The organism is Enterobacter sp. UPMP701 (assembly GCF_053709515.1).
On sequence record NZ_JBSKJN010000011.1, the window covers coordinates 56,088 to 110,569 of the forward strand.

The 54,482-nt window shown below is 56.2% G+C and carries 60 protein-coding genes (2 of these 60 cut by a window edge); 20 read left to right on the forward strand and 40 right to left on the reverse strand.

Annotation, left to right across the window (positions count from 1 at the left end; translation table 11 throughout):
- The 7 genes from ACWKXT_RS19500 to ACWKXT_RS19530 form a co-directional block, all read left to right on the forward strand.
- On the forward strand, positions 1-357 hold the 3' portion of the coding sequence (locus ACWKXT_RS19500) for a DUF2589 domain-containing protein (RefSeq protein ID WP_023334176.1). It extends 201 nt beyond the left edge of the window; 357 of the gene's 558 nt are visible here — the last part of the coding sequence; its start codon lies beyond the left edge, outside the window; its stop codon occupies positions 355-357.
- Between the two features lie 74 nt (positions 358-431).
- Positions 432-1,025 (forward strand): DUF2589 domain-containing protein, encoded by a 594-nt coding sequence (locus ACWKXT_RS19505; protein WP_265195467.1) that lies wholly within the window; start codon positions 432-434, stop codon positions 1,023-1,025.
- Positions 1,025-1,474: a lysozyme gene (locus ACWKXT_RS19510; protein ID WP_454529220.1), complete on the forward strand. Its 450-nt coding sequence runs from the start codon at positions 1,025-1,027 to the stop codon at positions 1,472-1,474. Before ACWKXT_RS19505 ends, ACWKXT_RS19510 begins: the two co-directional genes overlap by 1 nt.
- 14 nt (positions 1,475-1,488) lie before the next feature.
- Positions 1,489-1,971, forward strand: coding sequence for a ribonuclease (locus ACWKXT_RS19515; RefSeq protein ID WP_454533152.1), 483 nt, complete (start codon positions 1,489-1,491; stop codon positions 1,969-1,971).
- A 24-nt stretch (positions 1,972-1,995) separates the two neighbouring features.
- Positions 1,996-2,532: a hypothetical protein gene (locus tag ACWKXT_RS19520; protein ID WP_454533153.1), complete on the forward strand. Its 537-nt coding sequence runs from the start codon at positions 1,996-1,998 to the stop codon at positions 2,530-2,532.
- 71 nt (positions 2,533-2,603) lie between these two features.
- Entirely contained in the window at positions 2,604-3,008 is a 405-nt protein-coding gene (locus ACWKXT_RS19525) for a hypothetical protein (protein ID WP_080329967.1), read from the forward strand.
- A gap of 1 nt (position 3,009) precedes the next feature.
- Positions 3,010-3,294: a hypothetical protein gene (locus ACWKXT_RS19530; RefSeq protein ID WP_454533154.1), complete on the forward strand. Its 285-nt coding sequence runs from the start codon at positions 3,010-3,012 to the stop codon at positions 3,292-3,294.
- Positions 3,295-3,386: 92 nt separating this feature from the next.
- On the opposite strand, the gene ACWKXT_RS19535 is transcribed toward ACWKXT_RS19530, so the two are convergent.
- Positions 3,387-3,980, reverse strand: coding sequence for a LuxR C-terminal-related transcriptional regulator (locus ACWKXT_RS19535; RefSeq protein ID WP_454533155.1), 594 nt, complete (start codon positions 3,978-3,980; stop codon positions 3,387-3,389).
- 296 nt (positions 3,981-4,276) lie between these two features.
- On the opposite strand from ACWKXT_RS19535, the gene ACWKXT_RS19540 reads away from it, so the two are divergent.
- Positions 4,277-4,831 (forward strand): hypothetical protein, encoded by a 555-nt coding sequence (locus ACWKXT_RS19540; protein ID WP_454533156.1) that lies wholly within the window; start codon positions 4,277-4,279, stop codon positions 4,829-4,831.
- Positions 4,832-4,870: 39 nt separating this feature from the next.
- On the opposite strand, the gene alr is transcribed toward ACWKXT_RS19540, so the two are convergent.
- Entirely contained in the window at positions 4,871-5,950 is a 1,080-nt protein-coding gene (gene alr / locus ACWKXT_RS19545) for an alanine racemase (protein WP_454533157.1), read from the reverse strand.
- A 16-nt stretch (positions 5,951-5,966) separates the two neighbouring features.
- Positions 5,967-7,379 carry a replicative DNA helicase gene (dnaB, locus tag ACWKXT_RS19550; RefSeq protein WP_008503375.1) on the reverse strand — a complete coding sequence of 471 codons (1,413 nt, stop codon included), beginning with the start codon at positions 7,377-7,379 and terminating at the stop codon, positions 5,967-5,969.
- 66 nt (positions 7,380-7,445) lie between these two features.
- On the opposite strand from dnaB, the gene ACWKXT_RS19555 reads away from it, so the two are divergent.
- The gene (locus ACWKXT_RS19555) at positions 7,446-8,429 is read left to right on the forward strand and encodes an NADPH:quinone reductase (protein ID WP_454533158.1); all 984 of its coding nucleotides are present in this window, start codon (positions 7,446-7,448) and stop codon (positions 8,427-8,429) included.
- Positions 8,430-8,613: 184 nt separating this feature from the next.
- On the opposite strand, the gene pspG is transcribed toward ACWKXT_RS19555, so the two are convergent.
- Together pspG and dusA are read right to left on the reverse strand one after the other, a co-directional pair.
- The gene (pspG, locus tag ACWKXT_RS19560) at positions 8,614-8,856 is read right to left on the reverse strand and encodes an envelope stress response protein PspG (RefSeq protein ID WP_454529228.1); all 243 of its coding nucleotides are present in this window, start codon (positions 8,854-8,856) and stop codon (positions 8,614-8,616) included.
- Positions 8,857-8,992: 136 nt separating this feature from the next.
- On the reverse strand, positions 8,993-9,988 hold the full coding sequence (gene dusA, locus ACWKXT_RS19565; protein ID WP_454529229.1) for a tRNA dihydrouridine(20/20a) synthase DusA: 996 nt from the start codon (positions 9,986-9,988) through the stop codon (positions 8,993-8,995).
- Positions 9,989-10,135: 147 nt separating this feature from the next.
- Between dusA and ACWKXT_RS19570 the strand changes: the two genes are divergently transcribed.
- Together ACWKXT_RS19570 and ACWKXT_RS19575 are read left to right on the forward strand one after the other, a co-directional pair.
- The gene (locus ACWKXT_RS19570) at positions 10,136-10,399 is read left to right on the forward strand and encodes a type II toxin-antitoxin system HicA family toxin (RefSeq protein ID WP_072163882.1); all 264 of its coding nucleotides are present in this window, start codon (positions 10,136-10,138) and stop codon (positions 10,397-10,399) included.
- Positions 10,396-10,731 carry a type II toxin-antitoxin system HicB family antitoxin gene (locus ACWKXT_RS19575; protein WP_201268153.1) on the forward strand — a complete coding sequence of 112 codons (336 nt, stop codon included), beginning with the start codon at positions 10,396-10,398 and terminating at the stop codon, positions 10,729-10,731. The genes ACWKXT_RS19570 and ACWKXT_RS19575 overlap by 4 nt, the downstream gene beginning before the upstream one ends.
- Before the next feature lie 34 nt (positions 10,732-10,765).
- Here the strand turns inward: ACWKXT_RS19575 and traF are convergent, their stop codons facing one another.
- On the reverse strand, positions 10,766-12,025 hold the full coding sequence (gene traF / locus ACWKXT_RS19580) for a conjugal transfer protein TraF (protein ID WP_454533183.1): 1,260 nt from the start codon (positions 12,023-12,025) through the stop codon (positions 10,766-10,768).
- A 225-nt stretch (positions 12,026-12,250) separates the two neighbouring features.
- The gene (locus tag ACWKXT_RS19585; RefSeq protein WP_454533159.1) at positions 12,251-12,739 is read right to left on the reverse strand and encodes a cupin domain-containing protein; all 489 of its coding nucleotides are present in this window, start codon (positions 12,737-12,739) and stop codon (positions 12,251-12,253) included.
- 115 nt (positions 12,740-12,854) lie between these two features.
- Between ACWKXT_RS19585 and zur the strand changes: the two genes are divergently transcribed.
- Positions 12,855-13,367: a zinc uptake transcriptional repressor Zur gene (gene zur, locus ACWKXT_RS19590; protein WP_025757832.1), complete on the forward strand. Its 513-nt coding sequence runs from the start codon at positions 12,855-12,857 to the stop codon at positions 13,365-13,367.
- Positions 13,368-13,415: 48 nt separating this feature from the next.
- Here zur and ACWKXT_RS19595 read toward each other — a convergent pair whose 3' ends face one another.
- From ACWKXT_RS19595 to ACWKXT_RS19610, 4 genes are all read right to left on the reverse strand, one after another.
- Positions 13,416-13,625 carry a CsbD family protein gene (locus tag ACWKXT_RS19595; RefSeq protein ID WP_014882139.1) on the reverse strand — a complete coding sequence of 70 codons (210 nt, stop codon included), beginning with the start codon at positions 13,623-13,625 and terminating at the stop codon, positions 13,416-13,418.
- A gap of 120 nt (positions 13,626-13,745) precedes the next feature.
- A complete protein-coding gene (gene dinF, locus ACWKXT_RS19600; RefSeq protein ID WP_454533160.1) occupies positions 13,746-15,083 on the reverse strand; it encodes an MATE family efflux transporter DinF in 1,338 nt (445 codons plus the stop codon).
- A gap of 63 nt (positions 15,084-15,146) precedes the next feature.
- Positions 15,147-15,755, reverse strand: a complete 609-nt coding sequence (gene lexA / locus ACWKXT_RS19605) for a transcriptional repressor LexA (protein ID WP_008503366.1) — start codon at positions 15,753-15,755, stop codon at positions 15,147-15,149.
- Between the two features lie 108 nt (positions 15,756-15,863).
- A complete protein-coding gene (locus ACWKXT_RS19610; protein WP_014830281.1) occupies positions 15,864-16,232 on the reverse strand; it encodes a diacylglycerol kinase in 369 nt (122 codons plus the stop codon).
- Between the two features lie 154 nt (positions 16,233-16,386).
- On the opposite strand from ACWKXT_RS19610, the gene plsB reads away from it, so the two are divergent.
- Positions 16,387-18,807 carry a glycerol-3-phosphate 1-O-acyltransferase PlsB gene (gene plsB, locus ACWKXT_RS19615; RefSeq protein WP_454529231.1) on the forward strand — a complete coding sequence of 807 codons (2,421 nt, stop codon included), beginning with the start codon at positions 16,387-16,389 and terminating at the stop codon, positions 18,805-18,807.
- Positions 18,808-18,924: 117 nt separating this feature from the next.
- Here the strand turns inward: plsB and gntU are convergent, their stop codons facing one another.
- The 5 genes from gntU to ACWKXT_RS19640 form a co-directional block, all read right to left on the reverse strand.
- Positions 18,925-20,265 carry a gluconate transporter gene (gntU, locus tag ACWKXT_RS19620; protein WP_014833577.1) on the reverse strand — a complete coding sequence of 447 codons (1,341 nt, stop codon included), beginning with the start codon at positions 20,263-20,265 and terminating at the stop codon, positions 18,925-18,927.
- A gap of 3 nt (positions 20,266-20,268) precedes the next feature.
- A complete protein-coding gene (gntK, locus tag ACWKXT_RS19625) occupies positions 20,269-20,796 on the reverse strand; it encodes a gluconokinase (protein ID WP_014882134.1) in 528 nt (175 codons plus the stop codon).
- Positions 20,797-20,922: 126 nt separating this feature from the next.
- On the reverse strand, positions 20,923-21,918 hold the full coding sequence (gene gntR / locus ACWKXT_RS19630) for a gluconate operon transcriptional repressor GntR (protein ID WP_014882133.1): 996 nt from the start codon (positions 21,916-21,918) through the stop codon (positions 20,923-20,925).
- Positions 21,919-22,009: 91 nt separating this feature from the next.
- Positions 22,010-22,705 (reverse strand): pirin family protein, encoded by a 696-nt coding sequence (locus ACWKXT_RS19635; RefSeq protein WP_000639796.1) that lies wholly within the window; start codon positions 22,703-22,705, stop codon positions 22,010-22,012.
- Between the two features lie 123 nt (positions 22,706-22,828).
- Entirely contained in the window at positions 22,829-23,866 is a 1,038-nt protein-coding gene (locus ACWKXT_RS19640; protein ID WP_454533161.1) for an oxidoreductase, read from the reverse strand.
- 257 nt (positions 23,867-24,123) lie between these two features.
- Between ACWKXT_RS19640 and yhhY the strand changes: the two genes are divergently transcribed.
- Positions 24,124-24,612 (forward strand): N-acetyltransferase, encoded by a 489-nt coding sequence (gene yhhY, locus ACWKXT_RS19645; protein ID WP_080329953.1) that lies wholly within the window; start codon positions 24,124-24,126, stop codon positions 24,610-24,612.
- Positions 24,613-24,718: 106 nt separating this feature from the next.
- On the opposite strand, the gene ggt is transcribed toward yhhY, so the two are convergent.
- On the reverse strand, positions 24,719-26,464 hold the full coding sequence (gene ggt, locus ACWKXT_RS19650; RefSeq protein WP_454533162.1) for a gamma-glutamyltransferase: 1,746 nt from the start codon (positions 26,462-26,464) through the stop codon (positions 24,719-24,721).
- Between the two features lie 123 nt (positions 26,465-26,587).
- On the opposite strand from ggt, the gene ACWKXT_RS19655 reads away from it, so the two are divergent.
- Positions 26,588-26,959: a DUF2756 family protein gene (locus tag ACWKXT_RS19655; RefSeq protein ID WP_454533163.1), complete on the forward strand. Its 372-nt coding sequence runs from the start codon at positions 26,588-26,590 to the stop codon at positions 26,957-26,959.
- On the opposite strand, the gene ugpQ is transcribed toward ACWKXT_RS19655, so the two are convergent.
- The 10 genes from ugpQ to livK all read right to left on the reverse strand — a co-directional run bounded on the left by ugpQ (position 26,949) and on the right by livK (position 37,009).
- The gene (ugpQ, locus tag ACWKXT_RS19660; RefSeq protein WP_454533164.1) at positions 26,949-27,689 is read right to left on the reverse strand and encodes a glycerophosphodiester phosphodiesterase; all 741 of its coding nucleotides are present in this window, start codon (positions 27,687-27,689) and stop codon (positions 26,949-26,951) included. The genes ACWKXT_RS19655 and ugpQ overlap by 11 nt on opposite strands.
- The gene (locus ACWKXT_RS19665) at positions 27,686-28,756 is read right to left on the reverse strand and encodes a sn-glycerol-3-phosphate import ATP-binding protein UgpC (RefSeq protein WP_454533165.1); all 1,071 of its coding nucleotides are present in this window, start codon (positions 28,754-28,756) and stop codon (positions 27,686-27,688) included. The genes ugpQ and ACWKXT_RS19665 overlap by 4 nt, the downstream gene beginning before the upstream one ends.
- A 1-nt stretch (position 28,757) precedes the next feature.
- Complete coding sequence (gene ugpE / locus ACWKXT_RS19670) at positions 28,758-29,603, reverse strand: sn-glycerol-3-phosphate ABC transporter permease UgpE (RefSeq protein ID WP_028015153.1); 846 nt, start codon at positions 29,601-29,603, stop codon at positions 28,758-28,760.
- Positions 29,600-30,487 (reverse strand): sn-glycerol-3-phosphate ABC transporter permease UgpA, encoded by an 888-nt coding sequence (ugpA, locus tag ACWKXT_RS19675; RefSeq protein ID WP_454533166.1) that lies wholly within the window; start codon positions 30,485-30,487, stop codon positions 29,600-29,602. The genes ugpE and ugpA overlap by 4 nt, the downstream gene beginning before the upstream one ends.
- 128 nt (positions 30,488-30,615) lie before the next feature.
- On the reverse strand, positions 30,616-31,932 hold the full coding sequence (ugpB, locus tag ACWKXT_RS19680) for a sn-glycerol-3-phosphate ABC transporter substrate-binding protein UgpB (RefSeq protein ID WP_454529239.1): 1,317 nt from the start codon (positions 31,930-31,932) through the stop codon (positions 30,616-30,618).
- 244 nt (positions 31,933-32,176) lie between these two features.
- Positions 32,177-32,890 (reverse strand): high-affinity branched-chain amino acid ABC transporter ATP-binding protein LivF, encoded by a 714-nt coding sequence (gene livF, locus ACWKXT_RS19685; RefSeq protein ID WP_006812273.1) that lies wholly within the window; start codon positions 32,888-32,890, stop codon positions 32,177-32,179.
- Position 32,891: 1 nt separating this feature from the next.
- A complete protein-coding gene (livG, locus tag ACWKXT_RS19690) occupies positions 32,892-33,656 on the reverse strand; it encodes a high-affinity branched-chain amino acid ABC transporter ATP-binding protein LivG (RefSeq protein WP_003861544.1) in 765 nt (254 codons plus the stop codon).
- Positions 33,653-34,930: a high-affinity branched-chain amino acid ABC transporter permease LivM gene (locus ACWKXT_RS19695; protein ID WP_454533167.1), complete on the reverse strand. Its 1,278-nt coding sequence runs from the start codon at positions 34,928-34,930 to the stop codon at positions 33,653-33,655. Before ACWKXT_RS19695 ends, livG begins: the two co-directional genes overlap by 4 nt.
- Entirely contained in the window at positions 34,927-35,853 is a 927-nt protein-coding gene (livH, locus tag ACWKXT_RS19700) for a high-affinity branched-chain amino acid ABC transporter permease LivH (protein WP_013099131.1), read from the reverse strand. Before livH ends, ACWKXT_RS19695 begins: the two co-directional genes overlap by 4 nt.
- 46 nt (positions 35,854-35,899) lie before the next feature.
- A complete protein-coding gene (gene livK, locus ACWKXT_RS19705) occupies positions 35,900-37,009 on the reverse strand; it encodes a high-affinity branched-chain amino acid ABC transporter substrate-binding protein LivK (protein WP_063145308.1) in 1,110 nt (369 codons plus the stop codon).
- 424 nt (positions 37,010-37,433) lie between these two features.
- Here livK and panM point away from each other — a divergent pair, with 424 nt between their 5' ends.
- Positions 37,434-37,823 (forward strand): aspartate 1-decarboxylase autocleavage activator PanM, encoded by a 390-nt coding sequence (gene panM, locus ACWKXT_RS19710; RefSeq protein WP_333017568.1) that lies wholly within the window; start codon positions 37,434-37,436, stop codon positions 37,821-37,823.
- A gap of 109 nt (positions 37,824-37,932) precedes the next feature.
- Here panM and livJ read toward each other — a convergent pair whose 3' ends face one another.
- The 6 genes from livJ to ftsY form a co-directional block, all read right to left on the reverse strand.
- Positions 37,933-39,033 (reverse strand): branched chain amino acid ABC transporter substrate-binding protein LivJ, encoded by a 1,101-nt coding sequence (gene livJ, locus ACWKXT_RS19715; RefSeq protein WP_454529241.1) that lies wholly within the window; start codon positions 39,031-39,033, stop codon positions 37,933-37,935.
- A gap of 197 nt (positions 39,034-39,230) precedes the next feature.
- A complete protein-coding gene (locus tag ACWKXT_RS19720) occupies positions 39,231-40,496 on the reverse strand; it encodes a 4-aminobutyrate--2-oxoglutarate transaminase (RefSeq protein WP_454529242.1) in 1,266 nt (421 codons plus the stop codon).
- A 136-nt stretch (positions 40,497-40,632) separates the two neighbouring features.
- Positions 40,633-41,490: an RNA polymerase sigma factor RpoH gene (gene rpoH / locus ACWKXT_RS19725; protein WP_028015143.1), complete on the reverse strand. Its 858-nt coding sequence runs from the start codon at positions 41,488-41,490 to the stop codon at positions 40,633-40,635.
- A 251-nt stretch (positions 41,491-41,741) separates the two neighbouring features.
- Entirely contained in the window at positions 41,742-42,797 is a 1,056-nt protein-coding gene (ftsX, locus tag ACWKXT_RS19730; protein ID WP_119916543.1) for a permease-like cell division protein FtsX, read from the reverse strand.
- The gene (gene ftsE / locus ACWKXT_RS19735) at positions 42,784-43,455 is read right to left on the reverse strand and encodes a cell division ATP-binding protein FtsE (RefSeq protein ID WP_003861525.1); all 672 of its coding nucleotides are present in this window, start codon (positions 43,453-43,455) and stop codon (positions 42,784-42,786) included. The genes ftsX and ftsE overlap by 14 nt, the downstream gene beginning before the upstream one ends.
- A gap of 2 nt (positions 43,456-43,457) precedes the next feature.
- Positions 43,458-44,918 (reverse strand): signal recognition particle-docking protein FtsY, encoded by a 1,461-nt coding sequence (gene ftsY / locus ACWKXT_RS19740; protein ID WP_454533168.1) that lies wholly within the window; start codon positions 44,916-44,918, stop codon positions 43,458-43,460.
- 127 nt (positions 44,919-45,045) lie between these two features.
- Here ftsY and rsmD point away from each other — a divergent pair, with 127 nt between their 5' ends.
- A complete protein-coding gene (gene rsmD, locus ACWKXT_RS19745) occupies positions 45,046-45,648 on the forward strand; it encodes a 16S rRNA (guanine(966)-N(2))-methyltransferase (protein WP_454533169.1) in 603 nt (200 codons plus the stop codon).
- Positions 45,632-45,913, forward strand: a complete 282-nt coding sequence (locus ACWKXT_RS19750; protein ID WP_014882110.1) for a DUF1145 family protein — start codon at positions 45,632-45,634, stop codon at positions 45,911-45,913. Before rsmD ends, ACWKXT_RS19750 begins: the two co-directional genes overlap by 17 nt.
- Positions 45,914-45,977: 64 nt before the next feature.
- On the opposite strand, the gene ACWKXT_RS19755 is transcribed toward ACWKXT_RS19750, so the two are convergent.
- Positions 45,978-46,337 carry a DUF2500 domain-containing protein gene (locus ACWKXT_RS19755; RefSeq protein WP_454533170.1) on the reverse strand — a complete coding sequence of 120 codons (360 nt, stop codon included), beginning with the start codon at positions 46,335-46,337 and terminating at the stop codon, positions 45,978-45,980.
- A gap of 129 nt (positions 46,338-46,466) precedes the next feature.
- Here ACWKXT_RS19755 and ACWKXT_RS19760 point away from each other — a divergent pair, with 129 nt between their 5' ends.
- Positions 46,467-47,093, forward strand: a complete 627-nt coding sequence (locus tag ACWKXT_RS19760; RefSeq protein ID WP_454533171.1) for a lysoplasmalogenase — start codon at positions 46,467-46,469, stop codon at positions 47,091-47,093.
- Between the two features lie 76 nt (positions 47,094-47,169).
- Positions 47,170-49,341 (forward strand): Zn(II)/Cd(II)/Pb(II) translocating P-type ATPase ZntA, encoded by a 2,172-nt coding sequence (zntA, locus tag ACWKXT_RS19765; RefSeq protein ID WP_454533172.1) that lies wholly within the window; start codon positions 47,170-47,172, stop codon positions 49,339-49,341.
- A gap of 58 nt (positions 49,342-49,399) precedes the next feature.
- On the opposite strand, the gene ACWKXT_RS19770 is transcribed toward zntA, so the two are convergent.
- The 6 genes from ACWKXT_RS19770 to malM form a co-directional block, all read right to left on the reverse strand.
- Positions 49,400-50,686 carry a TRAP transporter large permease gene (locus ACWKXT_RS19770; RefSeq protein WP_454529247.1) on the reverse strand — a complete coding sequence of 429 codons (1,287 nt, stop codon included), beginning with the start codon at positions 50,684-50,686 and terminating at the stop codon, positions 49,400-49,402.
- 10 nt (positions 50,687-50,696) lie between these two features.
- On the reverse strand, positions 50,697-51,206 hold the full coding sequence (locus ACWKXT_RS19775) for a TRAP transporter small permease (RefSeq protein WP_454529248.1): 510 nt from the start codon (positions 51,204-51,206) through the stop codon (positions 50,697-50,699).
- 12 nt (positions 51,207-51,218) lie between these two features.
- Complete coding sequence (locus ACWKXT_RS19780; RefSeq protein WP_080329934.1) at positions 51,219-52,190, reverse strand: TRAP transporter substrate-binding protein; 972 nt, start codon at positions 52,188-52,190, stop codon at positions 51,219-51,221.
- Between the two features lie 200 nt (positions 52,191-52,390).
- The gene (gene ubiA, locus ACWKXT_RS19785; RefSeq protein WP_080329933.1) at positions 52,391-53,260 is read right to left on the reverse strand and encodes a 4-hydroxybenzoate octaprenyltransferase; all 870 of its coding nucleotides are present in this window, start codon (positions 53,258-53,260) and stop codon (positions 52,391-52,393) included.
- Positions 53,261-53,272: 12 nt separating this feature from the next.
- Entirely contained in the window at positions 53,273-53,770 is a 498-nt protein-coding gene (gene ubiC / locus ACWKXT_RS19790) for a chorismate lyase (RefSeq protein WP_014882105.1), read from the reverse strand.
- 180 nt (positions 53,771-53,950) lie between these two features.
- On the reverse strand, positions 53,951-54,482 hold the 3' portion of the coding sequence (gene malM, locus ACWKXT_RS19795; RefSeq protein ID WP_454533173.1) for a maltose operon protein MalM. 422 nt of this gene lie beyond the right edge of the window; the window shows 532 of its 954 coding nt (coding positions 423-954); its start codon lies off the right edge, out of view; the stop codon is at positions 53,951-53,953.

Here is a 54,482-nt window from a genome sequence, read left to right on the forward strand (position 1 = left end):
GTCAATAAAGGCAGCGTGACCCGCAAGATGAGTATTCCGCTTCTTGCGGCGGTCACCCACCCTATCATCTGTATCGAAGACGGCACCATCGACTTTGAGCTGGAAGTGAGCCAAAGCGAGGCCAGCTCAAGCAGCACCGAAGCGGAAGCCTCCGTGGAGGCATCGGTCGGCTGGGGCGTCTTTAAAGCGAAAATGACCGGCAAAGTCTCGCATAAATCTGAGCAGACCCGTTCAACGGATACCCGCGCGAAATACTCCATCCATACGCAGATTAAACGCCAGGAGCCGCCTGAGGCCCTGCAGCGCGTCATTGATTATCTGACCAACGCCAAGACCAAACCTGTCGCCGCGCAATAACGTTCACGCCGCGACAGAAGTGCGATTCCGTAACGCAGGGGCTGCCTGGGGTGGCCCTTTTTCAGGAGCGAATTATGTCTTTTAAAACATGGCTGCGCGGCGGCAAGGATGAAGAGCCGGAAAACAAGGCGGAAGGAACGTCACCGCCGGTGCAGGACAATACCCCCCCGCCGCCGCCGGCGGATATCCCCGGCATGCCGATCTCGCTGGAAGATATCACGCGCGGGATGCAGTACGCGGCCACGGCGGCCAACGAACTGATTGCTCAGCAGTATATGAAAGCGCTGGATCCCTTTTTTGAACCCGCTGAAGACGGGTCATTGATTCCGCGCACCGTGCAGCTGGCGCTTGATGAGAAACACTATTTTGACCTGCCCTTAGTCGCGCTTTCAACACCGCGCGGGCTGATGCTGGAAAAGATGAAGGTCAACCTGACCATCCGCACGGAGGGTATGCAGACACCTTCGCGCCAGTCCGGTGAAAACGAATTTGGCCGCTTTCACGTCACCCTTTCGCCTTCAAGCGATAACAAAGGTGGGCGTGACAGCCGCCACGTGGATGTGGAGATGCAATTTACCGCACTTGCGCCACCGGAAAGCGTCATGCGCTTGATTGACGAGTACACCAACAAAGTGATTCCCCGCCCGAAAACAGAGGAGACGCCGTAATGCAAAAACAACCAGAACGAACAGGTGAAAAAGGCATTCAGCTTATTTGCCAGTTTGAAGGGCTGAAGCTGGAACGCTATCGCGATGCCGTGGGATTGTGGACCATCGGCTATGGCCATTTAATCCTTAAAGAGGAGATGGAAAAGCTCACCAAAATCACTACCGGTGAAGCGAAAGATCTGCTTCGCAAAGATCTGAAACGCACGGAAGGTGGCGTGAAAAAGCTGCTGAACCAGCCAGCAACGCAGGCGCAATTCGACGCGCTGGTCTCATTCGCCTTTAACCTCGGCGTTGGCAATTTAAAAAAATCAACGCTGCTCAAAAAGTTCAACGCGGGCGATATCCAGGGCGCCGCACTGCAGTTCAAAAGCTGGAATAAGGCGGGCGGTAAAGTGCTGGCTGGTCTGACGCGTCGTCGCGACGCCGAAATGAAATTATTTCTTAGTTAATTCTGGAGGTTAACATGACGTTATCTGTGACATTTAAAAAAGTCGTTTTCTTTGCATCATTGCTGGCCGTTATGCAGGCCAGTGCAGCGTTACCCACCTGCGAAAACGAGATTAAGGATGTTAACACCTTCCTGTCTCTACAGGGCGCAGCCCGAATAAATGATGTGGATGACCTGGCAAAAACATTGCGCAGCCTGACACAAACCGGGCGCCTGCCAGCGCGGTATATCACCAGTGATGAAGCGAAGCGCCTGGGCTGGTCGGGTAGTGAAACAGAAACACTGTGGGGTCTTAAACCTACCAATAATAAATGGATAGGCGGGGATAACTATATCAGCCCGAAACTCCCCTCAGCGCAATCCTGGCTAAGTGCCGATATAGATGTTTTTAAAGGATACCGGAGTCCCAAACGACTGATCTATACCCTTTCCGGGCCACAGCGCTATATCACTACCGATAAATATCAGCACTTAATGGAAGTGAATTCCTGCCAATAATCCATACGTTAACAGCGGAGAAGCATGATGGAGCTGAAAACAGAATGCCTTCCTGCAGGCGTGCTCGGCTTTAAGGCCTGCAAATTTAAAGCAAAAGAGTGGGATCCAACGAAATATCGTAAAGAAACAAAAAATGATGAGGAATGGTCTGGGTTTTATGTTGGCAGTACGGAAACCCTGACACTCGGCTATATGCCGGATTGCACCGACAAGCAGGGGAATGGGATGGCCTACCTGAATATCGTGAACATTAATACCCCCGCGCGTATTATTGTCTGTCACGATGAAAGGTTTAAATCCCCAACGCAAGACAAACCTGCGTTATTAAAAGAGCTTAAAGAAGCGTTACGCAGAATGGAAATTCCTGTTGCGGATAGCGATTTATTAATACCCACGTTGGCCCGCTATCGTTTCTACTTCAAATGTTATAACAATGAAGACAGTAACGATATGGAAATTATTATCCCGAATGATCTGGCTGATAACATTACGCTACAAAGCTATAAGCAGCAAAATTTCATAAATGGGGTCGGCCAGGCACTTGTCAATTATGGCAAATAGGCTTCGCGGCCAGGCTTGTACTGAACACAAGACCCTCCTTTGAGGGTCTTGTTATCAATGAGGAAATAAATATGCATGCTTCCATTCCTCCGGCATTAATTAGCGCGTCACTCCTGGCCCTTGCAGGATTATTCGGTGGTGTAAGTATCTCTTTTTTCTGGCAACCGCAGCGCTTACATCAGCACAGCAAGTTCATTGCGGGCATCATCTTTGGTGGAATCAGTATGGGGGCCGCCGTAGCGTTAGGTGGCCTTGCCGCAAGATGGTTAAAGATTGATTTAAACCAGCCGGATATCACCCTGGGGTTAGGTTATATTTTGGGGGCGATGAGCAATGGTCTTATTGTCTGGCTGGCTAATTTTTTCCGCCGCCATGAACAGCAGGATATTTTTGATGTTGCCTCCGTCATCAAGAAAAGAGTGCGTAATGAGACACTCCCCGACTCATCCCTGATCAATACGGATAAAGAGGATTAACATGAACAGCGTAACGGACTGGTGGATGTTATTCATCACAATCATGCTGGATCTTTTCATTTCTTTTGTGATCCTCTTTTGCGCTTACAGTAAAAGAATCAACAAACAACCTGCTCTCTATAAGACAGGATTTGCTGCGATTGCCTTCGGACTCTTTGCGCAGAGTGGGTTAAATATTGAAAGCTTACTGACAGGGCATGATAATTTAAGCGCCAGCGTCCCTTTCTGGTTTCTTCAGGATGCTGGTACCTTAATGATCATTATTCGTTTCTTTTTAGAAAAATAAACGATGCACAAAAAATGCGTGACAAACACCATCGTTGTCACGCATTTATTTAAATTGAAGATTTCAGACCAGAATGAAACAACAAGAATAATTTATTTATCAATATACTTAAAATACAGCCTCGCCGCCTGTGTGCGATTATTCACCTGCAGCCGATGGAATATTGATTCCAGGTGGACCTTAACGGTACCTGCGCTAATATTCAACTCTCTACCAATTTTCTTATTTGTTCCGCCATTTGCCAGTAAACTTAATACTTCTTTCTGGCGCTGACTGAGCATGAGAACCGGCGAATTCACTGTTGATGAGCCCCTCTGCATAATGACCTGCTCCGGAATACAGATAACACCCGATAATACCACATTGATAACCTGCATTATTTTTTCAGCAGAGAGTGACTTTGTTACAACGCCTCGTATATTATGATGCTGGTAAAGGTTAAAATTGCGCTCGCACGTTTTACGGAACATTATCACTATCGGAACCGTCGGCCATTCCAGTTCGAGTTCATCACTGAACCCAGAATAGTCCATATCGCCATCAAGCAGTACAATCGAAACAGGCGTTGACTTGAGGACTTCTTTTGCATCTTCGTAGCTGTTGGTAGCAGAAAAAGTACATTCTGGCATGACTCGCTTCAGTTCATTTTTCATACCATGAATGTAGATCGGTGATTCATCGATCATCAATATATTCATCTCAATTTAACCTCATCTGAGTACTATTCTTTTAGGTTATGAATATCAACATATTCCGAAAATGAGTATGAGCGCTAATTGAGATCTTATAAAACATCATTTGCCATAGGGTAAACATCATATACAGCATGACTAAAATTAAGATGAAGCATGAGTACAATTCACAAATAATGTTCTGCATCATTTTCTACGAAAAATAGCATTTCCCACAAGGCATATATTCATCGATAACGCTGCCGATTATTATTTCTGTGCTGTAAACACAATTAACAAAGGAGAAAGATATGCCGTGGTTAAATCAATATGGTTTTAATTACAAAAATATGGTTTACCAGAATTCGTGCTTCCCGAATTGCCTGCAGATGGTTCTGGCTAATTTCGGTAGCTATTCCCGCAACGATATTCTCGAAAACCAGTGGGATACTCTTCAGGTTGCCCACCATCTTCCTGGTCTTGCCGCGCAGGCGCCGAATGAAGATGACGTTAATCGCAACCTGGCGCGTACCGATCTGAAAGGCGCAGGCTGCCGAATCATCACGCCTTCAATGCTGGGAGATTATGTTAATCGTCAGGCACTGGAGCAGGAGGCACAGCACTACCTGGCTGACTATAGCGCTATGATTATCGGCGTCGGGCATGCGACAGTGATTTACCGGACAAGCACGGGGTTTGTGCACGTGATCCCTTCTCCGGACATCAACCAGGTGCACGTTGAGCACTATGCAAACCTGGATATTGATGTTGTCGAGCATCAGGGGCAACACGCTGTGCGCGTGATTAACAGAGCGAACGGGCAACCCATTATTGCCGGAACCTTTGTGATGCTGCTGCGCCCATAAAAATGAGGGTGGTTCCCGAGGAACCACCCTTTTGCAGGGTCAATCCACGTACTTCATCGCCACTCGCGAGGTCAGACGCGTGATAAGTTCGTAAGCACTTACTTTCGTAATTTCGGCAATGCGCTCAACGGGCAGACCTTCGCCCCACATCAATACATCGTCGCCCGCTTTATCCTGCGCGTCGGGCCCCAGATCAACGCAAATCATGTCCATCGCCACGCGGCCGACAATCTTCACTTCACGACCATTGACCAGCACTGGCGTACCCGTTGGTGCCGCGCGCGGGTAGCCGTCGCCGTAGCCCATCGCCACCACGCCAAGACGCGTGTCGCGCTCGCTGGTCCATGTGCCGCCATAGCCCACCGGCTCTCCCGCTTTGTGCTCACGCACGGCAATCAGCTTTGACACCAGCGACATAACCGGCTTAAAGCCAAAGTCCGGCCCCCAGGGTTTGTTCTCCAGCGGGGAAACACCATAAAGGATGATGCCCGGACGCGCCCAGTCAAAGTGCGACTGAGGCCACAGCAGGATCCCGCCGGAGGCCGCAATCGAGCGCATCCCCGGCTTGCCTTCGCAGAAGGTATTAAAGATATCCAGCTGCCGCTCGGTCGCACCGCATTCGGGTTCATCAGCACGGGCAAAATGGCTGACAATATTCACCGGCTGGCGCACGTTTTTGCACTGGCACAGGCGCTGATAAAACGCTTCCGCGCTTTCCGGGCGCACGCCCAGACGGTGCATGCCCGTATCAAGCTTCATCCAGACGGTTACCGGCTCGCTCAGCTCGGCGGTTTCCAGCGCGGCCAGCTGTTCTTCATTATGTATTGCCGTGTGCAGATGCTGATCGGCGATGGTCGGCAGATCGCTGGCTTCGAAAAAGCCTTCGAGGAGCAGAATCGGTTGAGTAATACCGCCTGCGCGCAGGCGGAGGGCTTCTTCAAGACGGGCGACGCCAAAGGCGTCGGCATCGGGGAGCGTTCGCGCGGTCTCAAGAAGACCGTGTCCGTAAGCGTTCGCTTTCACGACTGCAACGAGCTTGCTGGCAGGCGCCAGTTCACGCAGACGTTGCAGGTTGTGTCGCAGAGCGCGGCGGTTAATCACAACAGTTGCCGCTTGCATTTGAATTCCTTAGAAATTACTCATCATCATATTGAGGTCCGGCATAGTTGTCGAAACGCGACCACTGGCCGTTAAAGGTCAGACGCACCGTACCGATTGGGCCGTTACGCTGCTTACCAATAATAATTTCTGCGATCCCTTTCAGGTCGCTGTTCTCGTGATAAACCTCATCACGGTAGATGAACATGATTAAGTCGGCATCCTGCTCGATGGAGCCGGATTCACGCAGGTCGGAGTTGACCGGGCGCTTGTCGGCGCGTTGTTCCAGGGAGCGGTTAAGCTGCGACAGCGCCACTACCGGCACGTGCAGCTCTTTGGCTAACGCCTTGAGCGAGCGGGAAATCTCTGCAATTTCCAGCGTACGGTTGTCGGAGAGCGACGGCACGCGCATCAGCTGAAGGTAGTCGATCATGATAAGGCCGATGCCGCCATGCTCACGGGCAATACGGCGCGCGCGGGAGCGCACTTCCGTCGGCGTCAGGCCAGAGGAGTCATCGATGTAGATGTTCCGTTTTTCCAGCAGAATGCCCATGGTACCGGAAATGCGCGCCCAGTCCTCATCGTCCAGCTGACCGGTACGGATACGGGTCTGATCCACGCGCGACAGCGACGCCAGAGAACGCATCATAATCTGCTCGGAGGGCATTTCCAGACTGAAGATAAGTACGGGCTTATCCTGCAACATTGCCGCGTTTTCAACGAGGTTCATCGCAAATGTCGTTTTACCCATCGACGGACGCGCGGCGACGATAATCAAATCCGACGGCTGCAGACCGGCGGTTTTCTTGTTCAGATCGTCATAACCGGTGTTCACCCCGGTCACGCCGTCGTGCGGCTGCTGGAACAGCTGCTCGATACGCGCCACGGTGGCGTCGAGCACGTCGGCGATATTTTTCGGGCCTTCGTCTTTATTGGCGCGGCTTTCGGCAATTTTGAAAACGCGGGACTCGGCAAGGTCGAGCAGGTCTTCACTGGTGCGGCCCTGCGGATCAAAACCGGCTTCGGCAATCTCGTTGGCCACCGAGATCATCTCACGAACGACGGCACGTTCACGCACGATATCCGCGTAAGCGCTGATGTTCGCCGCACTTGGCGTATTTTTTGATAATTCTGCCAGGTAGGCAAAGCCGCCGACGCTGTCCAGCTGGCCCTGACGCTCCAGTGACTCCGCGAGCGTAATCAGGTCAATCGGGCTGCCCGATTCCTGCAGACGTGCCATTTCGGTAAAGATATGGCGGTGCGGTCGGGTATAGAAATCTTCAGACACCACGCGCTCGGCCACGTCATCCCAGCGTTCGTTATCCAGCATTAAACCGCCCAACACCGACTGTTCCGCTTCAATCGAGTGCGGCGGGACTTTTAACCCTGCGACCTGGAAATCACGCTCGCGAGGTTCAGTCTGTTTGTTGAAGGGTTTGTTTCCTGCCATAGTGAATGGAGTTACCGAGATAAAGAGTGGGTCGAAAGATTACCATATTTTTCTGACGGAGGGAGCATGGCAACGCGCATTGAGTTCCAGAAACACGGCGGTCCGGACGTGCTGAAAGCGGTGGAGTTTATCCCCGCAGCGCCTGGCGAGAATGAAATCCAGGTTGAAAACAAAGCGATTGGCATTAACTACATCGATACCTACATCCGCGGCGGTCTCTACCCGCCGCCGTCAATGCCGAGCGGCCTGGGCATCGAGGCGGCGGGTATCGTCAGCAAAGTGGGCAGCGCGGTTAAGCATATTAAAGAAGGCGATCGCGTGGTGTACGCGCAGTCTGCACTGGGCGCTTACAGCTCCATTCATAATGTACCGGCCGAGAAAGCGGCGCTTCTGCCGAATGCGATCACCTTCGAGCAGGCGGCCGCCTCGTTCCTGAAAGGTCTGACGGTCTATTACCTGCTGCGCAAAACCTACGAGATTAAGCCCGATGAGCAGTTCCTGTTCCATGCCGCTGCGGGCGGCGTGGGGCTGATTGCCTGCCAGTGGGCGAAAGCGCTGGGCGCGAAGCTTATCGGTACTGTGGGCAGCGCGCAAAAAGCGCAGCGCGCGCTGGATGCGGGCGCATGGCAGGTGATCAACTACCGGGAAGAGAGCATCGTTGAACGGCTGAAGGAGATCACCAGCGGCAAAAAAGTGCGCGTGGTGTATGACTCGGTAGGGAAAGACACCTGGGAAGCGTCGCTGGACTGCCTGCAGCGTCGTGGCCTGATGGTAAGCTTCGGTAACGCCTCAGGCGCGGTAACCGGCGTAAACCTGGGCATTCTGAACCAGAAAGGGTCGCTGTACGTTACTCGCCCTTCCCTGCAGGGTTACATCACTAACCGGGAAGAACTGGAGGAAGCCAGCAACGAGCTGTTCTCGCTGATCGCCAGCGGCGTGATCAAAGTGGACGTGGCAGATGCGCAGAAATTCGCGCTGACCGATGCACAGCGCGCGCATGAGGTGCTGGAGAGCCGGGCGACGCAGGGGTCAAGCCTGTTGATTCCCTGATCCTAAAAAAGAAATTGGGCTTCCCGTGGGAAGCCCTTTCTTTTTTTAGTTCGGCTGTATGTAGGGTACAGCTCGATGAATTCTGTAGCGGCAGTCATAGTGACAGATTCGATAAGTAAATCCTATTCCGTTCTAAGCCATGCTGCCGGAAAAGTTACAAGTATGTGACGAACCCCTCAATACCTTAGTAACGGAAGCGGTTATTGCGCTGATAAGTCGGCAGTTTTGGCGCTTTGATCGCCCGTATTACCCACACCACCGCGATAGCCAGCAGCAGCCAGGGCAAGAGCTTGATCGTCAGGGCAAACAGCCCACCTATAAACATGACTACCGTTGCCACAACGATCGCGGCGAAAATGCCGAGCATCGACACGCCCGTCACCATCAGCATGACAAAAAAACCAATAACAAAAAGTAGTTCCAGCATGGTGCTCTCCCACGAGTTCCCGAATGATGCTGCAACCATTACAAGAATCATGCCAAAGCTAACGCATTGTTCTTAAAGCAAAACGCCCCGCGAGAAATCGCAGGGCGTGGTGAATTTGACGAGTTTTTAGCGAAAATTATCGCTTGTCGGCCACCAGACGCAGCGCGTGCTCCAGCACCTCAATGTCCGCACCGGCTTTATGCGCGTTCTCACTGAGGTAACGACGCCACTGGCGCGCGCCCGGAATCCCCTGGAACAGGCCAAGCATATGGCGGGTAATGTGCCCAAGATACGTGCCGCTGCTCAGCTCGCGCTCAATGTAAGGGTACATGGCACGCACGACCGCAACCGGATCGGTATCTGCGCCTTGAACGCCAAAGATCTCACGGTCCACCGTCGCCAGAATGCCCGGATTTTGATACGCCTCGCGCCCGACCATCACCCCATCCATATGTTCAAGGTGCGCTTTCGCCTCTTCCAGCGACTTAATACCGCCGTTGATCGACATCGTCAGGTGCGGGAAGTCACGCTTCAGTTGATACACGCGCGGGTAGTCCAGCGGCGGGATCTCACGGTTCTCTTTCGGGCTCAGGCCCGAGAGCCAGGCTTTACGGGCATGGATGGTAAACATCTCACACTCGCCTTTCCCTGAAACCGTGTTGATGAAATCGCACAGGAATTCGTAGCTGTCCTGGTCGTCAATGCCGATACGGGTTTTGACCGTCACCGGAATGGAGACCACATCGCGCATCGCTTTGATGCAGTCCGCCACCAGTTGGGCGTTACCCATCAGACAGGCGCCGAACATGCCGTTTTGCACGCGGTCGGAAGGGCAGCCGACGTTGAGGTTGATCTCATCGTAGCCGCGTTCTTCCGCCAGCTTCGCACACTGAGCCAGTGCGGACGGATCGCTGCCCCCCAGCTGCAGCGCAACCGGATGCTCTTCTTCACTGTATGCCAGGTAGTCGCCCTTCCCGTGAATAATTGCGCCCGTGGTCACCATTTCGGTATACAGCAGCGTATGGCGGGAGAGCTGACGCAGGAAGTAGCGGCAGTGTCTGTCCGTCCAGTCGAGCATTGGCGCAATGGAAAAACGGTGTGCAGGAAAAGCGGTCTGGTGTTCTGACGACATGGCGAAGTTTTAAGCATCTGGTGGAAAAGGGGCGCTACTATAGCACAGGCTCAAAAAGGATACGATCCGGCTTGATATGATATCAAAAAATGATATCATTCATTTCAACTTTGGCGGGGAAGAAAAATAAAATGGAATCTATCAATTATGAAAACATTGAACGCCCGCCACCAAAAAACATTGCAGTTGATTTTCTCTGTACCAACGCCCAGCTCTCTGGAATGGCGCAGGATTGAAGCACTTTTTATCGCATTGGGTGCGAAAGCCTCAGAAGGCAACGGCTCAAGGGTAAGATTCGAAATCAATGGAGTTGTGGCTTCGTTTCATCGTCCTCATCCGGATAAAGAAGCGAAGGTTTATCAGGTTCGCGACGCAATGGCTTTTCTCATCGCAACAGGGGTATCTCCATGATTAACACTATGACTTATAAAGGCTATGCCGCAAAAATAGATTACAGCGACGAAGATCTGTGCTTCGTTGGGCATGTTGCTGGTATAAGAGATGTTATTGGTTTTCATGCTGATAACGTCGCCGCCCTGCGTAAAGCGTTTGAAGAAGCGGTTGATGATTATCTGGCTTATTGTGCTGAGCAGGGCCGAGAGCCTCTGCGTCCCGCAAGCGGAAAAATCAGTTTGCGTATCTCGCCAGAAGTCCATTCAGCGATCAACATTGCTGCTGAAGTTTCAGGTAAAAGCGTGAACCAATGGATCAACGATACACTGGCTAAAGCAGCACACGGATAAGTGTAAAGGGCACCAGCCAGGGTGCCCTTTGTGTTTAGAACGTCATGCTCAGCTGAGCCCCTGCGCCCCAGGTTTCGTCTTCACCGTACAGGCCCATCAGGTCAACATGCACGGTATTGAACGGCGCGAAACCGACACCGCCGGTAAAGACGTTGCTGTCGTTCCCTTTCATATCCGCACGATAACCGGCACGCACCGCCAGCCAGCTCAGCGGAGTCACTTCAGCACCGACCCCAACATACTGCGACGTATCTTCGCTCTTGAAGCCTTTGGTTTCGGTCAGATCGCCATCGGCGGTCAGCGTCACCAGATCGTTATGCCAGGCAGCGCCCGCGGTCACCAGCGGACGGATCTGGTAGGTATCTTTATAGCTCACCACTTCTCCCGTACGCCCGTTGCGAATGCGGATATCTTTAGTGTCGATATCGCGCGACATCAGGTTTTGCCCGCTCACGCCGACCGTCCAGTGTTCGCCAAAGTCAGCGGCAATACCGGCATCAACGTTAAAACCGGTGTCGTCGGTACGGTAGCGGCTGTCGTTCCACTTATTACTGTCGTAATCGTAGATTGAGGTGGTGTAGTTGTAGACCCAGGTTTTCTGCAGTTTTGGCGTCACGCCCACGGAAACCGGAACGCCGCCAAGGTCAAACTGACGTGCAACGGCAACACCGTAGTCGGAGACAATCGCCGCCCGACCGGACGCCGTTGAGTTGAGGTTTTTTGTAATCTGGTCCGTGCCGTTCAGCGCCGCATCGAGGGCAACACCGGCAGCCACCACATTGCTTCTTTGAATACCGCGCAGATAATCAATATCTTGCTGATCGATAGACGAGCTCACCCGGCCATGGGCGTACCCTTTCGCCATAAAGGCCACGGAAAGCACATCGTTAGGGATACTCACGGCAAGGCCTGCTCCTGCCGTCGCGCGTGCGGTTTTGCCCTTGAGATAGTCCAGCTCATCGGCCAGATCTTTGGCCGCGCCCTGGAACTGGTTGATGGAGCCTAACGGATTGGTAATGACCTGACCAGGTGTAAGGTTATCAACCACATCCTTATAGTGATTGATTTTGTCGTTGATGGTATCAATCTCATCCTGAAGATTGTCCTCATCCGTCACCTGTACGCCAACGGACGGCAAAATGACCGTCACATCATCGTCCGGTTTTGCCTTTGTCAGCAGCGCGGGGTTAATTAACGCCCCGCTACCATAACTGCCCGAAGCAACGCCGGTTCCCCCCATCGCGTCGCTGCGTGATTCTGTCCAGGTATTGGCTGCTCCCGCCTGATTTGCCATAAACAAGGAGACAGCGATGCTCACCACCGAAAATTTAAAATGTTTTTTCACAGTATGCCCGTCTTATAGTCTGTTATGAAATAACCCCTGTCTGTTATCCCCCAAACAGGCGCGAACTATTGCTGTGAATAAAGATAAAAAGACCCGCTAATTCATTCCCTAAGTAAAACTTCCTTACGGCCTGTTGTAATTTGTGACGGCCCTCAATATTTATAGAAGAGGAAATTATTTTTTCCCAGGTTTTCCATTATGCGGCCCGAAAAACTGAGGAGGATGGTCCACCCAGCGGTCCTCTCGCGTGGCGGCATAGACCGGGTTGAGCGGATAGTAGATGCGGTTGTGCTTCTTGTTGGCTTCCCCCACAACCAGCAACCGCACCTCTTCTTCCGTGTTGTTGATAAAGGTATGACTCACGCCAGTTCCGGCGGGAAAGCCCACGCTGTCTCCTGGTTCTAATTTCCATAAATAGCCATTAATCCAGGCTTCAGGATAGCCTTCAAGAACATAGATAAACTCTTCTTCGTCGCTTTCCGCATGGGGGTAGGACGTGCGACGCCCTGGCGGTAAACGCTCATGGTGAATGCCGATGCGCCTGAGGCCGAGGCTGCGAGCCAGCGGCGATCCGATGGAAAAAAGCTCGTTACTGTCGGGGTAGGTGGCGTCATCGGGCCCTTCTACGTCGCGCCAGTGCTTAATACAGTCTGGTTTTTTCATGGTGATATTCCCGGTTTGCGATGCGTCAGGTATAGCACAGCCTGGCGGATATCGGTGTTTTTGCCAGAACATGGTAAAGTGAGGGTTTTACGTCCCAGAACATCCGAGGTGCTATATGGATAAGTCCACAAAAGAGCTGTTAGCGCAGGCCGAAAAGCTGTGCGCGCAACGCAATGTGCGCCTGACTCCGCAGCGCCTTGAAGTCCTGCGTCTGATGAGCCTGCAGCAGGGTGCCATCAGCGCATATGACCTGCTCGACCTGCTCCGCGAAAGCGAGCCGCAGGCTAAACCGCCGACGGTATATCGCGCGCTGGATTTCCTGCTGGAACAAGGGTTTGTGCATAAAGTCGAATCCACAAACAGCTATGTGCTGTGCCACCTTTTCGATCAGCCAACGCATACATCGGCCATGTTTATCTGCGATCGTTGCGGCGTGGTTAAAGAAGAGGGAGCGGAAGGCGTAGAGGATATTATGCATACGCTGGCGGCAAAAATGGGTTTTGCCCTGCGTCATAACGTGATTGAAGCACACGGGTTGTGTTCAGCATGCGTTGAGGTGGAAGCCTGTCGGCATCAGGATGCGTGTCAGCACGACCACTCAATTCTGGTGAAGAAAAAGCCGCGTTAAGGGCAAAAGAAAAGGCGGCTTTAAGCCGCCTGTGTGGGTGATTCAGCGTTACCAGCGGTAGTCGTTGCGGGTTTCCCAGTCTTTGACTTCGTTTTCCGCCTGATCTTTCGCGTAGCCGTAACGTTCCTGAATTTTACCGACAAGCTGATCGCGTTTACCTTCAATGACGGTCATATCGTCATCAGTCAGCTTACCCCACTGTTCTTTCGCTTTACCTTTGAACTGCTTCCAGTTGCCGCCGATTTCGTCTTTATTCATCATCGTGTCCTCTTAGTTAAGCGTCGGGTCGTAACGTCCGTTACGTTCTTTTCTGCTGGACGTAATAATTATTGTAGTTAAGGATTCGGCAGTTGATTTCATATTCGGAATCTTTAACCGTCACGATATATCGTAACGGGATGGAAGCCAGGTATTATTTTGCCAGTGACGATGCCAGATAAAGGCAAGCGACAGGCCGCGCAGGGAGAGGAATACCGCAAGCGCCAGCCACAAACCGTGATTACCCAGCCAGGGAAGCGTCAGCAGCGTCAGACCAAACCCCGCCGCCGCGATCGCCATACTGTTGCGCATTTCCGCGCCGCGCGTTGCACCGATAAACATGCCGTCCAGCAGATAACACCAGACGCCTACCACCGGCAAAATCACCTGCCAGACGATGTAGTGGCCCGCAAGTTCGCGTAAAGACGGGAGCGAAGTGAGTAATGCAATAATGTCGCGACCAAAGCAGGCGTAAATCAGTGCGAACGCCAGCGCGACCAGGCCCGACTGACGGCACGCCGCGCGCCATACCTCACGAAGCTGGCCGCTTTCACGCGCACCGTACGCCTGCCCTGAATGGGCCTCAACGGCATAGGCGAAGCCGTCCAGCGCGTAGGCGGTAAACGTCAGCAATGTCATCAGGACCGCATTCACCGCGACAATCTCTGGCCCAAGACGGGCGCCAAAAACCGTCAACGCGCCAAAACAGAGCTGTAGCAGAAGCGAGCGCAGCATGATGTCACGGTTGAGCGCCAGCAGTTTACGGATATTGCCGCGCCATGCGGTTTTCATCATGACAAGGGATATCCCGCGCAGAGCCAGCACGCGCCAGACCATCCACAGCCCAATGAATAAGGTTCCGTATTCGGCAATCGCCGTCGCCAGTGCCGCCCCGCGCACGTCCATACACAGGCCTATCACCAGCCAGAGATCGAGCGCAATGTTGAGAAGGTTTCCCACGACCAGCAAAATCACGGGCGCACGGGCGTACTGCACCCCCAGTAGCCACCCAAGCAGAACGAGATTAGCCAGCGAGGCAGGCGCACTGAGCCAACGGATTTCGAGGAAGCGTCGCGCCTGCTCCAGCACAGCCTCGCTGCCGCCAACAATATGGAGCGCAAGGTCTATCAGAGGCGTGCGCAGTAAAACAATCAGCGCCCCCGCGCCAAGCGCCAGAATCAACGGCTGCACCAGCGCGCGAGCCAGGCGTAACGGGTCTTTTGCACCATACGCCTGTGCCGTGAGCCCGGTGGTACTCATCCGCAAAAAGAGCAGCAGCATAAACAGGAAGCTGGTTGCGGTTGCACCAATCGCCACGCCGCCAAGATAAACAGGGGAATCGAGATGACCAATAACGGCCGTGTCGACCAGCCCCAGCAAGGGCACGGTGATATTGGAAAAAATCATCGGCAGGGCAAGACGCCACAATGCCTTATCAGATGCCGTCAGCAGTGACATGAGAAATACCGGGAAGGGTAAATGAAGCAGGCTACAGCTGAACTGTAGCCTGTCAGAAAGAGATTACAGCCATTCACCGTTACGAATCACGCCAACAGCCAGACCTTCAATAGAGAAGCTCTGTTCGCGGAGATCGACCACAATCGGAGTGAATTCGCTGTTTTCGGGCAGCAACTGAACAGTGTTACCCTGTTTTTTCAAACGCTTAACGGTGACTTCATCATCAATACGCGCGACCACCACCTGGCCGTTACGTACATCCTGCGTTTTGTGAACGGCCAGCAGATCGCCGTCCAGGATACCGATGTCTTTCATGGACATCCCGCTGACACGCAGCAGGAAATCAGCACTCGGTTTGAACATGCCAGGATCGACCTGGTAGTGACCTTCTATATGCTGTTGTGCCAGCAGCGGTTCACCTGCAGCAACACGGCCTATCAGCGGAATGCCCGTCTCTTCTTCCACCAGCAGGCGGATACCACGCGACGCGCCTGACACAATCTCAATCACACCCTTACGCGCCAGCGCTTTCAGGTGTTCCTCGGCAGCATTCGGAGAACGGAAGCCCAGACGCTGAGCGATTTCCGCACGCGTGGGTGGCATACCCGTCTGGCCGATATGATCCCGAATGAGATCAAACACCTCTTGCTGCCTGGTCGTTAATGCTTTCATTCCGCCCCCTGGGTGTATATACAGTTATGCTGTGAGTATATACAGTCAAAGGCGATTTTGGAACCAAAAACTGCACAAAAAACCAGGGACTTAATTATTCCTCGAGGCTCATCGGAAATGTGACCAAAGCAGCGTGACCCAGGTAATGGCTGCGGTGATAATCGCCAGCAGGACAGCGGCGGAGCCCATATCTTTCGCGCGGCCAGAGAGCTCGTGAAAATCAGAGCCGATCCGGTCGACCACGGCCTCAATAGCGCTATTGAGAATTTCCACTATCATCACCAGAAGTACGGAACCGATGAGAAGCACGCGGGTAATGGCATCTACATCAAGGAAACAGGCGATGATAACCGCGACGATAGCGGCGACCCCTTCCTGGCGAAAAGCAGCTTCATTAACCCAGGCGGCACGGAAACCTTTCCATGAATAGCCGGCAGCTTTGATGATACGCGTTAACCCAGTGGTATTATTGGCCATTAAAAGAACCTTTTTTGAAAAAGAGCGTCAGTAACAGAAGGCGTAGCGCGTTTCGCTGCCGCCTGAAGTATGACGGGTAACAACAGAAATTTTGCGCGCTTTCTGTTATCCTTGCGCCGCAATTGCATTATTAACCAGAGGCTTTACATCGTTTATGTCCGGCTGGCCACGAATTTACTACAAATTACTTAATTTACCATTAAGCATACTGGTAAAAAGCAAGTCTATCCCAGCAGAACCCGCGCTGGAACTGGGGCTCGATACGTCGCGCCCTATTATGTATGTTTTGCCTTATAACTCGAAGGCAGACCTGCTGACGCTTCGCGCCCAGTGTCTGGCGCATGATTTACCCGACCCGCTTGAACCGCTGGAAGTTGACGGTACTTTGCTGCCGCGCTACGTGTTCATTCACGGCGGGCCGCGCGTGTTTACCTATTACACGCCGAAAGAAGAGTCCATCAAGCTGTTCCACGACTATCTCGACCTGCACCGCAGCAATCCTGACCTGGATGTGCAGATGGTGCCGGTATCGGTAATGTTTGGCCGCCGTCCGGGCCGCGAAAAAGGCGAAGAGAACCCGCCGCTGCGCATGCTTAACGGCATCCAGAAGTTCTTCGCTGTCTCCTGGCTGGGACGCGACAGCTTTGTGCGTTTCTCCCCTTCCGTTTCGCTGCGCCGAATGGCGGACGAGCACGGCACCGATAAGATCATCGCGCAAAAACTGGCGCGCGTGGCGCGTATGCACTTCGCCCGTCAGCGTCTGGCGGCCGTAGGGCCGCGCCTCCCGGCGCGTCAGGACCTCTTCAACAAGCTGCTGGCCTCTAAAGCGATTGCCCGCGCCGTTGAAGACGAAGCGCGCAGCAAGAAAATTTCGCATGAGAAAGCCCAGCAGAACGCCATTGCGCTGATGGAAGAGATCGCAGCGAACTTCTCTTACGAGATGATTCGTCTTTCCGATCGTATTCTCGGCTTTACCTGGAACCGCCTGTATCAGGGTATCAACGTGCATAACGCTGAGCGTGTACGTCAGCTGGCGCACGATGGCCATGAGATTGTCTATGTGCCCTGCCACCGCAGCCACATGGACTACCTGCTTCTCTCCTACGTGCTTTATCACCAGGGGCTGGTACCGCCGCATATCGCTGCCGGTATTAACCTGAACTTCTGGCCAGCAGGTCCGATTTTCCGCCGTCTGGGTGCGTTCTTTATTCGCCGTACCTTTAAGGGCAACAAACTCTACTCCACGGTGTTCCGCGAGTATCTGGGTGAACTGTTCAGCCGCGGCTATTCCGTAGAGTACTTCGTGGAGGGCGGTCGTTCCCGTACCGGTCGTCTGCTCGATCCGAAGACCGGCACGCTGTCGATGACCATCCAGGCGATGCTGCGCGGCGGTACGCGCCCGATCACGCTTGTGCCGATCTATATAGGCTATGAGCACGTGATGGAAGTGGGCACCTACGCGAAAGAGTTGCGCGGCGCGACCAAAGAGAAAGAGAGCCTGCCGCAGATGCTGCGCGGCCTGAGCAAGCTACGTAACCTGGGCCAGGGCTACGTCAACTTTGGCGAGCCAATGCCGCTGATGACGTATCTGAACCATCACGTTCCGGAGTGGCGCGAATCCATCGACCCTATCGAAGCGGTTCGTCCGGCCTGGCTGACGCCAACGGTGAACGGCATCGCGTCCGAACTGATGGTGCGTATTAACAACGCCGGTGCGGCTAACGCCATGAACCTGTGCTGTACGGCGCTGCTGGCTTCCCGTCAGCGCTCCCTGACCCGTGAACAGCTCACGGAGCAGCTGGACTGCTACCTGGACATGATGCGCAATGTGCCGTACTCGGTTGATTCTACAGCGCCTTCTGCTACTGCCAGCGAGCTTATCGAACACGCGTTGCAGATGAACAAGTTTGAAGTCGAGAAGGACACGATCGGCGACATCATCATCCTGCCGCGCGAGCAGGCCGTGCTGATGACGTACTATCGCAACAACATCGCCCACATGCTGATGCTGCCGTCGCTTATGGCGGCCATTATCACCCAGCATCGCCGCATCTCACGTCTGGAGCTGTTGCGCCACGTTGAGACGCTCTACCCGATGCTGAAAGCGGAGCTGTTCCTGCGCTGGAGTAAGGATGAGCTGGCAGTCGAGCTGGATAAACTGACGGAAGAGCTGCGCCGTCAGGGGCTGATCACCGTTGCGAACGACGAGCTGCACATCAATCCGTCACGCTCCCGCACCCTGCAACTGCTGGCGGCCGGTGCGCGCGAAACGCTGCAGCGCTACGCCATTACGTTCTGGCTGCTGAGCGCGAACCCGTCGATCAACCGCGGCACGCTGGAGAAAGAGAGCCGGACGCTGGCACAGCGCCTGTCCGTTCTGCACGGCATTAACGCCCCTGAATTCTTCGACAAGGCGGTATTCAGCTCGCTGGTGCTGACGCTGCGTGACGAAGGCTTCATCAGCGATACGGGCGATGCCGAGCCGGAAGAGACGCTGAAGGTTTACCAGATGCTGGCTGAGCTGATCACGTCGGATGTGCGTTTGACGATTGAAAGCGCGACGCAGGGCGACTGATGTGAAAAAGCCGGGTGGTGATTTCACCTTGCCCGGCTGATGTTCTGCATAACAAAAAGGCCCGGTAAGCGCTAACGCTACCGGGCCTTATTTTTTTGTCTTGTTAAATCACCGCAATCAGCTTAGCAGCGTAAAGGCAATCATCCCGACAATCGCACCCGTCGTGCCCAGGATGGTTTCCATCAGCGTCCAGGTTTTCAGGGTTTGCGCTTCGGTCGCACCGGTAAACTTCCCGAACAGCCAGAAGCCAGCGTCGTTAACGTGCGAGACCACAATTGAGCCGCCCGCGATACAGATAGACAGCGCGGCCATCTGTGCACCAGAGTAGTTCAGCTGTTCAATTACCGGCATCACCAGACCCACGGCGGTTAAGCACGCCACGGTTGCGGAACCCTGGATGATACGCACCGCCGCAGCCAGCACGAAGCAGGTGACCGCAATCGGCAGACCCATCCCGGTCAGCGCTTCGCCCAGAGCCGGGCCCACGCCGGAATCCACCAGCACCTGCTTGAACACGCCGCCTGCGCCGATCACCAGCAGGATAATACCCGCTGGCTGCAGCGCCGCGCCGCAGATCTCCATCACGCGGTCTTTTGGCATGCCCTGACGCATCGCCAGGCCATAAATCGCCACCAGACACGCCACGAGGATCGCGGTGAACGGATGGCCGATAAATTCAAACCATTCGTACGCGGTAGAACCGACCGGCACAAAGCGCGCGGCGATGGTTTTCAGGCCAACCAGCACCAGCGGCAGCAGGATCAAAGAAAGGCTGAACCCGAAGGACGGCATTTTGCCTTCGCCAAGGTGCGGCTCAGTGATGTCGTCAGGAATGTGCAGTTCAACGTAACGGCTGATGAAGTTGCCCCACAGCGGACCGGCGATAATCATTCCCGGTATCGCGGCGCACAGGCCAATCAGGATCATCCAGCCAAAGTCGGCATGCATCTGGGAAGCCAGCAGCATCGGCGCGGGCCCGGGCAGCAGAAACGCTGCCGCCGCCGCCACGCCCGCAAACAGCGGAATCACCAGCTTCACGAGGTTAGTGCCAGTATGGCGCGCCATAGAGAACGCGACGCTGATCAGCAACACAACCGCCACTTCGAAGAACAGCGGCAGCGCGCAAATCAGACCAGCCAGACCGATCGCGTAGTGCGCGCGGCTGTGCCCGAAGGATTTGAGCATTTTGACGGCAATCTGGTCGACCGCGCCCGTCTCATGCAAAATCTTGCCAAACATCGCGCCAAGCGCGACCACAATCGCCAGGAAGCCCAGCGTGCCTCCCATCCCTTTTTCCATTGTCGCGGCGATCTTGTCGAGCGGCATGCCGGAAAAGAGACCTGCACCAATAGAAACCACCATCAAAGCAACGAAGGCGTGCATACGCGCCTTCATCACTAAAAACAGCAGCAGCAATACCGAACCCACTGCTGTCAACACTAGCGTTAATGTACTCAAAACTTACTGCCTTTTATTAATGACCTCGATGGTGCTGGCAACAACACCCTCCAGTGACTGATCGATATCAACCACTAAGACGTCTTTCTCATCTTCACCCGGCTCCTGCAGCGCGTCGAACTGCGTGACCAGCATCTGGGTTTTGAAGAAGTGACCTTTACGCGCCTTCAGACGGCTTTCAATCACTTCGAAATCGCCCTTCAGGTAGATGAAGGAGAGATTTGGGTTGCCGTCGCGCAGCAGGTCGCGGTAGGTTTTTTTCAGCGCGGAGCAAACAATCAGGGAAACTTTGTTGGTACGCTGCATCGCAAAGGCGGCATCGTTCAGCGCCTGCAACCACGGTTTGCGGTCGTCGTCGTTCAGCGGTTCGCCGGAGGCCATTTTCATGATGTTGCTGCGGGGATGGAGGAAGTCACCATCAAGAAACGCAGCCTGAAGTTGATGCGCCACTTCGCTCGCCACGGCAGATTTACCGCTACCGGACACGCCCATCAGGACGTAAACGTGGTGATCGTGATTAGTCGTGCTCAAAGGGTGTCCCTCAGTCAATTGTTACGGGTAACAGTTATCGGTAACATTGTCCTGCCGGGGCAAAAGAGAAGCAATATCCAAACGTGCGCGAAGTGAATAAGTGTGACCTACTTCAAACTTGTCAGCTCAAATAGATCCACCCGGTGACAAGGTGAAACCTAAATCTAACATTTTAGGGGTAACCGTTTCGCCACGAATACGCGCCAGCAGGCGTTCTGCGCCAATGCGGCCCATGCGTTCACGCGGTGTCAGAACGCTCGCCAGACGCGGCTCCATCACCTGGCCAATATCGTGGCCGTGGAAGCCGGCAATCGCCATATCCTCAGGGATCTTCAACCCCAGACGCTGGCATTCGAACGCTGCACCGACCGCAAGGTCATCGTTGGTACAGAAAATACCGTCCAGTTGCGGATACTCGCGTCGTGCCTGACGCATCAGCTCAATACCCGAGGTGTAAGATGAGGACTGCTCCACCATCACGCTGTACGGGGTTAAGTTCGCGTCGAGCATCGCCTGCTCGTATCCCTTCTGTTTGATGATAGTACGTTCATCAAGACGCGCACCCAGATAGGCAATATGACGATGACCGCGTGCAATGATGGCTGCCGTCATCTGCCGCGCCGCTTCGAAGTTATCAAACCCCACGGCGATGTCGAGGCACGGCGACTGGCTGTCCATCAGTTCCACCACCGGGATACCGGCCACCTCAATCATTTTGAGCGTACGGGCGGTGTGGGTACGTTCGGTTAAAATCAGGCCGTCGATGTTCCAGGAAAGCATCGATTCAAGACGTTCCTCTTCCAGTTCCGGCTTGTACCCATAGTGGGCGAGCATGGTCTGATAACCAAAAGCATCGGTGACGCTTTCAATACCGCGCAGAACTTCGGCAAAAACCTGGTTGGTCAGGGAAGGAAGCAGGACACCCACCGCACGGCTGGTCGCATTAGAGAGAATATCGGGCGCGCGGTTAGGGATATAACCCAGTTCATCAAGAGCTGCGGCAATCTTGCCACGCAACGCCACGGAAACCTGTTCCGGGTTACGTAAAAAGCGGCTGACCGTCATTTTGGTCACACCGACGCGATCGGCGACATCCTGAAGTACGGGGCGTTTCTTTTTCATCGTCCTGAGAAATCTTGAAGTGAGAGATTTGCTCAGTTTATCACGGACAAAGCTCAACCTTCCCCGTTTAAAGGGAAGGTTGAGAAATTATTTAGACCGGAGGCAGGTCAAACAGCAGAATTTCGCTTTCGCTGTCCGCATGCACGGAGAGCGCCTGCTCATCCCAGATTGCCAGGCCATCGGCGGTTGTCGCTTTGGTGCCGTTGATGGACACTTCACCTTTCACCACCTGGATCCAGACGCGGCGGTTGGCGGCAATCTGGTGTACAGACTGTTCATCTTTCGCCAGCGCCCAGCGGTACAACTCCATATCCTGATGCACTTTCAGGGAACCTTCACGCGCATCCGGTGACAGCACCAGCTGTTTGCCCTGTTTCGCGTCGAAGCGGCGCTGTTCGTAGCGTGGCGTGATGCCGGTCTCTTCTGGAATGATCCAGATTTGATACAGGTGCAGTTTTTCCGTTTTGCTCGGGTTGTACTCGGAGTGACGCACCCCGGTACCCGCGCTCATAATCTGGAACTCGCCCGCCGGAACCTGCTCTTTGTTGCCCATGCTGTCCTGGTGCTCAACCGCCCCTTCCAGAACATAGGTCAGGATTTCCATGTCTTTGTGCGGGTGGGTACCGAAGCCCTGGCCTGCATCAATCACGTCGTCGTTAATCACGCGCAGTGCAGAAAAGCCCATGAAGTTCGGGTCGTAGTAGTCGGCAAACGAGAATGAATGCCATGAGTCCAGCCAGCCATGATTCGCGTGACCACGTTCGTTTGCTTTGCGTAAGTAGATCATTGTTTTCACCCTCAGTTCGTTTCGATGGAGTAAGTGTGGACGCAAACCGCCTGGGATCATAGAGGGTGAAAATTGACTCCTCTGTTCAAAAATTATGAACAAGCGCAGAGGAGCCGTTTTTGCTTATTTCGCGAGGGTTACCGTGGCAGGAGACGCCTGCTCGAAGGCCCGTTCAAGGATTTCCAGGTTGGTCAGAACGTCAGATTCCTTGACGTAATTCGGCGCGCCGTTGGTGAGGGTTTCATACAGCGCATCGTAGACGCGTCCATAGTCGCCAATTTCCGGTTTCAGCTCTTCTTTGACCGTCACGCCCTCATCGTTCATGTACTCCAGCACGCCCACGGAATCATCCGCCGCAAAGCCCTGTTCGCCCGGCATGATGTTGGCCTTCAGACTGGTCTCCTGCTGGTCAATGCCGTACTTAATGAACGAGCCTCGGGTGCCGTGAACGATAAATTTCGGATAGTCGATTTTCACCAGATGGCTGGTTTTGACGATGGCTTTCAGGTCACCGTAGAACAGCTGCGTTTCAAAGGTGTCGTCCGGGTTGGCTTTATTGCGCAGGCTGCGGATGTCATACGCCACGTGGTCCGGTCGGCCAAACAGGGAGATGATTTGGTCCATGGTGTGTACGCCCAGACCATAGAACGAGCCGTCCTGCGGCAGGCCGGGTTGGGTCTCCGCCACCGGGCGGTAGTAATCGAAGTGGCTTTCAATTTCCACGATCTCGCCCAGCTTGCCGCTCTCAATCGCCTTTTTCGCCGTCAGGAAGCAGCTGTCAAAGCGACGGTTCTGATACGGCGTGACGGTCAGCCCCTTGCTCTTTGCCAGCGCGAACAGTTCTTTCGCTTCGGCGATGGTAGGGGTGAACGGCTTTTCAACCAGCACGTTTTTGCCCGCTTCGAGCGCGCGTTTCGCATAGTCAAAATGGCTGTCAGCGTGGGTACAGACGACGACAAGTTTGACCTGCGGATCCCCCAGCACCTCGTCGAGATCGCTGGTGAAATGAATATGGGAATACTGCGGAGATTGCTCTTCCGGCTTCGCGCGGCGGCGGTAGATGTGAGCGACGTGCCAGGTCTCTTTACGGTAGAGAACATACGGAAGGTGGTAACGCGTGGTGCTTTTGCCAAATCCAATAAATGCGCAATGTAGTGTCATGGCTCAGTCCTTTTGGAAGGTTACTGAGTCTAACCATAACAAAAAAAAAGCCAGCGAGAAGCTGGCTAAAGTAATACTGGAAGCAATGTGAGCAATGTCGTGCTTTCAGGTTCCCGTAGGAGGTCTTCCTGAATGCAAAGCAATAATAATCATTCTCATTCGCACTTGTCCAACACTTTTTGCAAAAAATAGCGGTTGACTCAAATTTTAAAGTCATTGATGTTGGAAGGGACTTTTAACCGACTGAGGAACAAGGAATGAGTGAGATAGTGATACGCCACGCTGAACCGAGAGATTACGACGCCATTCGTCAGATCCACGCCCAGCCGGAGGTGTACCACAACACGCTACAGGTTCCTCATCCCTCAGAGCAAATGTGGCAGGAACGGCTAACCGACCAGCCCGGCATCAAGCAGCTGGTCGCCTGCATCGACGATACCGTCGCCGGGCACCTGTGCATTGCTGTCGCACAACGCCCGCGCCGCAGCCATGTGGCTGATTTTGGGATTTGTGTCGGCGCGCAGTGGCAAAACCGGGGCGTCGCCAGCGCGCTAATGCGCACCATGATTGATATGTGCGATAACTGGCTGCGCGTTGACCGCATTGAGCTGACGGTGTTTGTCGATAACGAACCGGCGATTGCGGTGTACAAAAAACACGGGTTCGAAATCGAAGGCACCGGTAAACGCTATGCACTGCGCAACGGCGAGTATGTGGATGCGTATTACATGGCGCGAATGAAGTGACACACACCCCTCACCCCGGCCCTCTCCCCATAGGGGCGAGGGAGAAAAGACCACACCGTGCAATCCCCTCTCCCCTATGGGGAGAGGGTTAGGGTGAGGGGAATCGTTAATACCCCGCCGACAAATCATCCACCGAACGCGGATCCGACGCGCCAAACAGCGCGCCGTCCGGCCCGACCATAATGCTCTGGGTGCTGCCCATCGCCTCCTTCACCGCCACTTTCTGTCCGCGCTGCTCAAGCAGTTTGATAGTGTCCGGGCTAAAGCCCTTCTCCACGCGCAGCTCGTCCGGCAGCCACTGGTGATGGAAACGCGGCGCATTGGTCGCTTCGGCGACATTCATGCCAAAATCGATGCTGTTCACCACCATCTGCAGCACGGTCGTGATAATACGGCTCCCGCCAGGGCTGCCGGTCACCAGCCAGGTTTTCCCGTCTTTCACCACGATGGTGGGCGACATGGACGACAGCGGACGTTTCTTCGGCCCGACTGCATTTGCATCGCCGCCGACCAGCCCGTAGACGTTCGGCACGCCCGGTTTGGCAGAGAAATCATCCATCTCGTTATTCAGCAGAATGCCGCTGTTGCCCGCCACAATCCCGGTGCCGAAGGTGGTGTTGAGCGTATAGGTCACCGCCACCGCGTTACCGTCTTTATCCACCACCGAGAAGTGCGTCGTCTGGTTGCTTTCGTACGGCGCCAGCTTGCCGGGGCGGATCTCGCTGGACGGCTTAGCCTTGTTGATATCGATCTCATCGGCAATGGATTTGGCATACGCCTTGTTGGTCAGCGCCTGCCACGGCACCTTCACGAAGTCCGGGTCACCGAGATATTCCGAGCGGTCGGCGTAGGCGCGCTTCTCCGCCTCCGCCATCACCTGCATGGCATCCGCGCTGCCGAAGCCGAACTTGTGCATATCGAAGTTTTCGAGAATGTTGAGGATCTGCACGATGTGAATGCCCCCGGAAGATGGCGGCGGCATGGAGAACACCTCGTAGCCGCGATAGGTACCGCTAATCGGCTCGCGCTCCACCGCCTTGTATTCCGCCAGATCGGCTTTGGTGATGAGCCCGCCGTTCTTTTGCATCTCTTCCGCAATCTGGTCGGCAATCGCCCCTTTGTAGAACGCGTCCGGACCGTGCTCCGCAATTAGCTCCAGGCTTTTGGCGAGGTTCTTCTGCACCAGCTTATCGCCCTTCTTCAGCGGCTCGCCGTCTTTCCAGAAGATAGCCTTGCTGTTTTCGTGATTAGGAATCACTTCACTGCCGTAGGTTTTGAGGTCGTCAGCCAGCGCGTCATTCACCACAAACCCCTCCCGCGCCAGCTTGATGGCAGGCTGCACCACCTTGTTCAGCGGCATCGTGCCGTATTTTTCCAGCGCCAGCGAGAAGCCCGCAACGGTGCCCGGCGTGCCGGAGGCGAGATGCGAGGTCAGGGATTTTTTGCTGTCCGGGTTCCCCTGGTCGTCGAGGAACATATCGCGGGACGCCTGAGAAGGTGCCATTTCGCGGAAGTCGATGGCGGTGGTTTTGCCGTCTTTGGTGCGCAGCATCATAAAGCCGCCGCCGCCGAGGTTACCCGCCTGCGGGTGCGTCACCGCCAGCGCGTACCCTACCGCAACCGCCGCATCCACCGCGTTACCGCCCTGCCTGAGAATATCGACGCCCACTTTGGTTGCCAGCGCATCCACCGACGCTACCATGCCATGGGTTGCCCGCACGGGATGAAAAACATCTTCCTCCACGCCGTAAGAGACCGGAGGAGCCGCTGGCGGGTTGGCCGCCACGGTAAATGTACCGCCTGCCATCAGCGCGGCGATGGCGACCCAGCGCAAGAAGGTTGGTTTCATCATTATTGTTCTCCAGGTGAAGGGATCCATATTCCCCGCTTAAGCCTGGTTCACAACTCCTAAAAAATCATTGTCATGGTGAAATCAGGGTAAACTTAAGAGAGGCCTCAAAAGGAGGAAAGGACAATGAAACGCTTGATGATTCTTACGGCGCTGATCCCGTTTGCCGCGCTCGCACAGCCACTCAACACCATGAACAACCCGAACCAGCAGGGTTACGTTATCCCGAGCCAGCAGCGCATGCAGACCGAGATGATGAGCCAGCAACAGCAGCAGAAAGGGATGCTGAATCAGCAGCTGAAAACGCAGACCCAGATGCAGCAGCAGAGCCTGCAAAACCAGATGAACGCCAACACCCAGCGCGTGCAGCAGGGACAGGTGCGCGAGCAGCCGTTGCCAAATGCAAACGGCGGGATGTTAGGGGGCGGGATGTCGCAAAGCAGCGGTCAGCAGCATATGCTGCCGACCCAGCAGAACGGCAGTATGCTCAATAAATAAAGTTCGGGCCGATCTGGTCAATCGCATCGGTACAGATGCTGTCCACGCCCCAGCGCAGCAGTTCGGCTGCACGCTGGGGTTTGTTGACGGTATAGACCAGAATATGCAGACCCGCGTCTTTCAGCATCTTCACCCGCGCCTCATCCAGCAACTTGTGGTTCAGATGAATAGAGACACACGCTAAGCGGGTCGTCAGCGCGCGCCAGTCCTCGCGCCACTCGTCAAGCAGCAGCCCGCGCGGCAGCTCAGGCACGGCGGCCTGTGCGGCTTCCAGCGCGTCGATGTCAAACGACGATAACAGCGGCGCGGTCATCCCTTCCCACAGCTCGCGCGCGGCAAGGGCAATCATTTTCCCCGTCAGCGGCCCGGTGCCGGTGGTCGGTTTGATTTCGATGTTGGCCATCATGCCGTGCTGGCGACAGCGGTCCGCCACTTCCGCCAGCAGCGGCAGCGGTTCGCCTTTGAATTCGCCGCTGAACCAGCTTCCGGCGTCCACCTTCAGCAGATCGCGCCACGGCAGTTCACCCGCCACGCCCCAGCCGTTGCTGGTGCGCTCGAGGTTATCGTCATGCAGCAGGAAAATTTCACCGTCTTTCGACAGCTTAGCGTCGAACTCGATCATCGTGTGACCGTAGCGCGCGCCAACATCAATCGCCGCCAGGGTGTTTTCCGGCGCCAGCTTACCGCCGCCACGGTGGGCGACGATGTGGGGATAAGGCCAGTTGCTCATACTCGTTGTCCTGTTTCACCGTCAAATAAGTGCAGGTGATTTTCCGGCAGGTGCAGCCACAGCGTGCTGCCTGCTTTCGGGCGCTCCTGGTGCGGCAGACGCACCACCAGTTTTTGCTCGCCCCAGCGCCCGTGCGCCAGGTTATCTGCACCCAGCATCTCCAGCGTGTCCACCACCAGCGGCACACCGCCGTCCGCCTGAGAGGTTAAACCAATATGCTCCGGGCGGATACCGAGCGTCATCTTACGCCCGGCGTAGCCACGATAGTACCAGTTGATCGGCAACGCCATCCCGCTTTCCAGCTCAAAATGCGTGCCCGCGCTGCTAATGCGCCCTTCCAGCAGGTTCATTGCCGGGCTGCCGATAAAGCTCGCCACAAAGCGGGTGGCCGGTTTCTCGTAGACTTCCACCGGGGTGCCAATCTGCTCGGCGATGCCTTTGTTCATCACCATTACGCGCTGGGCGAGGGTCATGGCTTCGACCTGATCGTGGGTCACGTACAGGGACGTGGTTTTCAGACGCCGATGCAAATGCTGCAGTTCAAGACGCATCTGCACGCGCAGCTTGGCGTCGAGGTTAGAGAGCGGCTCGTCGAACAGGAATACCGCCGGATCGCGCACGATGGCACGCCCCATCGCCACGCGCTGGCGCTGGCCGCCGGAAAGCTCGCGCGGACGGCGCTTTAGCAGGCCGTCCAGCTCGAGAATTCGAGCCGCCTCTTTCACCCGCTCGTCGATATGGCCTTTGCCCATGCCGCGAATTTTCAGCCCCCAGGCCATGTTCTCTTCCACGCTCATGTGCGGATAGAGGGCGTAGTTCTGGAACACCATCGCGATGCCTCTGTCTTTCGGCTCCATTTCGGTAACGCGCTGGCGGTCAATCCAGATATCGCCAGAGGTGACGCGCTCAAGCCCGGCCACCATGCGCAGCAGCGTGGATTTGCCGCAGCCGGACGGGCCGACCATGACGATAAATTCCCCGTCCGCCACGTCGAGCGTCAGCGGCTGAATCACCTGGGTTTTACCATCCCAGCTTTTGGTTACTGCCTGAAGTTTTAAACCTGCCATCTTATTTCTCGCTATCGACCAGGCCACGGACAAACGCACGCTGCATGGCTAAAACAATGACTACGGGTGGGATAAGGGTGAGCAGCATCGCCGCCATCACCTGGTTCCAGAGGGTGGTGCCTTCGCCGGTGGCGATCATGCCTTTGATGCCCGCCACGGCGGTTCCGAGGTTGACGTCCTGAATAATCAGCAGCGGCCACAGGTACTGGTTCCAGCCGTAGATAAAGGTGATCACAAACAGCGCCGCGAGGTTGGTTTTCGACAGTGGCAGCACGATATCGCGGAAAAAGCGCATCGGCGACGCGCCGTCGATGCGCGCGGCTTCAATCAGCTCGTCCGGCAGGGTCATAAAAAACTGGCGGAACAGGAAGGTGGCGGTCGCCGAGGCCATTAGCGGCAGGGTCAAGCCCGCGTAGCTGTCAAGCATCTTCAGGTTGGCAATCACCTCCACCGTCGGGAAGATACGCACCTCCACCGGCAGCATCAGGGTGATAAAAATCATCCAGAAGAACAGGTTGCGCAGCGGAAAGCGGAACCAGACGATGGCAAACGCCGAAAGCATCGACACCGTAATTTTGCCGACGGTGATGCCAAACGCCATGATGAAGCTGTTGAGCATCATCAGCCAGAACGGCGCGCTGTTGGCTCCCACGCCCTGGGTCCAGATGGTTTTCATGTTCTCGAACAGATGCCCGCCTGGGATCAGCGTCATCGGCGTGTCGAACACCGCTTTGGTGTCCAGCGTGGCGGCGACAAACGCCACGTACAGCGGGAAGAGGATGACGATAATCCCTAAAATCAACATGGTATGGCTGAAAATCGTCAGCCCGCGACGGTTCTCAATCATTGGTAGCGCACCTTACTTTCGACATAGCGGAACTGCACCACCGTGAGGATGATGACGAGGAACATCAGCACCACCGACTGCGCGGCAGAAGTGGAGAGATCCAACCCCGCAAAACCTTCGCGGTAGATCTTGTAGATCAGCGTCGTTGTCGCCTGCACCGGTCCGCCTGCGGTCGCCGCGTCGATCACCGGGAAGGTGTCGAAGAAGGCGTACACCAGGTTGACCACCAGCAGGAAGAAGCTCACCGGGGCGATCAGCGGCAGCGAAAGCTTAAAGAAACGGCGAACCGGGCCTGCGCCGTCAATTGCCGCCGCTTCCACCAGCGAGCGCGGAATGGACTGCAGCGCGGCAAAGAAAAACAGGAAGTTGTAGCTGATCTGCTTCCACACCGAGGCGAACACCACCAGGAACATCGCCTGCCCGCTGTTCTGCGCGTGGTTCCAGTCGTAGCCGAATTCTGCCAGGAAGTGGGTAATCAACCCGCGACCGGGGTTAAACAGGAAGATCCACAGCACGGCGGCGACGGCGGGGGCCACGGCGTAGGGCAGCAGCATCAGCGTCTGGTACAGACGACTGCCGCGCACCACGTAGTCCACCAGCGCAGCGAAGAACAGCGAGGCGATAAGGCCGCTGACGGTCACCAGCGCGCTGAACTTCATCGTCGTCCAGAAGGAGTCCAGGTAGTAGCTGTCGTGGAACAGCGCGGCGAAGTTGTCCAGGCCAACAAACTGGCTGGAGAGCCCGAACGGATCGACGCTTTGTACCGAGTACCACAGCGCTTCGCCCGCAGGCCAGATAAAGAAGATAACGGTGATGACCAGCTGCGGTGCGACCAACAGGTACGGCAGCCAGCGGGAACGGAACACCGGACGGGATGATGACATAGGTTTGCTCTGTAGGTATACCCCCCTCACCCCGGCCCTCTCCCCAAAGGGGAGAGGGAGAAAAGACGGCTCCGCGCAGTCCCCTCTCCCCTAAGGGGAGAGGGTTAGGGTGAGGGGTAAGGTTTTAATTAAGACTTCGTCGACTGCTCAAAACGGCGCAGCAGCTGATTCCCGCGCTCTACCGCTGAATCCAGTGCCTGCTGTGGCGTTTTCTTCCCGGTCCACACGCTTTCCAGCTCTTCATCCACGATGGTTCGGATCTGCGGCATGTTGCCCAGACGAAGGCCTTTAGTGAACGGCAACGGCGGCTTGTTCAGCATCTGACGCGTCGCGATGTCCGCGCCCGGGTTCTTGCTGTAGAAGCCCTGCTCGCGGGTCAGGTCGTACGCGGCTTTGGTGATCGGCAGGTAGCCAGTCTTCTGGTGCCACTCGGCCGCGTTTTCAGGCTTCGCCAGGAAGTCGAGGAACTCGGCTACACCTTTGTAGGTGCCGTTGTCTTTACCCTGCATCACCCACAGGCTCGCCCCGCCGATAATGGCGTTTTGCGGCGCGCCCTTCACGTCAGCGTCGTACGGCATCATGCCCACGCCGTAGTTGAATTTGGCATAGTGACGGATATCCGCCAGCGAGCCGGACGAGGCGGTAGTAATGGCGCAGTCGCCGTTATAGAACTTCTCGGTGGACTCGTCTTTACGCCCGAAGTAGCTGAAGTCGCCCTTCTTGTTGAGTGCTTCCAGAAGCGCAATGTGCTTCACCTGCTCCGGCTTGTTGAACTCCAGCACCGCGTCGGTGCCGTCGAAGCCGTTGTTTTTGGTGGCAACCGGCAGGCCGTGCCAGGCGCTGAAGTTTTCAATCTGGATCCAGCCCTGCCAGCCGCTGGCGTAGCCGCACTTCATCCCCGCCGCTTTCAGCTTCGCGGTGTACTCGGCCAGGTCCTGCCAGGTTTTTGGCGGCTGCTCCGGGTCTAAACCGGCTTTCCTGAAGGCATCTTTGTTGTAGTACAGCACCGGCGTAGAGCTGTTGAACGGCTGAGACAGCAGGTGGCCGGTTCTGGAATCGGTGTAGTAACCCGCTACGGTCGGCACGAACTGCGATTCGTCGAAGTTGATGCCCGCTTCTTTGAACACTTCATAGACCGGTTTGATGGCTTTGGAGGCCATCATGGTGGCAGTACCCACTTCATAAACCTGTAACAGGGCTGGCGCGTTGCCGGTACGGAAGGCGGCGATGCCCGCGCTCAGGCTCTGCTCGTAGTTACCTTTGTACACCGGCACAATTTTGTAATCCGGGTGGGTGTCGTTGAAACGCTGCGCCAGGGAGTCAACCTCTTTACCCAACTCCCCTTCCATGGAATGCCAGAACGGAATGGTGGTCACAGCCATTGCGTTCGTCGCAAAAGCCAGACCCAGTGCCAGACCCAAAGCTGTGTGTCGTAACGATGTCATTGTCATCTCTCTTATTGTGCCGGATGCGCGATATCACGCGTTTTATGCTCGCGAGGTAACATGACATGCTCGAATTACAGAAAAATAACTGTTTGTTTACAGATAAGTGACAGCCAGGCGTCAGGGGGATGATGGTTGTGTGAAGGGGTTTATGTGAAAAAGCCGGGTGGCGGCTTCGCCTTACCCGGCCTACTCGATACCGTAGGCCCGGTAAGCGTAAGCGCCACCGGGCAATACAGACGGCTTAGCCTCCGAGGTACGCGCTGCGCACCGCTTCGTTCGCCAGCAGCGCGTCGCCGGTATCCTCCAGCACCACGCGACCGTTCTCCAGCACGTAGCCACGGTCGGCGAGCTTCAGCGCCTGGTTGGCGTTCTGCTCGACGAGGAAGATGGTCATCCCCTCTTTACGCAACTGCTCGATGGTGTCGAAAATCTGCTGGATGATGATCGGCGCAAGACCGAGCGACGGCTCGTCCAGCAGCAGCAGGCGCGGCTGGCTCATCAGCGCGCGGCCAATCGCCAGCATCTGTTGCTCCCCGCCGGACATGGTGCCCGCTCGCTGAATACGGCGCTCCCACAGGCGCGGGAAGAGCTCGTACACCCACTTGATGCGGGTCTGGTATTCATCCCGGTGGGCGAAAAACCCGCCCATCGCCAGGTTCTCTTCCACCGTCATGCGGGAAAACACGCGACGCCCTTCCGGGACAATCGCCACCGCTTCACGCATGATTTTGGCGGTCTGCCAGTCGGTAATGTCTTTACCGTCAAACACAATCCGCCCGCTGGTGGCGCGCGGGTCGCCGCACAGGGTGCCGAGCAGCGTGGTTTTCCCCGCGCCGTTGGCGCCAATCAGGGTGACGATTTCGCCCTGATTGATGTGCAGGCTGACGTCGTGCAGCGCCTGGATCTTGCCGTAGTGCGCGTTGACCTTGTCGAACGTTAACATCGCTTTTTCCATCTTATGCCTCACCAAGGTATGCGCGGATCACGTCCGGGTTGTTGCGGATCTCTTCCGGCGTGCCGTTCGCCAGCGGCGTGCCCTGATTTACCACGTAGATACGGTCCGAAATGCCCATCACCAGCTTCATGTCATGCTCAATCAGCAGAATGGTGGTGTCGTGATGATCGCGCAGCTCGGCAATCAGCTCGTCCAGCTCTTTGGTCTCTTTCGGGTTGAGGCCTGCCGCCGGTTCGTCGAGCATCAGGATCTCCGGCTGCGTCACCATGCAGCGCACAATCTCCAGGCGACGCTGATCGCCGTAGGCGAGGTTGCTCGCCTGTCGGTTAGCGTGCTGGAGCAGACCGATACGGTCGAGCCAGGTGGCGGCGCGATCGAGCGCCTCTTCCTGCGTGCGGCGAAAGGCCGGGGTTTTCAGCAGGCCGGAGAACAGCCCGGTTTTCAGCTGCTGATGCTGTGCCACCAGCAGGTTCTCAATCACCGTCATCTCGCGGAACAGACGCACGTGCTGGAAGGTACGCACCACGCCCATGCGGGCGATCTGCTGGCCCGGCAGCCCTTCAAGGTGCTGGTCGCGCAGCATGATGGTGCCGCCCGTCGGCTTGTAGAAGCCGGTCAAACAGTTAAAGACCGTGGTTTTTCCCGCGCCGTTCGGGCCAATCAGGGAGACAATCTCTTTTTTGTGCAGATCCAGATTCACGTTGTTGACCGCCAGCAGGCCGCCAAAACGCATCATCAGGCCGTTAACGGATAATAAAGGCTTCATGCCTGCTCTCCTTTCACCTGAGTACGTTTCAGCTTCAGCTGTGGACGGGTCATCGGCAGCAGACCCTGCGGACGCCAGATCATCATCAGCACCATCAAACCACCCAGCATCAGCATGCTGTATTCGTTAAAGTCGCGCATCAGCTCGCGCGAGACCACCAGCAGGATGGCCGCGAGGATAACGGCAAACTGCGAGCCCATCCCGCCGAGCACCACAATCGCCAGCACAAAGGCGGATTCGGCAAAGGTGAACGATTCCGGGCTAACGAAGCCCTGACGCGCGGCAAACAGCGTTCCGGCGAAACCGGCAAACGCGGCGCTGATGGTAAACGCGGTCAGCTTGATGCGGGTCGGGTTCAGGCCCAGGGAGCGGCAGGCGATTTCATCTTCGCGCAGTGCTTCCCACGCGCGGCCCAGCGGCATGCGCAGCAGACGGTTAATCACGAACAGGGTGATCACCACCAGCAGCAGCGCCACCAGGTAAAGCCAGATTACGCGGTCGGACGGGTCGTATTTGATGCCAAAGAAGTTGCTGAAGGTATCCCAGCCGCCTTCACGGGCGGTACGGCTGAACTCCAGGCCAAAGAAGGTCGGTTTCGGGATCTGGCTGATGCCGTTCGGGCCGCCGGTCACTTCGGTGTTGTTGAGCAGCAGGATACGGACGATTTCGCCGAAGCCTAAGGTCACAATCGCCAGATAGTCACCGCGCAGGCGCAGCACCGGGAAGCCGAGCAGGAAGCCCGCGGCGGCAGAGACCAGCCCCGCCAGCGGCAGGCAGGTCCAGAAGCCGAGACCGTAATAGTGGTTCAGCAGCGCGAAGGTATAGGCGCCGATGGCGTAGAAGCCGCCGTAGCCCAGCACCAGCAGACCAGACAACCCCACGACCACGTTCAGGCCGAGACCGAGGATCACGTAAATCATAGTCAGGGTGGCGATATCCACGGTGCCGCGCGACACCACGAACGGCCACGCCACGGCGGCCACCAGCAGCGCCACGAGGAACAGCTTCTGCTTCACGGTAGAACCGTCGATCGCTGGCAGGACGAATTTCGGCCCGGAGACGTTTTTCAGCGTCTTCTGGAACAGCGGGCGCAGCAGCTGGAACAGGAACACCACAGCGGTGCCGATAAACACCCACTGCCAGCGGATGTCGGGAGCGGTATCCACCACCAGCTTCGTACCGTCCAGCCCTAACTGGACGCCCATAAAGACGGCCGCCAGCACGAAGAACATGGCGGCAGAGAACAGCGCCATTGCAAAATGCATCGGTTTCATACTTTCTCTACCTCCGGACGGCCCAGAATACCGGTAGGCATCACCAGCAGAACCAGAATCAGCAGGGCAAACGACACCACATCTTTATATTCGGTGCTCAGGTACGCCGAGGAGAGCGCTTCCGCCACGCCCAGGATCAGGCCGCCGATCATCGCGCCCGGAATGCTGCCGATGCCGCCCAGTACCGCCGCGGTGAAGGCTTTCATCCCGGCCATAAAGCCGATGTACGGGTTGATTACGCCGTAGAACTGGCCGAGCAACACGCCCGCCACCGCCGCCATCGCTGCGCCGATCACGAAGGTCAGGGCGATCACGCGGTCGGTGTTGATGCCGAGCAGGCTCGCCATCTTCAGGTCTTCCGCACAGGCGCGGCAGGCGCGTCCCATGCGGGAGTAGCGGATGAACAGCGTCAGGGCCAGCATCGCGATAAAGGTCACCACCCAGATCACCAGCTGCATGGTAGTGATAGAGGCCGAGAAGTTTTCGCTGGCCCCCACAATCCACTGGCCGTTAAACAGGCTTGGCAGCGCCACGTCGCGCGAGCCTTCGGTCAGGCTGACGTAGTTTTGCAGGAAAATGGACATACCGATGGCGGAGATGAGCGCAATCAGGCGCTTGGAGCTGCGCACCGGCCGGTAGGCCACGCGTTCGATGCTCCAGCCGTAGGCGCTGGCAATCACAATCGCGCCGACAAACCCGGCGGCGACCAGCAGCCAGCTGCTGTCGATACCCATCATCATCAGCGCGGCGATGATCATAAAGGAGACATAGCTACCGATCATGTACACCTCGCCGTGGGCGAAGTTGATCATGCCGATAATGCCGTAAACCATCGTGTAGCCGATGGCGATCAGCGCGTAGGTGCTTCCCAGCGTAACGCCGTTAAACATCTGCTGCAGGAAATAGAGAAACTGCTCGGACATATGCAAACCTTTTTATACCCGCCCGGAGAGCCGGGCGGTGGGATAATTATTTGGCGGCCGAGGACGAACCGTCGGCGTGCCACTTAAAGACACCAAACTCAAATCCCTTCAGATCGCCTTTCTCATCCCAGTTCAGCGGCCCAATCACGGTGTTCGCCCCGTGTGCTTTTAAATCTTTCACCAGATCCAGCGGCTCTTTGCTGCCGGTACGCTCCAGCGCGGTGGCCAGCGACTGCACGGCCGCGTAGGTAATCCAGACGTATGGACCACTCGGATCTTTCTTCTGCGCCTTGAGCGCATCCACGATAGCTTTGTTGGCCGGATCCTGGTCATAGCGTTTTGGCATCGTCACCAGCATGCCTTCGGCAGAATCCCCCGCGATGTTCGACAGAGAGGCGTTGCCCACGCCCTCTGGCCCCATAAACTGGGTTTTCAGGCCGGTGGCGCGCGCCTGACGCAGCATCTGCCCCATTTCCGGGTAGTAGCCGCCGTAGTAAACGAAGTCGATGTTCTCTTTTTGCAGACGGGCGATCAGCGCGGAGAAGTCTTTCTCACCGGCGGTAATGCCGTCGAAGAAGACGATGTTCGCCCCGCCTTTTTTCAGGCCGTCCTGCACGGAACGCGCCAGGCCTTCGCCGTACTGCTGTTTGTCATGGATGATGGCGATACGCTGCGGCTTGACGGTCTCGAGGATGTATTTGGCAGCGGTGGGTCCCTGCGAGGAGTCCAGACCGGCGGTGCGCATAATGTGCTGGTAGCCGCGCTGGGTCAGCTCAGGGTTAGTGGCGCCCGGGGTGATCATCAGGATGCCTTCGTCTTCGTAGATATCAGACGCGGGCTGCGTGGAGGATGAACACAGGTGACCGATGACGTACTGGATGCCGTCGTTGACGATTTTGTTGGCAACCGCGACGGCCTGTTTTGGATCGCAGGCGTCGTCATATTCCACGCCCACCAGCTTGTCGCCTTTGATGCCGCCTTTAGCATTGATGTCTTTGATGGCCTGACGCGCGCCGTTGAACTCCATGTCACCCCACTGGGCAACAGGACCGGACATCGCGCCCACTACCGCAACTTTAATGTCGTCTGCCATAGCGGCATGCGAGATCGACAGTGCGACCATCCCCGCGATTAACGTCTTCGCGTTCCTTTTCATCTCAGAATCCCCATTCGTGATGTCGTGTTTATATTTTGTTTTATTATGGTTAAAAAGCATTCTGTACTTTTAATGAACAACGCTATTTTTACCAGTGCCCTTAATGGTTTAGCGCAGTTTTTTGTCAAAAACCAGACTAAAATCTCTATTTTTCAGGCGATTAAGCAAAGATAATATTCTGAAATAAGGCAGAGATAAACAAATAAAAGTGCAGTTTGCAGCATAAAATAACGGTACAAAGCGCCGAATAAATCACTGCCCTTCAGGTTAAAATTCTGCTTATTTTTCGATCCATGTGTTTTCAAACTGCCCATTGCGTTGCCAAAAAACTAATCACCTGGCAAATGGGAATAAAAAGATACAGCGCCTGAGCAAATAAATTGAGTACACTGGCCGTACTCTTTTTGATTTGGACACGCAGCTAATGAAACTGACTATCGTGCGTCTGGTGACCTTTAGCGACCAGGATCATATCGACCTGGGCAAGATCTGGCCGGAATATTCCCCTTCGTCGCTGGCCGTCGACGAGAATCACCGCATCTATGCCGCGCGCTTTAACGAGCGCCTGCTGGCCGCCGTTCGCGTGACCCTGAGCGGCACGGAAGGGGCGCTGGACTCCCTGCGCGTGCGCGACGTCACCCGCCGGCGTGGTGTAGGGCAGTATTTGATTGAAGAAGTGATCCGCGAAAACCCGAGCGTGACCTCCTGGTGGATGGCCGACGTGGGCGTGGAAGACCGCGGCGTGATGGCGGCGTTTATGCAGGCGTTAGGGTTTACGGCGCAGGAGAGCGGGTGGGAGAAGCGCCAGGGTTGATTTGTGCGGCCTGATGCGTGCGGTGCGGCCTGGTGCCCTCACCCCGGCCCTCTCCCACGGGGAGAGGGAGAAAACATTAAAAAAGGCAACTTGCGTTGCCTTTTTGCTTTTATTTGGCGTCTGTCGCCGTGCCATTGGCATGCCAGTCAAACACGCCGAACTCGAAGCCCTTCAGGTCGCCCTTCGCGTCCCAGGAGAGTGGTCCCATGACGGTTTCGACGGTGTTCGCTTTCAGCCAGGTGGCAATCTCAGCCGGATCGGCTGACTGGTTCAGGCCCGCCTGCAGAGACTGCAGCGCTGCGTAGGTGGTCCAGACGAACGCGCCGCTTGGATCCTGTTTCTTCGCCTTGATGGCGTCAACGACAGGTTTGTTCGCAGGCACCTGGTCGTAGTTCTTCGGCTTGGTCACCAGCAGGCCTTCCGCGGATTCACCTGCGATGTTAGACAGAGACACGTTTGCCACGCCTTCCGGACCCATGAACTGGGTTTTCAGACCTGCCGCACGCGCCTGACGCAGGATCTGGCCCATTTCCGGGTGGTAGCCACCGTAGTAAACGAAATCGATATTCTCTTTCTTCAGACGCGCCACCAGCGTGGAGAAGTCTTTCTCGCCAGCGGTGATCCCGTCAAAGAAGACCACGTTGGCATTGCCTTTCTTCAGACCATCCTGCACCGCACGGGCCAGACCTTCGCCATACTGCTGTTTATCGTGAACAATCGCGATACGCTGCGGCTTCACTTTTTCCAGAATGTACTTAGCCGCCGTTGGGCCCTGGTCAGAGTCCAGACCGGTGGTGCGCAGGGTCAGCTTATAGCCGCGCGCGGTCAGCTCAGGTGCGGTTGCCGCCGGGGTGATCATCAGAATGCCTTCGTCTTCGTAGATGTCAGACGCTGGTTGCGTGGAAGAGGAGCACAGGTGACCGATAACGTATTTGATCCCGTCGTTGACCACTTTGTTCGCCACCGCGACCGCTTGTTTCGGGTCACAGGCATCATCGTATTTTACGATCTGCAGTTTTTCGCCCTTGATGCCGCCCTTAGCATTAATGTCTGCAACCGCCTGTTCAGCGCCCGTAAACTCCTGGTCACCGTACTGTGCTACCGGACCGGACATTGCGCCAACAACAGCCACTTTAATGTCTGCCTGTGCCATGGTGCTGAATGCCAACGCAATACATCCTGCCAGTAACGCTTTACCCTTCATGTTCATCCTGAGATTCCCCATTATTATGGTTATTACGATTGTTGTGATGTTGTTGTGCAGCGCTTTATTTCAGTTATTGGTGTGCCGTTCGCGCTTTTTCAGCATACTCTGCTAAAACATACCCCATTTTTATGATTTTGGAATAGCTAATTTGAAATGAATATATGATAAGCCCGACAGGATTTACTGCCGGGCTTGAGGCTTTAACGTGTCAGCGACGCGGAGATAATGTCCAGCGCTTTACGGAACTGCGCTTCGGGGATAGTTAGCGGATAGAGGAAGCGGATCACGTTGCCGTAAACGCCGCAGCTCAGGAGCAGCAGCCCTTCGTTCAGTGCGCGTTCCTGCACCTGGCGAGTGAATTCCGGCGACGGCAGCCCGGATTGCGGATCGTGAAACTCTACCGCCACCATCGAGCCCTGGGCACGAATGTCGGCGATGAAAGGACAGTTTTCCTTCGCTTTATTAAGCACTTCCACCAGATGATGGCCGAGATGCGCCGAGCGCGTGCAGAGATCTTCCTCGTCAATCACGTCCAGCACGGCGTGAGCCGCGGCAATCGCCAGCGGGTTACCCGCGTAGGTACCACCCAACCCGCCCGGCGCGGGCGCGTCCATCACCTCTGCACGGCCTGAAACCGCCGAAAGCGGCATCCCACCCGCGAGGCTTTTTGCCATGGTGATCAGGTCCGGCTTTACGCAGTGGTGCTCCATGGAGAACAACTTGCCGGTGCGGGCGAAACCGCTTTGTACCTCATCGGCAATCAGCAAAATACCGTGGGTGTCGCACAGGGCGCGCAGGGCCTGCATAAAATCAGCGGGCGCGATGTTGAAACCGCCCTCTCCCTGAACCGGTTCGAGAATAATGGCCGCCACCTGGTCGGGTGCGATATCCGCCTTAAAGATGCGTTCCAGGCTTTTCAACGCTTCCGCCGTGCTGACGCCGTGCAGTTCATTCGGATACTGCGCGTGATACACCGAACCGGGGAACGGGCCGAAGCCCAGCTTGTACGGTGCGACCTTGCCGGTCAGCGCCATGGTCATAAAGGTGCGGCCATGGAAGGCACCACCAAAGGTAATAAGGCCGGGGCGTTTGGTATACGCGCGGGCAATTTTGACCGCGTTTTCAACCGCTTCAGCGCCCGTGGAGAAGAAGGCGGTTTTGGCAGGGCCGTCAATCGGCACGCGCTGGTTGATGCGCTCGGCAAGGGCCACATAGCCCTCATACGGCACAATCTGGTAGGCCGTGTGGGTAAACGCATGAAGTTGTTTTTCAATGGCGGAAATGACTTTTGGATGGCGATGGCCGGTATTCAGCACCGCGATCCCGGCGGCGAAATCGATGTACTCGTTGCCTTCCACGTCCCACACCGTGGCGTTTTCGGCTTTATCGGCATAGAAGTTACACATGACGCCGATGCCGCGCGGCGTCGCCTGTAAACGCCGGTCGTTCAGTTCGTTATTTTTCACCCTGTCCCCCTGAGAAAGTCGCCTGCTTAGCGCATCAGTAAGTGTTTGCCAGGGGGGAGAAATTCGCCAGAGCGGGCGCTAAAAAAACAAAACCCCCGGATTCGCATCCAGGGGTTCTCGTCTTACTTCGCGGACATTACGCTTCGATAGCGGCGCGAAGTTTTTTCATGGCGTTCTTTTCAAGCTGACGGACACGTTCCGCAGAAACGCCGTAGCGGTCGGCCAGCTCCTGCAGCGTGGACTTGTTATCTTCGTCCAGCCAGCGGGCGCGGATAATATCCTGGCTACGCTCGTCGAGGCCTTCCATCGCATGGGTCAGCTTGTTCGCGGCCTGATCTTCCCAGTTGTCCTCTTCGATGCCATCAGCAAAGTTAGAGGTTTTATCCTGCAGATACAGAACCGGTGCCATCGGCTGGCTGTCAGATGCGTCGTCGTCGGAGGACATATCAAACGTCATGTCCTGCGCGGCCATACGGGATTCCATCTCACGCACGTCTTTGCTGGATACGCCCAGCTCGCGCGCCACCATTTCCACTTCATCCTGATTGAACCAGCCCAGACGCTGCTTGGTTTTACGCAGGTTGAAGAACAGTTTACGTTGCGCTTTTGTCGTGGCGACTTTCACGATACGCCAGTTGCGCAGCACGTATTCATGAATTTCTGCTTTGATCCAGTGTACGGCGAAGGAGACCAGTCGCACGCCCACTTCCGGGTTAAAGCGACGTACAGCCTTCATCAGGCCGATGTTACCTTCCTGAATCAAGTCCGCCTGCGGCAGGCCATAGCCCGCATAATTACGAGCAATGTGAACAACAAAGCGCAGGTGAGACAGGATCAGCTTCTTCGCTGCTTCCAGATCGCCCTGGTAATGCAGCTTTTCAGCAAGCTCCTTTTCTTCCTCGGCCGTCAACATCGGCCAGGTGTTCGCAGCCCGGATGTATGATTCCAGGTTACCAACAGGGGCTAAAGCTAAAGTTTGCATTTCTTTGGTCATTCATTCCTCTCAGTGTTTCTTCTGGTCCAGGTTGTCCCCGTCAGGCAACAACCATGCCAAAGCGTTTGAGCAGCGAGATTAGCATTCACTCTTTTATCAGACAGTGATTTTATCCACAAGTTCCAGGTGCAACAGTGAATAAATTACGCACAAAATGTGACATGGAGATGATAACAGGGGAAGAGACAACAGGGACGCTTTCCCTGCAGAGCGAACATCTCGGTGCAGGGAAAGATTATATCACGCTTTTATTAGTCGGGAGTAAAGTGGCGTAAATGTTGAACCGTTGCCAGCCATGCAGCCACCCAGCCAATCATGGAGCATACCAGCAGCAATAACAGGCACTCGTCGAAGCCTAAGCCACTGATATCAAACTTGGTTCCGAAAACCTGCGCCACTTCAGTGACGGCAGACGAAAGCCGCATCACCAAAATTTCTGACAATATCAGTGAAAGAAATGCGCCGGAAAAACCGAGCAGTGCGCCACCGTAAAGGAACGGACGCAGGATGAAGCCGTCCGTTGCGCCAATCAGTTTCTGCACGTTAATGGTATCGCGACGGGCGAAGATGCTCAGACGCACGCTGTTACCAATGACGAGGAACACCGCCGCCACCATCAGCACGCCGATCATCGCCGACACGCGCCCCACCAGGCCGGTCAGCGCCGCAAGACGGGCAAACCAGCTGTCGTCCATGCGCACTTCATCAATCCCGTTGATGCGGGTGATGCGGTCGCGCAGGGTGTTCAGCGAATCGGTACCCTGGAAATCGAGCTTCGGGATCACCACCGCCACGGCGGGCAGCGGGTTCTCTTCCAGCATATCCAGCGCGCCGCCAAAGCCTGACCAGTTGCGGAACTCGCCCAGCGCTTCATCGCGCGAGAGGTAATTCACCTTCTCCACGCCCTGCTCGGCCTGAATCTGCCCGACCACCTGCGCCGCCGCGTTATCGTCGAGCGCTTTATCCAGATAAACAGTGATCTGCGGCGACGGATAATACTGCGACGCCGCCTGGTTGACGTTCTTATAGACCATGTAGCAGACGCTTGGCAGCGTCAGGGAGATGGCGATCACCATCACCGTCAGGAACGTCGCCAGCGGTTTGCTTTTCAGGTCCTGCAGCGCGCCGTGGAAAGCGTAGCGCACCTGCTCGTTAAAGACGTTAGTCTTGCGGGAGGCCGGCTTCGGCGCCGCTTTCTGGCGCTTAGGCGCATTACGATTGCCGTCACCACCGCCCTGCGGCTTACGGAAACGGTCAAACCGGTTTCCGAACTGCCGAATCTGGTTCATTGCATCACGCTTGTTCACCGTGGCCTCCGTGCAAATGCCCGTCGCTCAGGGTCAGCATGCGGTACGAACGACGGGAAATCAGCCCCATGTCGTGCGTCGCCATCAGTACCGTGACCCCTACGCGGTTGAATTCCTCAAACAGACGCAAAATCCCTTCGGACAGGGCATCGTCCAGGTTACCGGTCGGTTCATCCGCCAGCAGCACCGCAGGTTTGTTCACCACCGCACGGGCAATCCCCACGCGCTGCTGTTCACCGCCGGAGAGCTGGATCGGGAAGTTCTTCGCTTTGTCCAGCAGCCCGACCTTATCCAGCGCCGCAGAGACGCGACGGCGGATATCGTCATAGCTGGCACCGGCAATAATCAGCGGGATCGCCACGTTATCGAAAACGGTGCGATCCATCAGCAGGTGGTGATCCTGGAAAATCATGCCAATCTGACGACGCAGAAACGGCACTTCGCGGTTTTTAAGACGGCTAATTTCATGGCCGCTGAACCAGATTTTCCCGGCGCTTGGCCGTTCGATCCCACAGATAAGCTTGAGCAGGGTACTTTTCCCCGCGCCGGAATGGCCGGTCAGGAATGCCATCTCGCCTGGCTGCAGGTGGAATGTCACCCCCTGCAGCGCTTGTCTCCCACCGAGATAGGCCTTGCTGACGTGTTCAAAGCGAATCATTGTTAGTCCTCTCGGGCAAATAATGCCTCAATAAAGTCGTCCGCCTTAAACGGACGCAAATCCTCAATACGCTCGCCCACACCGATGTAACGGATAGGAATGCCGAACTGGTCGGCTACGGAGAAGATCACCCCGCCTTTCGCGGTGCCGTCCAGCTTGGTCAGCGCGATCCCCGTCAGTCCTACCGCTTCATGGAACAGCTTCGCCTGGCTAATGGCGTTCTGCCCGGTGCTGGCGTCGATAGTCAGCATAATTTCATGCGGTGCATCTTCGTCCAGCTTCTTCATGACGCGGACGATTTTCTTCAACTCTTCCATCAGGTGCGATTTGTTCTGCAAACGCCCTGCGGTATCGGCAATCAGCACGTCCACGTTGCGCGACTTCGCCGCCTGGATGGCGTCGAAAATCACGGACGCGGAATCCGCGCCGGTGTGCTGAGCAATCACCGGAATGTTGTTGCGCTGGCCCCAGACCTGAAGCTGCTCAACCGCTGCCGCGCGGAAGGTATCGCCCGCCGCCAGCATCACCGATTTGCCCTGCTGCTCAAACTGGCGCGCCAGCTTGCCGATGGTGGTGGTTTTACCCACGCCGTTCACGCCAACCATCAGAATAACAAACGGCGTTTTGCCTTCAATATTAAGCGGTTCGTCAACTTTTGCGAGAATTTCACCCATCTCGTCTTTCAGCAGGCCGTACAACGCCTCGGCGTCACGCAACTGTTTGCGGCTCGCCCCTTCGGTCAGGTTGGCGATGATCTTACGGGTGGTTTCCACGCCCACGTCCGCAATCAGCAACTGCTCTTCCAGCTCCTCAAACAGATCGTCGTCGATCTTCTTGCCGCGGAACAGACTGATAAATCCGGAACCTAAGTTTTCTTTGGTTTTGAGCAGGCTGCGCTTCAGACGCGCGAAGAAACCTTCTTTGGTCGGTTTTTCCTGTTCCTGAACGATCTCTTCTTCGGCCTGCGCTTCCACCGGCACGACGATAACCGCTTCTTCCGCGGCTTCCGCCGCCAGCGCCTGGGCTTCCAGCTCTTCGTCGGTCAGCTCTGGCTCGAGTGCCGCCTCTTCTTCTACCGCTTCAACGATTTCAACGGTTTCCGCTTCGGCCTGCCACTCTTCGGCAGACTCCTCTTCGGCGTTGACCTCTTCTGGCAGCGGCAGCGCTTCGTGCTCGATTGCAGCCTGCGGCGCCTCGGTAACGGCGTCGATGACGACAGGTTCTGGCTTCTCGCTCTCCTGAACCTGCTCAGTGACCTCAACCACCGCTTCAGCAAAGGATTCGATCTCTTCTTTGCTGTGGGCAGGTTCTTCCGCTTCGACAACCGCAGCGGTTTCTACAGGCGTTTCAGGCTGTGACTGCTCTTCTACAACCTGTTGTTCTTCGGTTTTCTGTTCTGTTTCTTGCTCTTTTTCACCGAAACCCAACCAGGAAAAGAAGCCACGTTTTTTTTGTTTTGCCATCTGCGACTACACTCCTCGCGGCGCTATATACAGGGAAGCTAAAAAAATGATGAAATAGTCTAACACTTTACTTAATTGACATCACCGCCCGCAATCACAGGGCAATGGTTAACAGAGCTTTCCAGAGATGAAGAAACCCACCCGCGCCCCGGCCGGTCAAATTCGCATTATCGGCGGCCAGTGGCGAGGCCGGAAATTACCGGTGCCGGACAGCCCCGGATTACGCCCCACCACCGACCGCGTGCGCGAGACGCTGTTTAACTGGCTCGCCCCGTCAATGGTAGACGCCCGCTGTCTGGACTGCTTCGCCGGAAGCGGCGCATTAGGGCTGGAAGCGCTGTCGCGCTATGCCGCCAGCGCCACGCTGCTGGAGATGGAGCGCGGCGTTGCGCAGACGCTGCAGCAAAATCTGGCGACGCTGAAGGCGAGCAACGCCAAAGTCGTGAACACCAACACGCTGAGTTTTCTTGCGCAGCAAGGCACGCCGCATAACGTGGTGTTTGTCGACCCGCCGTTCCGCAAGGGACTGCTGGAAGAGACGTTATCCCTGCTGGAGCACAATGGCTGGCTGGCGGATGACGCGCTAATTTATGTAGAAAGCGAAGTGGAAAACGGTTTGCCGCCGGTGCCCGCGCACTGGGATCTGCACCGCGAAAAGGTCGCCGGCCAGGTCGCTTATCGTCTGTATCACCGTCAGGTACAAGGAGGATCCGATGCCGGTACTGATTAACCTGGGACGTTTGCTGATGCTGGGCGTCTGGGCATTTTTGATTTTGAATCTGGTGCACCCGTTCCCGCGCCCGTTGAATATCTTCGTTAACGTGGCGCTGATATTTACCTCCTTCATGCATGCCCTGCAGATGGTGATGCTGAAAAACGGCCTGCCGAAAGATGGCCCGCCGATGACCGGCTGGCAGCAGCTGCGGGTGTTTATTTTCGGCGTATTTGAACTGCTGGTGTGGATGAAGAAGTTTAAGGCGCAAGTAAAGAAGTAAGGTGCGGCCTGATGCCCTCACCCTAACCCTCTCCCACAGGGAGAGGGCCGGGGTGAGGGGAAAATTACCGCTCCGGTACAAACCCTTCAAACCGCGACCCTTTATAGCTCAGCGTGCCTTTCTCCCCTACCGTCAGTTGATGGTACTGCTGCCCCTCCAGGCGGAAGGTCATTTCCAGGCCGCCCGTTTCCGGCTTAAAGCTGGCTTCATAGCGCATGCCGGTTCCTGCAGGCGTCACCTGCTGCTGGCGCGAGCGGCGGTCGTTGAGCGGCTTCTCACGCTTATTCGTCACCACCACGCGCTTTTGCATCAGCGGCGCGGCGTCGTTGTCCGCTTTTTCACGGCGCTGCTGCACGAAGCGAAACGAGGCGGCAATGACGATAATCGCCACCACGATAATGAAAAACAGCGGCATCTTGCTCATTGATAAATCCCATCAGAATATGCGGAATTCAGGATACCTTGCCTTCCCCGTCATTGCCAAACGCCTGCCCGCGTCACTACACTGGATCAGAAACTGATTATTCAGCCTCAACAGATACAGGGAGTTAATATGCTTTGGTCATTTATCGCTGTCTGTTTTTCCGCATGGCTTTACGTCGATGCGTCCTATCGCGGTCCAGCCTGGCAGCGCTGGTTGTTTAAACCCGTCACGCTGCTGTTACTTTTGCTGCTCGCCTGGCAGGCCCCGATGTTTAATGCCATCAGCTATCTGGTGCTCGCCGGGCTGTGTGCCTCCCTGGTTGGCGATGCCTTAACCCTGCTGCCGCGTCAGCGCCTGCTGTATGCCGTTGGGGCGTTCTTCCTCTCCCATCTGCTGTATACCATCTACTTTGCCAGCCAGATGACGCTCTCCTTCTTCTGGCCGCTGCCGCTGGTGCTGCTGGTGATTGGCGCGCTGCTGATCGCGGTGATCTGGTCGCGTCTGGAAGAGATGCGTCTGCCGGTATGCACGTTTATCGCCATGACGCTGGTGATGGTGTGGCTGGCCGGAGAGCTGTGGTTCTTCCGTCCGACGTCTCAGGCCATGTCCGCATTCTTCGGGGCGGCGCTGCTGTTGATCGGCAATATCGTCTGGCTGGGCAGCCACTATCGCCGCCGTTTCCGCGCGGATAACGCGATTGCGTCCGCCTGCTACTTTGCCGGGCACTTCCTGATCGTGCGTTCATTGTATATCTAAATAACGCTTGACTCTGGAGTCGACTCCAGAGTGTATGCTGCGGTTAATGAGAAAATTATCATTACCGGAGACTGCCATGTCGACTCCAGAAACACCAAAAAAAGTTCCCCAATTTTCGGCACTTAAGCTCAGTCCGGTTCCGCCGAAAGACGGCTGCTGCTGCGAGGGCGCGTGCGAAACGCAGGTTGAAGCGCTGCCTGAAAGCGGCAATCACTACAGCTGGGTCGTCAACGGCATGGACTGCGCGGCCTGCGCCCGCAAAGTGGAAAACGCGGTGAAGCAGGTGCCGGGCGTGAACCACGTTCAGGTGCTGTTCGCCACCGAAAAGCTGCTGGTCAGCGCCGATAACGACGTCAGCAAACAGGTTGAAGCCGCCGTCAGCAAGGCGGGTTATGCCCTGCGCAGCGAAACGGCTCCCGCTGAAAAAACGTCCTCGCTAAAAGAAAACCTTCCCCTTATCACGCTCATCATCATGATGGCCCTGAGCTGGGGGCTGGAGCAGTTTAACCACCCGTTCGGCAACCTGGCGTTTATCGCCACCACACTGGTCGGCCTGTTCCCGATTGCCCGTCAGGCGCTGCGCCTGATGAGAAGCGGCAGCTGGTTTGCCATTGAAACGCTGATGAGCGTGGCGGCCATTGGCGCGCTGTTCATCGGTGCGACGGCGGAAGCGGCGATGGTGCTGCTGCTGTTCCTGATCGGCGAACGCCTTGAGGGCTGGGCGGCGAGCCGGGCGCGCAAAGGAGTGAGCGCGCTGATGGCGCTGAAGCCGGAAACCGCCACTCGCGTGATAAACGGTACTCGTGAAACGGTCGCCATTAACACGCTGCACCCGGGCGACATGATTGAAGTCGCCGCGGGCGGGCGTCTGCCAGCCGATGGGACTCTCGTTACCGCCACCGCGAGCTTTGACGAAAGCGCCCTGACCGGGGAATCCATTCCGGTGGAACGTGCGGCAGGTGAAAAAGTGCCTGCGGGCGCCACCAGCGTTGACCGACTGGTGCAGCTCAAAGTCCTGTCCGAGCCGGGCGACAGCGCCATCGACCGCATCCTGAAGCTGATTGAAGAGGCCGAAGAGCGCCGCGCGCCGGTTGAACGCTTTATCGATCGCTTCAGTCGGATTTACACCCCCGCCATCATGCTGGTTGCCCTGCTGGTTACCGTGGTGCCACCGCTGTTCTTCGGCGCGCCGTGGGAGGGCTGGATTTACAAAGGGCTGACCCTGCTGCTGATCGGCTGTCCGTGCGCGCTGGTGATTTCCACGCCCGCGGCGATTACCTCGGGCCTGGCGGCAGCGGCACGTCGCGGGGCGCTGATTAAGGGCGGCGCGGCGCTGGAACAACTGAGCCAGGTTCAGCACATTGCCTTCGATAAAACCGGCACGCTGACGGTCGGCAAACCGCAGGTCACCGGCGTTTATCCGCAGGACATCAGTGAAGACGAACTGCTGACGCTTGCCGCTGCCGTGGAGCAGGGCTCCACTCACCCGCTGGCGCAGGCGATAGTGCGAGAAGCGCAGTCGCGCGGGCTGGCTATCCCTTCGGCAACGGCGCAGCGGGCGCTGGTTGGGTCAGGGATTGAGGCCGTGGTCGACGGTAAAAAGGTGCTGATAGTCGCGGCCGGGAAGTCATCTCATCGAGAGGTTGAGGCGTTAGAGCAGGCAGGACAAACTGTCGTGGTTGTCATGCAGGACGGCGTGGCGAAAGGCATGCTGGCACTGCGCGATACCCTGCGCGATGACGCCAAAGACGCCGTGGCAGCGCTGCATCAGTTGGGTGTGCAGGGTGTGATTTTGACAGGTGATAACCCGCGCGCGGCGGCGGCGATTGCCGGTGAGCTGGGGCTGGAGTTTAAAGCCGGATTGCTGCCTGCGGATAAAGTCAGCGCGGTGACGGAACTGAACGCGCACGCTCCGCTGGCAATGGTCGGTGACGGGATTAACGATGCGCCTGCGATGAAAGCCGCCACCATCGGCATTGCGATGGGCAGCGGTACCGACGTGGCGCTGGAGACGGCGGACGCGGCGCTGACCCACAACCGCCTGACCGGGCTGGCGCAGATGATTGGGCTGGCGCGAGCGACGCGGGCCAATATTCGCCAGAACATCGGCATTGCGCTGGGTCTGAAGGGGATTTTCCTGGTCACCACGCTGCTCGGCATGACTGGCCTGTGGCTGGCGGTGCTGGCGGATACGGGGGCGACGGTGCTGGTGACGGCAAACGCGTTGCGGTTATTACGTCGGAAATAAAATCGTTATCGAACCGTAGGCCGGGTAAGGCGTAGCCGCCACCCGGCATAAAACGGCGTCACTGCATTCCTAACACCCCCGGCAACCATAATGATATCGCCGGGATATACGTCACCATCCCCAGCACCACCAGCAGCATGCCGTAGAACGGCAGCATCGCCCGCACCACGGTTTCAATCTTCTGCTTACTCACCGCGCTCGCCACGAACAGCACCGACCCGACCGGCGGCGTGATCAGCCCAATCCCCAGGTTCACCATCATGATCATCCCAAAATGCACGGGGTCGATCCCCAGCGAGTTGGTCACCGGCAGCAGCACCGGGGTCAGGATCAGGATGATCGGCGCCATGTCCATCAGCGTGCCAATCAGCAGCAGCATGATATTGAGGTACATCAGGATCACGTATTTGTTATCGGAGAGCGATGTGAAGAATTCGGTGATGCGCATCGGCAGCTGCATGTAGGTCATCACCGCGCCAAACGCCGCGGCAAAGCCAATCAAAATCATTACGATAGTGACGGTTTTGACCGTGCGGCACATCAGCTTTGGCAGTTCATTCCACTTGTAGTCGCGGTAGATGAACATGGTGACGAAGAATGCCCACAGGCAGGCCACGGCGGCGGATTCGGTCGCCGTGAATATCCCGGACAAGATCCCGCCGAGGATAATCACCACCGTCATTAGCCCCCACAGGGCATCCAGCACAATTTTCAGCGCCTGCCTGAACGGGATTTTGTCCCCTTTCGGATAGCCGCGCTTGCGGGCAAAGCACAGGCAGAGCGCCATTAATCCCATACCCAACAGCAGGCCCGGCAGCACACCCGCGATAAACAGCGTGGCGATGGAAACCGTTCCCCCAGCCGCCAGCGAGTAAATCACCGAGTTGTGGCTGGGCGGGATCAGGATCGCCTGCACCGACCCGCTGGCCGTCACCGCCGCCGCGTATTCGCGCGGATAGCCCTTCTTCTCCATCTCCGGGATCATCACGCTGCCGATGGACGCCGTATCCGCCACCGACGAACCCGAGATCGCACCGAAGAACGTCGAGGCGACAATGTTCACCAGCGACAACCCACCGCGAATGAAGCCCACAAAGATGTACGCGAAATTGACCAGCCGTCGGGCAATACCCCCTTCCGCCATGATCGCCCCGGCAAGAATGAAGAACGGGATCGCCAGCAGGGTAAATTTATTGACCCCGCTGGTGATCTGGATCATCAGCGCCTCCAGCGGTAAATCAATCCACAGCGCGCCCGCCACGGCGCTTAAGCCCACGGCGAAGGCCACCGGCATCCCCAGCGCCAGCAAAATGGCGAGGGTGAATAACAAAACAAAAGCATCCATTGTTCACCCCTTAACTGTGATTGCCGATCAGCACGACCGGACGGTTTTCCTGCGCGCCAAACAGCAGGCGTTCAAGCACAAACAGGATCAGAATGGCCGACCCGATCGGCAGCGGCAGATAGCTTTCGCCGGAGGTCAGAATCGGGAACTCCGCCACCGGCTGCTCCCACAGCTCGACACACAGCCAGTAGCTGTACCAGCACATCAGGCCGGAGATGAGCAGCATCAGCAGATCCACCACCCGCGCGCACAGCTTTTGCAGCGACGCGGGCAGACGGTCGGTGAGCATGTTGACCGCAATGTGCGACCCGGCGCGGTAGCTCACCGCCGCGCCGATGAAAGTAAACGTCACCATGCAGATAATGGCGATCGGCTCCGGCCAGGATTCGCCGCGATTGAGCACGTAGCGTGAAAAAATGCCGATGGGGATGACAATCGTCATCACCAGCAGCGCAATACCCGCCACCGCCATGGCGAGCAGGTACAGACGGTCCATCCACTTCAGGTAGAGTTCGGACATACGTACTCCGGCTTACTGGACGTCAGCAATGGCTTTCATCAGATCCTGATGCTTGTCGCCATACTGGGCGCGCACCGGCTCTGTGGCCTTAATGAAGACTGATTTATCGATGTCGTGGAACTGCACGCCGCCCGCCTTCATTTTCGCCAGCGCCTGGTCGTTATACGCATTCCACAGCTTGCGCTGTTCGAACTGCGCTTCGCGAGCCAGGGTCAGGATCTTTTGCTGTTCATCAGCGCTCAGTTTGTCCCATTTCACTTTGGAGTAGAGCAGCATTTCAGGAGTGATAAAGTGGCCGCTGAGGGTGTAGTTTTTGGCAACCGGCATATAGTTATGAGCGATAAAGGTCGGCGGGTTGTTCTCCGCGCCGTCGATCACGCCGGTCTGCATGCCGCTGTAGACCTCGCTGACGCCCATCGCCACCGAGTTCGCCCCCATATCCTTCAGCGTGGCGAGCGCCACCGGGCTGCCCTGCACGCGGATTTTCTTCCCTTTCAGATCTTCCGGTTTAACGATCGGCTCTTTGGTGATCAGGTTGCGGGTGCCGGAGTCCATCCAGCCGAGGAAAACCAGACGCGATTTCGGGTTCGCGGTGAGTTTGTCGCCGATCTGCTTGCCGATATCCCCGTCGATCACCTTATGCATATGATCCTCATCGCGGAAAACGTAGGGCAGCGTAAACACTTCGATATCCGGCAGGATGGCGGCAACCGGCGCCATGGAGACGCGGATCATGTCGATCGCCCCCATCTGCGCCTGTTCAATCATCTGCTTTTCATCCCCCAGCACGCCGCCCGGGAAGACCTTAATCTCCAGCTTGCCGTCGGTTTGTTGTTTGAGTTTTTCACCCATGTGCTGAACCGCGACCACGTTCGGGTAGCCTTCAGGATGCACATCGGCAGCTTTGATGGTTTGGGCAGAAACGGTGCAGGCAAAAGCAGACAGGCACAGCGCGGCCAGTAACGGCTTGAGGGTCGTTTTCATTAAGTCAGCTCCAGGGTAGTGATGTCAGCGTTAAAACAGTGTTTTATTTTTTTACGCTTAGAAAATAGACTAGCCCGGGAGAAGCGTAGGTGAAGCGCCTCACAAAAGCGCGAATTTATGAAACGATGGTTTAAATTTGTGAGGGCGGTAATGTCGGGTAACGATGCGGTCATACCCGGCGGGGCATGACCGCGCGTCAATCAGGAAAAATAGCTCATGACCAGTCCTAAAAACAGCACCAGACCGACATAGTTATTGTTCATAAACGCTTTAAAGCAGGCTTCGCGTTCGCGTTTTGCAATCAGCTTCTGCTGGTAGGCAAACAGCAGCCCTGCCACCAGTATCGACCAGTAAAATTCCCAGTTCAGCCCGTTCAGGCGCGCAATCGCGACCATCAGCGCCAGTACCGCAACCTGGAGAATGCCAATGATGAGTTTGTCCTGGCGTCCAAAGAGGATAGCGGTCGATTTAATACCAATTTTCAGGTCGTCGTCGCGGTCAACCATCGCATATTGCGTGTCATACGCCACGGCCCAGAGAATATTTGCCAGGAACATCAGCCAGCAGCTGAGCGGTAAGGACTCACTAACCGCCGCAAACGCCATCGGAATCGACCAGCCAAACGCCGCCCCCAGCACCACCTGAGGCAGATGGGTGTAGCGCTTCATAAAGGGATAAACCCAGGCCAGTGCGAGCGCCGCGACGGAAAGCAGGATCGTCATGGTGTTAAGCGTTAACACCAGCAGGAAAGAGAGCAGCACCAGAACGATGAACAGCACGCGGGCTTCTTTCCCGGTGACCTGCCCGCTGGGTAAGGGGCGGTTGGCAGTACGCTTTACATGACCGTCGAATTTACGATCGGCATAATCATTGACCACGCAGCCCGCCGCGCGCATCAGCCAGACGCCGGCAACGAATACGCCCAGGATCCACAGCGGCGGCACGCCCGGCGTGGCCACCCACAGCGCCCATAAGGTCGGCCACAGCAGCAGCAACGCGCCGATGGGTTTATCAGTACGCATTAAGCGGTGATACGCCAGCAGCTTATTCTGCGTCAGGCTCCACTCCATTTTTTCTTCCTCTTAGTACAACGGTGATGCCGGTAAAAATAGCTCCGTCAGGATTAACGGCTTACCGCTCAGACGAAGGCGGGAACGGCGTCCCCACAGTTCGGCATCACGCCCAATCTCAATGAAATCCCTGGTCAGCTCAGATGAGGTGAAAAGATAACGTCCCAGCGGCGTTTTCCCCAGCCGTTGCAGCGCCAGCTCAGGCCCGGACAGGGTAGACTCGGGTACCACCGTGCGCCCGGCAAGCCAGGGTTCACCATCGGCACAGAGCAAAATTTCGCGCAGCCAGTAGCGTTCCTCTTGCGGCAACAGCGGCAGCTCGCTGGCAATCTCATCGCCGGAGACAAACCCTTCCTGAATCAGGGTCACCGTGACCGTTTTACCCTGTTGCTCAAAACGTTTTGTCATGGAATCTTCCAGCAGCAACCAGTCCAGCTGCTGCGGATCAAGCGCAGGTATTTGGTCGAAATAGCGCAGCGCACGCAGTTGCGTTAGCGCAGGGTGTGACATGCCAGACTCTCCGATACATAACGTAATGGCATTGTATCGCAGAAACACGGATTGAGGGGGGCCAAACGTTATTTAACGATCACGATCGCAACATGGGTGCAACAGCCCGGCGGATACGAAAAAAAGTGCGCCCACTCAGGCGCACTAAACGACTAACAAATCAGCAATGTGGGGAAACGGTTACCCCTTGCCTTTTACACTGCTGATAAAGGTGGAACGGGCAGTGGTTGAACCTAAACGTTCGGCTTCATCAAGCAGTTTCAGCGCTTTATCGACATCGCCGCGCTTCACCGCCTGCTTAATGGCGTTGTTGAAGTACTCTTCGGTGTCGTTCAGTACCGGCTCGGCTTTCTTCGCCGGGGCTGGCGCTGCGGTGGCGACCGGTGCGGCTGCCGTGGCAGCTGGCGCGGAGTAAGCAGGTGCAGCCGTATTGCCCACCGTAACAGGACCGTTACCGGAGGAGCCAAACAGCGGGCCGACCAGCACGCTGGAGCCGCTGTTCGTTTTCACCTTCAGTTTTAACGTTCCGTCGGTGACGTGACGGGCGATCGGGTCTGGAATATCAGGAATCGCGTTACCGGTGCCTTTTGCGTAGGCTTTGGCCGGATCGAGCAGCGTGGTGGTCTTCTGGAGATCTTGCTCAGTGGTAAAGACCAGCACGTAGAGTTTTTGCTGGCCCAGCGCAGGCGTCAGGCGCATGACGCCTTCCAGA

What these genes read in the sequence shown, in the direction of transcription:
- ggt (WP_454533162.1), bottom strand. Translation starts at nt 26,464, where the DNA reads ATGATGAAACCAACCTTCTTGCGCTGGGTCGCCATCGCCGCGCTGATG.
- plsB (WP_454529231.1), top strand. Translation starts at nt 16,387, where the DNA reads ATGTCCGGCTGGCCACGAATTTACTACAAATTACTTAATTTACCATTA.
- rpoH (WP_028015143.1), bottom strand. Translation starts at nt 41,490, where the DNA reads ATGACCAAAGAAATGCAAACTTTAGCTTTAGCCCCTGTTGGTAACCTG.
- pspG (WP_454529228.1), bottom strand. Translation starts at nt 8,856, where the DNA reads ATGCTGGAACTACTTTTTGTTATTGGTTTTTTTGTCATGCTGATGGTG.
- ubiA (WP_080329933.1), bottom strand. Translation starts at nt 53,260, where the DNA reads ATGGAGTGGAGCCTGACGCAGAATAAGCTGCTGGCGTATCACCGCTTA.
- ACWKXT_RS19655 (WP_454533163.1), top strand. Translation starts at nt 26,588, where the DNA reads ATGAAACGCTTGATGATTCTTACGGCGCTGATCCCGTTTGCCGCGCTC.
- livG (WP_003861544.1), bottom strand. Translation starts at nt 33,656, where the DNA reads ATGAAGCCTTTATTATCCGTTAACGGCCTGATGATGCGTTTTGGCGGC.
- alr (WP_454533157.1), bottom strand. Translation starts at nt 5,950, where the DNA reads ATGCAAGCGGCAACTGTTGTGATTAACCGCCGCGCTCTGCGACACAAC.
- livJ (WP_454529241.1), bottom strand. Translation starts at nt 39,033, where the DNA reads ATGAACATGAAGGGTAAAGCGTTACTGGCAGGATGTATTGCGTTGGCA.
- ACWKXT_RS19695 (WP_454533167.1), bottom strand. Translation starts at nt 34,930, where the DNA reads ATGAAACCGATGCATTTTGCAATGGCGCTGTTCTCTGCCGCCATGTTC.
- ACWKXT_RS19780 (WP_080329934.1), bottom strand. Translation starts at nt 52,190, where the DNA reads ATGAAAACGACCCTCAAGCCGTTACTGGCCGCGCTGTGCCTGTCTGCT.
- livH (WP_013099131.1), bottom strand. Translation starts at nt 35,853, where the DNA reads ATGTCCGAGCAGTTTCTCTATTTCCTGCAGCAGATGTTTAACGGCGTT.
- dnaB (WP_008503375.1), bottom strand. Translation starts at nt 7,379, where the DNA reads ATGGCAGGAAACAAACCCTTCAACAAACAGACTGAACCTCGCGAGCGT.
- rsmD (WP_454533169.1), top strand. Translation starts at nt 45,046, where the DNA reads ATGAAGAAACCCACCCGCGCCCCGGCCGGTCAAATTCGCATTATCGGC.
- ACWKXT_RS19515 (WP_454533152.1), top strand. Translation starts at nt 1,489, where the DNA reads ATGACGTTATCTGTGACATTTAAAAAAGTCGTTTTCTTTGCATCATTG.
- ACWKXT_RS19525 (WP_080329967.1), top strand. Translation starts at nt 2,604, where the DNA reads ATGCATGCTTCCATTCCTCCGGCATTAATTAGCGCGTCACTCCTGGCC.
- ugpQ (WP_454533164.1), bottom strand. Translation starts at nt 27,689, where the DNA reads ATGAGCAACTGGCCTTATCCCCACATCGTCGCCCACCGTGGCGGCGGT.
- dusA (WP_454529229.1), bottom strand. Translation starts at nt 9,988, where the DNA reads ATGTCGTCAGAACACCAGACCGCTTTTCCTGCACACCGTTTTTCCATT.
- ACWKXT_RS19575 (WP_201268153.1), top strand. Translation starts at nt 10,396, where the DNA reads ATGATTAACACTATGACTTATAAAGGCTATGCCGCAAAAATAGATTAC.
- traF (WP_454533183.1), bottom strand. Translation starts at nt 12,025, where the DNA reads ATGGCAAATCAGGCGGGAGCAGCCAATACCTGGACAGAATCACGCAGC.
- ACWKXT_RS19770 (WP_454529247.1), bottom strand. Translation starts at nt 50,686, where the DNA reads ATGGATGCTTTTGTTTTGTTATTCACCCTCGCCATTTTGCTGGCGCTG.
- ACWKXT_RS19555 (WP_454533158.1), top strand. Translation starts at nt 7,446, where the DNA reads ATGGCAACGCGCATTGAGTTCCAGAAACACGGCGGTCCGGACGTGCTG.
- ACWKXT_RS19640 (WP_454533161.1), bottom strand. Translation starts at nt 23,866, where the DNA reads ATGACACTACATTGCGCATTTATTGGATTTGGCAAAAGCACCACGCGT.
- zntA (WP_454533172.1), top strand. Translation starts at nt 47,170, where the DNA reads ATGTCGACTCCAGAAACACCAAAAAAAGTTCCCCAATTTTCGGCACTT.
- ACWKXT_RS19540 (WP_454533156.1), top strand. Translation starts at nt 4,277, where the DNA reads ATGCCGTGGTTAAATCAATATGGTTTTAATTACAAAAATATGGTTTAC.
- livF (WP_006812273.1), bottom strand. Translation starts at nt 32,890, where the DNA reads ATGGAAAAAGCGATGTTAACGTTCGACAAGGTCAACGCGCACTACGGC.
- zur (WP_025757832.1), top strand. Translation starts at nt 12,855, where the DNA reads ATGGATAAGTCCACAAAAGAGCTGTTAGCGCAGGCCGAAAAGCTGTGC.
- ACWKXT_RS19635 (WP_000639796.1), bottom strand. Translation starts at nt 22,705, where the DNA reads ATGATCTACTTACGCAAAGCAAACGAACGTGGTCACGCGAATCATGGC.
- gntR (WP_014882133.1), bottom strand. Translation starts at nt 21,918, where the DNA reads ATGAAAAAGAAACGCCCCGTACTTCAGGATGTCGCCGATCGCGTCGGT.
- ACWKXT_RS19530 (WP_454533154.1), top strand. Translation starts at nt 3,010, where the DNA reads ATGAACAGCGTAACGGACTGGTGGATGTTATTCATCACAATCATGCTG.
- lexA (WP_008503366.1), bottom strand. Translation starts at nt 15,755, where the DNA reads ATGAAAGCATTAACGACCAGGCAGCAAGAGGTGTTTGATCTCATTCGG.
- ACWKXT_RS19585 (WP_454533159.1), bottom strand. Translation starts at nt 12,739, where the DNA reads ATGAAAAAACCAGACTGTATTAAGCACTGGCGCGACGTAGAAGGGCCC.
- livK (WP_063145308.1), bottom strand. Translation starts at nt 37,009, where the DNA reads ATGAAAAGGAACGCGAAGACGTTAATCGCGGGGATGGTCGCACTGTCG.
- yhhY (WP_080329953.1), top strand. Translation starts at nt 24,124, where the DNA reads ATGAGTGAGATAGTGATACGCCACGCTGAACCGAGAGATTACGACGCC.
- ACWKXT_RS19520 (WP_454533153.1), top strand. Translation starts at nt 1,996, where the DNA reads ATGATGGAGCTGAAAACAGAATGCCTTCCTGCAGGCGTGCTCGGCTTT.
- ugpE (WP_028015153.1), bottom strand. Translation starts at nt 29,603, where the DNA reads ATGATTGAGAACCGTCGCGGGCTGACGATTTTCAGCCATACCATGTTG.
- ACWKXT_RS19665 (WP_454533165.1), bottom strand. Translation starts at nt 28,756, where the DNA reads ATGGCAGGTTTAAAACTTCAGGCAGTAACCAAAAGCTGGGATGGTAAA.
- panM (WP_333017568.1), top strand. Translation starts at nt 37,434, where the DNA reads ATGAAACTGACTATCGTGCGTCTGGTGACCTTTAGCGACCAGGATCAT.
- ACWKXT_RS19755 (WP_454533170.1), bottom strand. Translation starts at nt 46,337, where the DNA reads ATGAGCAAGATGCCGCTGTTTTTCATTATCGTGGTGGCGATTATCGTC.
- ACWKXT_RS19505 (WP_265195467.1), top strand. Translation starts at nt 432, where the DNA reads ATGTCTTTTAAAACATGGCTGCGCGGCGGCAAGGATGAAGAGCCGGAA.
- ftsE (WP_003861525.1), bottom strand. Translation starts at nt 43,455, where the DNA reads ATGATTCGCTTTGAACACGTCAGCAAGGCCTATCTCGGTGGGAGACAA.
- ACWKXT_RS19610 (WP_014830281.1), bottom strand. Translation starts at nt 16,232, where the DNA reads ATGGCCAATAATACCACTGGGTTAACGCGTATCATCAAAGCTGCCGGC.
- ugpA (WP_454533166.1), bottom strand. Translation starts at nt 30,487, where the DNA reads ATGTCATCATCCCGTCCGGTGTTCCGTTCCCGCTGGCTGCCGTACCTG.
- ACWKXT_RS19775 (WP_454529248.1), bottom strand. Translation starts at nt 51,206, where the DNA reads ATGTCCGAACTCTACCTGAAGTGGATGGACCGTCTGTACCTGCTCGCC.
- ubiC (WP_014882105.1), bottom strand. Translation starts at nt 53,770, where the DNA reads ATGTCACACCCTGCGCTAACGCAACTGCGTGCGCTGCGCTATTTCGAC.
- ACWKXT_RS19570 (WP_072163882.1), top strand. Translation starts at nt 10,136, where the DNA reads ATGAAAACATTGAACGCCCGCCACCAAAAAACATTGCAGTTGATTTTC.
- ftsY (WP_454533168.1), bottom strand. Translation starts at nt 44,918, where the DNA reads ATGGCAAAACAAAAAAAACGTGGCTTCTTTTCCTGGTTGGGTTTCGGT.
- ACWKXT_RS19750 (WP_014882110.1), top strand. Translation starts at nt 45,632, where the DNA reads ATGCCGGTACTGATTAACCTGGGACGTTTGCTGATGCTGGGCGTCTGG.
- ACWKXT_RS19535 (WP_454533155.1), bottom strand. Translation starts at nt 3,980, where the DNA reads ATGATCGATGAATCACCGATCTACATTCATGGTATGAAAAATGAACTG.
- dinF (WP_454533160.1), bottom strand. Translation starts at nt 15,083, where the DNA reads ATGTCACTGCTGACGGCATCTGATAAGGCATTGTGGCGTCTTGCCCTG.
- ugpB (WP_454529239.1), bottom strand. Translation starts at nt 31,932, where the DNA reads ATGACATCGTTACGACACACAGCTTTGGGTCTGGCACTGGGTCTGGCT.
- ACWKXT_RS19510 (WP_454529220.1), top strand. Translation starts at nt 1,025, where the DNA reads ATGCAAAAACAACCAGAACGAACAGGTGAAAAAGGCATTCAGCTTATT.
- ACWKXT_RS19760 (WP_454533171.1), top strand. Translation starts at nt 46,467, where the DNA reads ATGCTTTGGTCATTTATCGCTGTCTGTTTTTCCGCATGGCTTTACGTC.
- ACWKXT_RS19595 (WP_014882139.1), bottom strand. Translation starts at nt 13,625, where the DNA reads ATGAATAAAGACGAAATCGGCGGCAACTGGAAGCAGTTCAAAGGTAAA.